Origin of the sequence: Acinetobacter sp. YH12069, assembly GCF_013419675.1 — a bacterium.
Lineage (GTDB): Bacteria > Pseudomonadota > Gammaproteobacteria > Pseudomonadales > Moraxellaceae > Acinetobacter > Acinetobacter amyesii.
This window is the reverse complement of sequence record NZ_VOZS01000007.1, coordinates 113,445-171,115: the sequence shown is the minus strand read 5'-3', so window position 1 is coordinate 171,115 and position 57,671 is coordinate 113,445. Positions and strand designations below refer to the sequence as shown.

Annotated in this window: 53 protein-coding genes and 1 pseudogene (2 of these 54 cut by a window edge); 29 read left to right on the top strand and 25 right to left on the bottom strand. The window is 40.5% G+C overall.

The features are described 5' to 3' along the window. A protein-coding gene (locus FTU16_RS07095) for a cysteine peptidase family C39 domain-containing protein (protein WP_180162987.1) crosses the window boundary here: on the top strand, positions 1–335 show its 3' portion. Its footprint begins 190 nt before the window's first position; only the last 335 of its 525 coding nucleotides appear in the window; its start codon lies beyond the left edge, outside the window; it ends in the stop codon at positions 333–335. A gap of 64 nt (positions 336–399) precedes the next feature. Here the strand turns inward: FTU16_RS07095 and FTU16_RS07090 are convergent, their stop codons facing one another. The 6 genes from FTU16_RS07090 to radA all read right to left on the bottom strand — a co-directional run bounded on the left by FTU16_RS07090 (position 400) and on the right by radA (position 6,164). Beyond that, positions 400–912, bottom strand: a complete 513-nt coding sequence (locus tag FTU16_RS07090) for a tetratricopeptide repeat protein (RefSeq protein WP_180020727.1) — start codon at positions 910–912, stop codon at positions 400–402. A 102-nt stretch (positions 913–1,014) separates the two neighbouring features. Continuing rightward, positions 1,015–1,353, bottom strand: coding sequence for a DUF3325 domain-containing protein (locus FTU16_RS07085; RefSeq protein WP_180162986.1), 339 nt, complete (start codon positions 1,351–1,353; stop codon positions 1,015–1,017). After that, positions 1,350–3,098 (bottom strand): PepSY domain-containing protein, encoded by a 1,749-nt coding sequence (locus tag FTU16_RS07080; RefSeq protein ID WP_180162985.1) that lies wholly within the window; start codon positions 3,096–3,098, stop codon positions 1,350–1,352. Before FTU16_RS07080 ends, FTU16_RS07085 begins: the two co-directional genes overlap by 4 nt. 1 nt (position 3,099) lies before the next feature. Beyond that, entirely contained in the window at positions 3,100–3,447 is a 348-nt protein-coding gene (locus FTU16_RS07075; protein WP_180162984.1) for a hypothetical protein, read from the bottom strand. Between the two features lie 203 nt (positions 3,448–3,650). Then, positions 3,651–4,652, bottom strand: a complete 1,002-nt coding sequence (locus tag FTU16_RS07070) for a Tim44 domain-containing protein (protein ID WP_180003352.1) — start codon at positions 4,650–4,652, stop codon at positions 3,651–3,653. Positions 4,653–4,775: 123 nt separating this feature from the next. Beyond that, a complete protein-coding gene (gene radA / locus FTU16_RS07065; RefSeq protein ID WP_180003350.1) occupies positions 4,776–6,164 on the bottom strand; it encodes a DNA repair protein RadA in 1,389 nt (462 codons plus the stop codon). Positions 6,165–6,349: 185 nt separating this feature from the next. On the opposite strand from radA, the pseudogene FTU16_RS07060 reads away from it, so the two are divergent. Continuing rightward, positions 6,350–6,706 (top strand): annotated as a pseudogene (locus FTU16_RS07060) (hypothetical protein); the annotation flags it as partial. Positions 6,707–6,949: 243 nt separating this feature from the next. On the opposite strand, the gene FTU16_RS07055 reads toward FTU16_RS07060, so the two are convergent. Next, positions 6,950–8,305 carry a sodium:alanine symporter family protein gene (locus tag FTU16_RS07055; RefSeq protein WP_180065027.1) on the bottom strand — a complete coding sequence of 452 codons (1,356 nt, stop codon included), beginning with the start codon at positions 8,303–8,305 and terminating at the stop codon, positions 6,950–6,952. Between the two features lie 330 nt (positions 8,306–8,635). Here FTU16_RS07055 and FTU16_RS07050 point away from each other — a divergent pair, with 330 nt between their 5' ends. The 7 genes from FTU16_RS07050 (at position 8,636) to FTU16_RS07020 (ending at position 15,287) form a co-directional block, all read left to right on the top strand. Next, the gene (locus FTU16_RS07050; protein WP_180009988.1) at positions 8,636–10,039 is read left to right on the top strand and encodes an amino acid permease; all 1,404 of its coding nucleotides are present in this window, start codon (positions 8,636–8,638) and stop codon (positions 10,037–10,039) included. A 344-nt stretch (positions 10,040–10,383) separates the two neighbouring features. Beyond that, the gene (locus FTU16_RS07045; protein WP_372491094.1) at positions 10,384–10,593 is read left to right on the top strand and encodes a lipoprotein; all 210 of its coding nucleotides are present in this window, start codon (positions 10,384–10,386) and stop codon (positions 10,591–10,593) included. Between the two features lie 24 nt (positions 10,594–10,617). After that, complete coding sequence (gene lysA / locus FTU16_RS07040; RefSeq protein ID WP_180126393.1) at positions 10,618–11,862, top strand: diaminopimelate decarboxylase; 1,245 nt, start codon at positions 10,618–10,620, stop codon at positions 11,860–11,862. Positions 11,863–11,875: 13 nt separating this feature from the next. After that, on the top strand, positions 11,876–12,721 hold the full coding sequence (gene dapF / locus FTU16_RS07035) for a diaminopimelate epimerase (RefSeq protein ID WP_180026692.1): 846 nt from the start codon (positions 11,876–11,878) through the stop codon (positions 12,719–12,721). 84 nt (positions 12,722–12,805) lie between these two features. After that, positions 12,806–13,639: an enhanced serine sensitivity protein SseB C-terminal domain-containing protein gene (locus FTU16_RS07030; protein WP_180162983.1), complete on the top strand. Its 834-nt coding sequence runs from the start codon at positions 12,806–12,808 to the stop codon at positions 13,637–13,639. Positions 13,640–13,710: 71 nt separating this feature from the next. Then, the gene (locus FTU16_RS07025) at positions 13,711–14,634 is read left to right on the top strand and encodes a tyrosine recombinase XerC (protein WP_180063735.1); all 924 of its coding nucleotides are present in this window, start codon (positions 13,711–13,713) and stop codon (positions 14,632–14,634) included. A 281-nt stretch (positions 14,635–14,915) separates the two neighbouring features. Next, positions 14,916–15,287: a hypothetical protein gene (locus FTU16_RS07020; protein WP_168378267.1), complete on the top strand. Its 372-nt coding sequence runs from the start codon at positions 14,916–14,918 to the stop codon at positions 15,285–15,287. Positions 15,288–15,736: 449 nt separating this feature from the next. Here the strand turns inward: FTU16_RS07020 and FTU16_RS07015 are convergent, their stop codons facing one another. After that, positions 15,737–16,231 (bottom strand): Lrp/AsnC family transcriptional regulator, encoded by a 495-nt coding sequence (locus FTU16_RS07015; RefSeq protein ID WP_078190405.1) that lies wholly within the window; start codon positions 16,229–16,231, stop codon positions 15,737–15,739. Positions 16,232–16,344: 113 nt separating this feature from the next. Between FTU16_RS07015 and FTU16_RS07010 the strand changes: the two genes are divergently transcribed. The 6 genes from FTU16_RS07010 to FTU16_RS06985 all read left to right on the top strand — a co-directional run bounded on the left by FTU16_RS07010 (position 16,345) and on the right by FTU16_RS06985 (position 24,056). Beyond that, positions 16,345–16,950: a LysE family translocator gene (locus tag FTU16_RS07010; RefSeq protein ID WP_180162982.1), complete on the top strand. Its 606-nt coding sequence runs from the start codon at positions 16,345–16,347 to the stop codon at positions 16,948–16,950. Positions 16,951–17,474: 524 nt separating this feature from the next. Next, a complete protein-coding gene (locus FTU16_RS07005; RefSeq protein WP_078192067.1) occupies positions 17,475–18,227 on the top strand; it encodes an electron transfer flavoprotein subunit beta/FixA family protein in 753 nt (250 codons plus the stop codon). An 18-nt stretch (positions 18,228–18,245) separates the two neighbouring features. After that, the gene (locus FTU16_RS07000; RefSeq protein ID WP_180162981.1) at positions 18,246–19,178 is read left to right on the top strand and encodes an FAD-binding protein; all 933 of its coding nucleotides are present in this window, start codon (positions 18,246–18,248) and stop codon (positions 19,176–19,178) included. 642 nt (positions 19,179–19,820) lie between these two features. After that, positions 19,821–20,264, top strand: coding sequence for a hypothetical protein (locus FTU16_RS06995; protein WP_257224280.1), 444 nt, complete (start codon positions 19,821–19,823; stop codon positions 20,262–20,264). Positions 20,265–20,554: 290 nt separating this feature from the next. Beyond that, entirely contained in the window at positions 20,555–23,539 is a 2,985-nt protein-coding gene (gyrA, locus tag FTU16_RS06990; RefSeq protein WP_180162980.1) for a DNA gyrase subunit A, read from the top strand. Positions 23,540–23,612: 73 nt separating this feature from the next. After that, a complete protein-coding gene (locus FTU16_RS06985; RefSeq protein ID WP_180056057.1) occupies positions 23,613–24,056 on the top strand; it encodes a DUF3887 domain-containing protein in 444 nt (147 codons plus the stop codon). A gap of 65 nt (positions 24,057–24,121) precedes the next feature. On the opposite strand, the gene gltP is transcribed toward FTU16_RS06985, so the two are convergent. Next, positions 24,122–25,417 carry a glutamate/aspartate:proton symporter GltP gene (gene gltP / locus FTU16_RS06980; protein WP_078190399.1) on the bottom strand — a complete coding sequence of 432 codons (1,296 nt, stop codon included), beginning with the start codon at positions 25,415–25,417 and terminating at the stop codon, positions 24,122–24,124. A 459-nt stretch (positions 25,418–25,876) separates the two neighbouring features. Here gltP and FTU16_RS06975 point away from each other — a divergent pair, with 459 nt between their 5' ends. Beyond that, on the top strand, positions 25,877–26,425 hold the full coding sequence (locus FTU16_RS06975; RefSeq protein ID WP_180039639.1) for a hypothetical protein: 549 nt from the start codon (positions 25,877–25,879) through the stop codon (positions 26,423–26,425). Between the two features lie 119 nt (positions 26,426–26,544). On the opposite strand, the gene FTU16_RS06970 is transcribed toward FTU16_RS06975, so the two are convergent. Genes FTU16_RS06970 through FTU16_RS06955 form a run of 4 tightly spaced genes read right to left on the bottom strand, consistent with a single transcriptional unit; the run spans position 26,545 to position 31,462 of the window. Then, positions 26,545–27,663: an ABC transporter permease gene (locus FTU16_RS06970; protein ID WP_180162979.1), complete on the bottom strand. Its 1,119-nt coding sequence runs from the start codon at positions 27,661–27,663 to the stop codon at positions 26,545–26,547. Next, on the bottom strand, positions 27,660–28,790 hold the full coding sequence (locus tag FTU16_RS06965) for an ABC transporter permease (RefSeq protein ID WP_180162978.1): 1,131 nt from the start codon (positions 28,788–28,790) through the stop codon (positions 27,660–27,662). The genes FTU16_RS06970 and FTU16_RS06965 overlap by 4 nt, the downstream gene beginning before the upstream one ends. Then, entirely contained in the window at positions 28,790–29,953 is a 1,164-nt protein-coding gene (locus FTU16_RS06960; protein ID WP_180026824.1) for an HlyD family secretion protein, read from the bottom strand. Before FTU16_RS06960 ends, FTU16_RS06965 begins: the two co-directional genes overlap by 1 nt. Before the next feature lie 21 nt (positions 29,954–29,974). After that, positions 29,975–31,462, bottom strand: a complete 1,488-nt coding sequence (locus FTU16_RS06955) for a TolC family protein (protein ID WP_180162977.1) — start codon at positions 31,460–31,462, stop codon at positions 29,975–29,977. A gap of 347 nt (positions 31,463–31,809) precedes the next feature. Here FTU16_RS06955 and serC point away from each other — a divergent pair, with 347 nt between their 5' ends. Further along, entirely contained in the window at positions 31,810–32,889 is a 1,080-nt protein-coding gene (gene serC, locus FTU16_RS06950; protein ID WP_078190394.1) for a 3-phosphoserine/phosphohydroxythreonine transaminase, read from the top strand. Positions 32,890–33,496: 607 nt separating this feature from the next. Here serC and FTU16_RS06945 read toward each other — a convergent pair. Beyond that, on the bottom strand, positions 33,497–34,429 hold the full coding sequence (locus tag FTU16_RS06945; protein ID WP_180162976.1) for a hypothetical protein: 933 nt from the start codon (positions 34,427–34,429) through the stop codon (positions 33,497–33,499). A 233-nt stretch (positions 34,430–34,662) separates the two neighbouring features. On the opposite strand from FTU16_RS06945, the gene FTU16_RS06940 reads away from it, so the two are divergent. Further along, positions 34,663–35,184 (top strand): YaiI/YqxD family protein, encoded by a 522-nt coding sequence (locus FTU16_RS06940; protein ID WP_180162975.1) that lies wholly within the window; start codon positions 34,663–34,665, stop codon positions 35,182–35,184. Positions 35,185–35,189: 5 nt separating this feature from the next. Continuing rightward, positions 35,190–36,095, top strand: coding sequence for a DMT family transporter (locus tag FTU16_RS06935; protein WP_168378072.1), 906 nt, complete (start codon positions 35,190–35,192; stop codon positions 36,093–36,095). 7 nt (positions 36,096–36,102) lie between these two features. Here FTU16_RS06935 and FTU16_RS06930 read toward each other — a convergent pair whose 3' ends face one another. Further along, positions 36,103–36,672, bottom strand: coding sequence for a PilZ domain-containing protein (locus FTU16_RS06930; protein ID WP_078192054.1), 570 nt, complete (start codon positions 36,670–36,672; stop codon positions 36,103–36,105). A 28-nt stretch (positions 36,673–36,700) separates the two neighbouring features. Between FTU16_RS06930 and FTU16_RS06925 the strand changes: the two genes are divergently transcribed. The 3 genes from FTU16_RS06925 to FTU16_RS06915 all read left to right on the top strand — a co-directional run bounded on the left by FTU16_RS06925 (position 36,701) and on the right by FTU16_RS06915 (position 41,178). After that, the gene (locus tag FTU16_RS06925) at positions 36,701–37,936 is read left to right on the top strand and encodes a lipoprotein-releasing ABC transporter permease subunit (protein WP_078190389.1); all 1,236 of its coding nucleotides are present in this window, start codon (positions 36,701–36,703) and stop codon (positions 37,934–37,936) included. Then, complete coding sequence (gene lolD / locus FTU16_RS06920; RefSeq protein WP_111883937.1) at positions 37,929–38,612, top strand: lipoprotein-releasing ABC transporter ATP-binding protein LolD; 684 nt, start codon at positions 37,929–37,931, stop codon at positions 38,610–38,612. Before FTU16_RS06925 ends, lolD begins: the two co-directional genes overlap by 8 nt. Before the next feature lie 106 nt (positions 38,613–38,718). Further along, positions 38,719–41,178 carry a DNA internalization-related competence protein ComEC/Rec2 gene (locus tag FTU16_RS06915; protein ID WP_180162974.1) on the top strand — a complete coding sequence of 820 codons (2,460 nt, stop codon included), beginning with the start codon at positions 38,719–38,721 and terminating at the stop codon, positions 41,176–41,178. Between the two features lie 31 nt (positions 41,179–41,209). Here FTU16_RS06915 and FTU16_RS06910 read toward each other — a convergent pair whose 3' ends face one another. After that, complete coding sequence (locus FTU16_RS06910; RefSeq protein ID WP_180162973.1) at positions 41,210–42,181, bottom strand: lysophospholipid acyltransferase family protein; 972 nt, start codon at positions 42,179–42,181, stop codon at positions 41,210–41,212. 127 nt (positions 42,182–42,308) lie between these two features. Here FTU16_RS06910 and sppA point away from each other — a divergent pair, with 127 nt between their 5' ends. Next, positions 42,309–43,334 (top strand): signal peptide peptidase SppA, encoded by a 1,026-nt coding sequence (gene sppA / locus FTU16_RS06905; protein ID WP_078190385.1) that lies wholly within the window; start codon positions 42,309–42,311, stop codon positions 43,332–43,334. Beyond that, entirely contained in the window at positions 43,331–44,140 is an 810-nt protein-coding gene (locus FTU16_RS06900; RefSeq protein ID WP_180162972.1) for an alpha/beta fold hydrolase, read from the top strand. Before sppA ends, FTU16_RS06900 begins: the two co-directional genes overlap by 4 nt. Positions 44,141–44,213: 73 nt before the next feature. Here the strand turns inward: FTU16_RS06900 and purN are convergent, their stop codons facing one another. Together purN and purM are read right to left on the bottom strand one after the other, a co-directional pair. Next, positions 44,214–44,843 carry a phosphoribosylglycinamide formyltransferase gene (gene purN / locus FTU16_RS06895; RefSeq protein WP_180040183.1) on the bottom strand — a complete coding sequence of 210 codons (630 nt, stop codon included), beginning with the start codon at positions 44,841–44,843 and terminating at the stop codon, positions 44,214–44,216. Positions 44,844–44,852: 9 nt separating this feature from the next. Then, positions 44,853–45,923 carry a phosphoribosylformylglycinamidine cyclo-ligase gene (gene purM / locus FTU16_RS06890; RefSeq protein ID WP_180162971.1) on the bottom strand — a complete coding sequence of 357 codons (1,071 nt, stop codon included), beginning with the start codon at positions 45,921–45,923 and terminating at the stop codon, positions 44,853–44,855. A gap of 134 nt (positions 45,924–46,057) precedes the next feature. On the opposite strand from purM, the gene cxpE reads away from it, so the two are divergent. The 4 genes from cxpE (at position 46,058) to FTU16_RS06870 (ending at position 52,367) form a co-directional block, all read left to right on the top strand. Further along, complete coding sequence (gene cxpE, locus FTU16_RS06885; RefSeq protein WP_180048729.1) at positions 46,058–47,275, top strand: chloramphenicol efflux transporter CxpE; 1,218 nt, start codon at positions 46,058–46,060, stop codon at positions 47,273–47,275. 18 nt (positions 47,276–47,293) lie between these two features. Continuing rightward, positions 47,294–47,998: a DnaA regulatory inactivator Hda gene (gene hda, locus FTU16_RS06880; protein ID WP_078190380.1), complete on the top strand. Its 705-nt coding sequence runs from the start codon at positions 47,294–47,296 to the stop codon at positions 47,996–47,998. Between the two features lie 118 nt (positions 47,999–48,116). Further along, positions 48,117–49,928 (top strand): rhombotarget A, encoded by a 1,812-nt coding sequence (gene rbtA / locus FTU16_RS06875; protein ID WP_180162970.1) that lies wholly within the window; start codon positions 48,117–48,119, stop codon positions 49,926–49,928. Between the two features lie 24 nt (positions 49,929–49,952). After that, the gene (locus tag FTU16_RS06870; RefSeq protein ID WP_180162969.1) at positions 49,953–52,367 is read left to right on the top strand and encodes a CSLREA domain-containing protein; all 2,415 of its coding nucleotides are present in this window, start codon (positions 49,953–49,955) and stop codon (positions 52,365–52,367) included. Positions 52,368–52,453: 86 nt separating this feature from the next. Here the strand turns inward: FTU16_RS06870 and FTU16_RS06865 are convergent, their stop codons facing one another. The 5 genes from FTU16_RS06865 to FTU16_RS06845 all read right to left on the bottom strand — a co-directional run bounded on the left by FTU16_RS06865 (position 52,454) and on the right by FTU16_RS06845 (position 55,743). Then, positions 52,454–52,858 (bottom strand): DUF3106 domain-containing protein, encoded by a 405-nt coding sequence (locus FTU16_RS06865; RefSeq protein ID WP_078190378.1) that lies wholly within the window; start codon positions 52,856–52,858, stop codon positions 52,454–52,456. Next, entirely contained in the window at positions 52,848–53,168 is a 321-nt protein-coding gene (locus FTU16_RS06860) for a hypothetical protein (protein WP_078190377.1), read from the bottom strand. Before FTU16_RS06860 ends, FTU16_RS06865 begins: the two co-directional genes overlap by 11 nt. Beyond that, complete coding sequence (locus tag FTU16_RS06855; protein WP_180162992.1) at positions 53,165–53,779, bottom strand: RNA polymerase sigma factor; 615 nt, start codon at positions 53,777–53,779, stop codon at positions 53,165–53,167. The genes FTU16_RS06860 and FTU16_RS06855 overlap by 4 nt, the downstream gene beginning before the upstream one ends. A 160-nt stretch (positions 53,780–53,939) precedes the next feature. Further along, on the bottom strand, positions 53,940–54,716 hold the full coding sequence (locus tag FTU16_RS06850) for an RNA methyltransferase (protein ID WP_078192042.1): 777 nt from the start codon (positions 54,714–54,716) through the stop codon (positions 53,940–53,942). 52 nt (positions 54,717–54,768) lie between these two features. After that, positions 54,769–55,743: a class 1 fructose-bisphosphatase gene (locus FTU16_RS06845; protein WP_180162968.1), complete on the bottom strand. Its 975-nt coding sequence runs from the start codon at positions 55,741–55,743 to the stop codon at positions 54,769–54,771. 184 nt (positions 55,744–55,927) lie between these two features. On the opposite strand from FTU16_RS06845, the gene FTU16_RS06840 reads away from it, so the two are divergent. Beyond that, on the top strand, positions 55,928–56,125 hold the full coding sequence (locus tag FTU16_RS06840) for an NF038105 family protein (RefSeq protein ID WP_078190373.1): 198 nt from the start codon (positions 55,928–55,930) through the stop codon (positions 56,123–56,125). 253 nt (positions 56,126–56,378) lie between these two features. On the opposite strand, the gene pal is transcribed toward FTU16_RS06840, so the two are convergent. Further along, on the bottom strand, positions 56,379–56,948 hold the full coding sequence (gene pal / locus FTU16_RS06835) for a peptidoglycan-associated lipoprotein Pal (protein WP_168378062.1): 570 nt from the start codon (positions 56,946–56,948) through the stop codon (positions 56,379–56,381). Positions 56,949–57,016: 68 nt separating this feature from the next. Next, positions 57,017–57,671: the 3' portion of a Tol-Pal system beta propeller repeat protein TolB gene (gene tolB / locus FTU16_RS06830; protein WP_180126505.1), read on the bottom strand. It continues 629 nt past the right edge of the window; 655 of the gene's 1,284 nt are visible here — the last part of the coding sequence; its start codon lies off the right edge, out of view — the gene reads right to left on this strand; it ends in the stop codon at positions 57,017–57,019.

Genomic DNA, 57,671 nt, shown 5'->3' with positions numbered 1-57,671 from the left:
TAGTAAAGTTTTACACAGAGCATGATCCTGAGCTGCAAGACAGTGAAAAACGCAGCTATGCAGAAGCGGATCAATTGGAACTGCCTATATTACCTGCAATTGGCTATGCACAAATCCAGCAGGCTTTTGAACAAAATCAGTTTGTGATTGTCTATTACGACACCCTAGAGGGCGTGGGGAATCATTCTTTGGTGTATGAAATTGACGAAGCAGAAATCAGTTTCTTTGACAGTTTTGATGCCATGCCAGCAGACGTATTTGAACAGCAGCGTGGGGCAGAGGGCATTTGCAGACAAGTCATTACGGTGGATGTAAATGACTATGTGGCGAGCTGAGCCATTTTGTTAAAAGCAAAAAGCCCATCATGAGATGGGCTTTATTTTTTAGAAAAGAATTGGATTACTGCTCAGCCACATTGGCTTTTTCATTCCAAAAATCTGCTTTTTCTTCATCGGCGTCGATGCCTAAGCCATTGACATAAATAAAAGCCAAATCACGCATGGCTTGAACTTCGCCCAGTTTGGCAGATTGTTCAACAAGTTCAATGGATTTAGCGACATCTTTTTCCACCACATCGCCGCGACGGTAAAAATTGGCCAATTCTAAAATTGCAGCAGGATGGTCATGTTTTGCCGCTTGTTCTAACCAGCGGTGCGCATGTTCAAAATAGGTTTTAGATTCTTCAGGATCTTCTTCGAGCATATCTTTGGCATAGACTGCATAGCCTTCACCCAGCCAATACATGGCTTCTACATGACCTAACTGAGCTGCTTTGAGTGCCCATTCTTCAGCAAGTTCAACATGCTCATCATTTTCACTTTGCATATAAATTTCAGCCAGTTCAAATTGAGCATCTTTATTGCCTACCATAGCGCGGTTATATAAAGCAGGAGAGATTGAAAGTTCAGACATGTGTAATCCAAAAGAGCAGAATAGGCATAGCCTAATCTGTTGGCATGAAAAAAGCCAATCCGAAGATTGGCTTTCAATGTTTAGAGAATGTTGTCTAAAGAATTAAAATTTCAATAACACTGCTGACAATACAAATACGACAACCAATGCACCAATAATTTTCCAAAAAAATTCAGCGATATAACTAATACATAGCCCGACAAATAAAGCCGCAATGGTCAGCGCGCCAAACCAATAACTGATGTTATTGCTCGGCGTTCCAAGAGAGAGGCAAATTATCAAGGCAATAATCAATAGCGCCCAGCCGACTAACGTGGCTAACCGTGTTTGGCCCACACTTAACTCTTTGCTGTAGAACTGCTTTTGATGTTTAGACATGCTGCAAGCCAAGGCAAAAAAACCTAAGCTACTCAGTGCCCAAATCAGGAGAAAGAACATCATGCTTCAACCTCCTTTGTGCCACGTGCTTTTTTAACAGGCAGCCCTTTATGCTTTTTCACTTTGTAAAATGAATAGGCAAACAAGATAGCCAAAAGCCACATTGCAAGATCAAAGGATGCAATTATCCATTGGCCATTTGCCATGGTATTCCAAAGCGGTTGACCACCAGTCATGAAGTTTACAATTGGCAGTAGGGCAAAAATTGCTGTGGCAAAAGCTAAAAGTTCCAGCCACGCTTGACGGTGCGTACGGAACATCGCATAAACGAGCGTCAGTAGCCAAACAATAAAGAAACTACGAATTTCTAATTCCGAGCGGTTTTCAAGCTGTGCTGGAATAAAACGGTTGGCATAGAAAAATGCTGCACAGGCAATGGGTAAACCAATAATCGCTGCAATATTGGTCACTTCAACCGTGCGGTAGCCAAATGATTTAAAGCCTTGTTTTTGCTGTTGCGGCGCACGTTTTACACACCACAGAATGAGACCTGTAGCGACCATCAGGGTGCCTATAATCCCTGAAATGAATAACAGCCAACGTAGTGCTAAATCTACACCGCGTGCTTCATGCAGCGTAGTCACAACATTGTAAATACCCATCGGTACAGAAGGGTGCTTTAACTTGGCACTTTCGTCAGTTAAGTCTTTGCCTGTTACGCCATCAAATTGTTTGCTTGCATAGACATTTCGATACGCGACACTTTCACCATGTAAGGCACGTAGTTCAATTTTAGCTTGGTCTGTATTCGGTGCAATGATACTAACGGTACTAATCGGATTAGTTTTCCATTCAGCTTGAACCGCAGTCACGATTGGTGCTAATTTGGTCAACGGAGCAGCAACGACAGGTTGTCCTTCACGTTTAGAGCGACGATCTCCTCGACCTTCACCACCATCAGCACGATTTTCGCCTTGGTTTTGTGCAGAATTAGCACGAGCTTGTTGTAGACGTTGGCCACGTTCTTCGCGTCCTTGAGCAGATTCACGTCCTTCAGGTTTATTTTCCTGAACTAAGGCACGATTTTGTTCTTGTAAAAATTGTCCCCGGTTTTCATAAATACGTTCAATCCCCCAAGGCATGATCGTAAATAACAGTAGCAACAGGCCACTAAAGGTGATCATGATGTGGAAGGGAAGCGCAAATACTGCGGTTGCATTATGTGCATCGAGCCAAGAACGTTGTCCTTTGCCTGAACGGAAGGTAAAGAAATCTTTAAAGATTTTTTTATGAGTAATCACACCACTAATGATGGCAACTAACATCAACAGTGTGGCTATCCCGATAAACCATCGTGTCCACATACGTGGCATGCCATATAGTTCGAAATGGAAACGATAGAGAAAATTACCACCACGCGTATCGCGCGGCTCAAGCACTTCACCTGTAGCACTATCAATGTAGATTTGTTTACCACCACGGCGTGCGCGAGGGTCTTCACCTTGTTCACGAACGGTAATTAATGTGGCATTTTGACGCGTATTTGGCAGCAAAATATTCCAAGCACCTGCATTCGGATGATTTTGCTGTAAATAATTCAGTGCGACTTCAGTTTGTTGGACTTGTGAACTGGCTGGAACAGATTGATGCAGCTCAGGTGTCATCCAAACATTGATTTCATTTTTAAAGAAGCTCAGGGTTCCGGTCAGGAAAATAGCATACAGCAACCAACCTAAGATTAGGCTAGCCCATGTATGCAGCCAAGACATGGACTGGCGAGGCCCCTCTACTTTTGCATCAACACGCATTTTAGCTTCCCATCATTATGTAAATGGCATACAAACACACCGCAGGGATCACAATGCCTAAAGTTGCTTTGAGGGTTTTATTCACCATAAAGACCCAAATAAATGCACAGCTCCACAGGATAAATGAAATTAAAGTTGCACTCATGGCTGCACTTCCACGGTCTTCGCTAAATACATCTACAATTACGATGGCAGATAGCATTGCGACAACATATCCGCCCACTAAAGCGAGGGCAAAGCGATAGAAAATCATCAAGCGATAGGTCAATAGAGAAGGAGTGTCTTTACGCGTTTTAGGCAGCGCAGATTTGAGGGGTGTCACGAGTGCCTCAGGTGGTGAGCTATTCATAAAATACTTAAGCGCTTGGGAATTGTATTAAAGTTAATCTAAATGATAACAATTATTATTAATAATTAGAATAATGTATTCACATAATTATTGATATTTCAGCATGCTGAGTAGAAATTGATTTAAAAAGAGGGGAAATAAAGGCAAAAAAAATAGCGACCGAAGTCGCTATTTTAGAATGCAAGAATGCTTAATTGTCTACATTATTGCTCTTGTTGAATGCCTGCAACTAACCAGTCTTGATCAGAACCCGCAGGTTTAACAAAATGCCATACTTCAGCAAAAGGCTGTGGCAGGCTATTTAAGTCTTCACTTACAGTACCTGTAAAACGCACACTTACAACGTATTGACCATTTTCGTTAGCAGAATCGACCACCATAGCATTTAAGTTAGAAAACTCAGCAACGTCTTCATCTTTATTCGCCATAATGTCGTTATACATAGACTGGTAAAGATCAGGCGTTAAGTAACGCTGAATTTCAGAAATGTTGCTTGCCGTATTCATCGATTGAATGTGGTTAAAACGCTGACGTGCAACACGTAAAAATGTTGCTGGCTCTGTACCATCAGGCAATTGATTGCCGCTGTTGGTATAGGCAGCACCAAAAGGCGCGTTCGTTGCTGCAGCTGCACCAAATGGAGCATTTGAAGCTGCTGAATTACCGCCTACAGAATTACCAAAAATATTCGTATTGTCATTACCTGCACGAGGTGCAGCATTTTGCTGGCCAAACGGTGCATTGTTTGCACCGCTGTTTGGCGCATACGGATTGTTAGCGGCTAGTTTTTTTTTTGAGCCCATCTTACGGAAAATGAAGAAGGCAACAGCAGCGGCAAGTAAAATCCAGATCCAGCCTGGAATACCACCTTTCTCTTCCTGTTGTTGAGCTTGCGCTTCAGAAGCTGCTTGACCGTTATTGTCATCGGCCATCGCATTTGCAGCGACTGCACCAATAGCAGCACCAGCCACACCAGCAGCAACCATTCCGCCCACATTCGAGCCAGATTTTGCTGGAGCGCCAGCAGTTGCAGGCTGTTGAACAGGAGCAGATTGACGAGGTTGCTGATAAGACTGAGTTGGAGCAGCTTGACGGCTCATACCATGGCTTTTACCACCACCGGCACGTTTCGCTTCTGCAATCGGCGCTACCAAAAGGGCTGCTGTTAAAAGAGCAGTCATCAAACCACGCTGTCGAACTTCCATCAAATTTTCCTATATCTATATAAATTTAAAATAGCCATCTAGTTATGCCGCCATTTGTACTGAATTTCAATAGAACATCGGTAAAAAATTGAAAATTCATTCAAAATAAACGATTCAACGTGACTAAGACTCATCGGTAAGTGTAATTGCCTGACTCAACGCCTCATGTAAACGTGCGACAGAAATAATTTCTACACCTGAAATCGGTTTTTGCGGTGCATTCCCACGCGGTAAAATAATGGTTTTAAAACCATGCTTAATGGCTTCTTTGAGTCGTTCTTGTCCATTGGGTACAGGGCGGATTTCGCCTGAAAGGCCGACTTCACCAAATACTGCCAAATGCTGTGGCAGGGCTTTAGCTCTTAAGCTAGAGGCACAGGCTAAAAGTACCGCAAGGTCAGAACCGGTTTCCGTGATTTTTAAGCCACCGACGACATTGACATAGACATCTTGTCCTGCGGTTTGTACGCCACCATGACGGTGCATAACGGCTAAAAGCATGTTTAAACGGTTTTGTTCTAAACCTAAGGCCACGCGCCGAGGTTGTCCGTGCGCATCATCTACCAAAGCCTGAACTTCAACCAAAAGTGGACGTGTACCTTCACGGCTAATCATGACGATAGAGCCCGGAATGGCTTCATCATAACGACTAAGGAAAATGGCAGAAGGGTTTGATACCTCGCGCAGACCTTTATCGGTCATGCCAAATACCCCAAGCTCGTTGACCGCACCAAAACGGTTTTTCACCGCACGAATCATACGGAAGCGAGAGTCAGATTGACCTTCAAAATACAAAACACAATCGACCATGTGCTCAAGCACACGAGGGCCTGCCAAAGAGCCTTCTTTTGTTACGTGACCGACAATAAACAATGCTGTGCCACTATTTTTGGCAAAGCGGGTCAGGAGTGCAGCCGATTCACGAATTTGGGAAACACCGCCCGGCGCAGACTGGAGTGTTTCGGTGTATAAGGTTTGGATCGAATCTAAAATGGCCACGGCAGGGCGTTCATGTGCCAATACTTCGCAAATACGCTCGACACAGGTTTCTGCCATGACTTTGAGTTGATCGGTCGGCAAATCTAGGCGTTGGGCACGTAGCGCCACCTGAGACAAAGATTCCTCACCTGTGACATATAAGGCAGAACTTTTACTCGCCGCCATATAGGTTGCGGTTTGTAGCAAAATAGTGGATTTACCAATGCCGGGGTCACCACCAATCAGCACTACTGAACCTGTGACCAGTCCACCGCCAAGCACACGGTCAAATTCACCAATACCTGTTGCCATTCGGGTTTCATGCGAAACAGAAACTTGATTTAAGGTGGTCACAGCAGCGGCTTGACCTGCATAGCCACCGCCCATTTTAGGCTGTGCACGGTGTGTAACGGCGGGTGCAATATTGACTTCGACTAATGAATTCCATTCACCACATTCGGTACATTGACCGGCCCATTTGGGATGATCAGCACCACATTGTTCACATCGATAGACACTTTTTGCTTTCGCCATAATATTTACTGTGCACAAACTCAAATTGAGTCACAGCATAGCGGTGAATACATCGAAAAACCAAGTTTTTATCGCATGAAATGACTGTTGAAGGTCAATTGATGTCGTTTTATTTTCAATAGCTGCACTTTTATATAGTAAGCACTTTATAATAGCGCATTATATTTTTTGAAATGGGTCACCACATGACTGAACTATTACGACATATCGATGCCATCGCACGTGAAAAAAATCGTGATGTGTTATTTGTGCATTTTGAAGAATATGATCATCAACATCCTGAAAAAAATACGGTACGTAATGACGTTATGCACTGGTTTGACCTGCAAAATCTCGAGTATTTCCCTTGTATGGGGCTAGAAGGTGAGTCTTTGATCGATAGCTATACAGGTGATTTATACCTTGACGTACCTTTTGATGAAAGCAGCCCTGCATATAAAACTCTCAGTGAATATCTTGAAGATGAACAAGGGAACATGAAAATTCAGGGGGTATTGTTCTTTTCTTTATCCTTGGAAATTGCCTTAGAAATCGAAGCGGATCTGATGGAAGCCAGTGCTGTAGATTCTGAATATGCTGAAAATGAGTTTGGTGACCAATTTGGCGAAGGCTTTATTGAAGATGCTGAGTCAGATCAAAAGGATGAATCCAATGAAAGCAACACGAAAAACGACAAATTTGATGATGGTCAAATCGGTACGATTCAATAAGTAAATATCGATTATCAGTCCGAATAAAAAAGCCACGTGAATTCACGTGGCTTTTTGTTTAGTAGCGTGAAAGGATTAGTACAGTTCACCTGATTTACGACGTGCAATAAAGTCCTTCGATTCTTTGGCAATAACACCAGAAAGTAACAACAGCGCAATTAAGTTTGGTACAGCCATCAAACCGTTAAAGGTATCGGCAAATAACCACACAAGATCAAGAGTCGCCACACAGCCTACAAAGACTGAAGCGATGTAAATCAAACGGTAAATCAAGACAAACTTTTCACCAAGTAAGTAAGTACAGCATTTTTCACCATAGTAACTCCAACCTAAAATGGTTGAGTATGCAAAGAAAATAATCCCGAAGGTGACGATCAAGCCGCCAAAACCCGGTAATAATTTATCAAATACGCTGATAGTTAAAACTGCACCAGTTTGGTCGCCAAAACTGTTGCCTGCCATAATAAAGCCCATGACCAAAACAATCCCGGTGATAGAACACACGATAATCGTATCGATAAATGTACCTGTCATTGAAACTAAACCTTGACGTGCAGGGTGATCCGTTTTCGCAGCAGCCGCGGCAATAGGTGCAGAACCCATACCTGCTTCGTTAGAGAAAACACCACGGGCAACACCATAACGAATAGCCGCACCAATCGCACCACCTGCCGCAGCTTCGCCAGTAAATGCATAGGTAAAGATTAATTTGAGAGAAGGAATGACCAATTCAAGATTATTTAAAATGATGATTAGTCCACCCAATACATAACCGACAGCCATAATAGGTACGATATAAGAGGATGCTTTAGAGATGGATTTAATTCCGCCGAGAATTACTAAAGCAGACAGAATAGTAATAACAATACCTGTAATCCACGTTTCAAGTCCGAGACTATTTTCAACAGCGAGGGCAACCGTATTGGACTGTACTGAACTGCCAATGCCGAAAGAGGCTAAAGTACCAAAGAGGGCAAAAATGACAGCGAGCCATTTCCACTTCAGTCCACGTTCAATGTAGTACATTGGACCGCCGCTCATTTCGCCATTTTCATTTTTTACGCGATATTTGACTGCGAGTACGCCTTCACCATATTTGGTTGCCATACCAAAGAGGGCTGTCATCCACATCCAAAATACTGCACCGGGGCCACCAAGGACGCAGGCTGTTGCAACGCCTGCGATATTACCTGTACCGATGGTTGCAGATAAAGCAGTCATAAGTGAGGCAAAATGTGAAATATCGCCTTCATGTGATTTGGCATGTTCATGCCTTCCAAACACTTGTTTAAATGCTAAAGGCAACATGCGGAATTGCCAGAATAGTAAACGGAAGGTGAGGAATACACCTGTTCCGACAATGAGGACCAACATGTATGGGCCCCAGACCCAACCGCTGAGTGTATTCATGAGTGTGTGTAGATCTTGCATAGTATCTTTCTTCTTATCGGTCCTGAGTGAATGCTACATTTTTGATATCTGTAGCAATTGATATGCCATTGTTAGAAACTTCCATGATTTTTGGCATAAATTTTTTATCGTTGGGAAAATATTTTTTGCATAGAATTGAAGTTTTTACAAGTAAATTGTTGTTTTGTTTGTCGCTTTGAATTTGGGATAGAGGTTAAGATTTTTATATATAAGAAAAATAAATTAACTTTGTCACTTAATCCGAAAATATAGATGATGAAAAATAATTTTGTATTTTCTGAAACTTTTACGTTAATTTGTCGCAATTGGAACGCGAAGTTGAATTAAATAATGTCAAATGAGAGTCATGGATCGCACGCCGATAGCGGCGATTTGAAACGAAGCCTGTCCAACCGACACCTGCAATTGATTGCGATTGGTGGTGCGATTGGTACAGGTTTATTTATGGGGTCAGGAAAGACCATCAGTTTAGCTGGTCCGTCCATCCTTATTATCTATATGATTATTGGTTTTATGGTTTTCCTCGTCATGCGTGCATTAGGCGAGTTATTACTATCAAATCTTGAATATAAATCTTTTATCGATTTTGCAACCGACTTAATCGGCCCGTGGGCAGGTTATTTTGTGGGTTGGACCTATTGGCTGTGCTGGATCACTATAGGGATTGCTGATTTATCGGCCATCATTTATTACCTGCAATTCTTTAATGGAGGTAACCCGTTCTCGCCCGAAGAAGGGGTGATGATCAGTGTTGCCGCCATTGTTTTTATCATGGGTTTAAACCTTGTTACGGTTAAACTTTTTGGTGAATTAGAGTTTTGGTTTGCACTGATTAAGATTATTGCAATCGTGGTGCTCATTGGTGTCGGTCTTTGGATGATCTTTACCGGTTTTACCTCATCGACAGGTGAAATCGCATCATTCACACATTTATGGTCACATGGTGGTCTATTCCCAACAGGAGTAACTGGCTTCTTGGCAGGTTTCCAAATCGCCATTTTTGCCTTTGTCGGCGTAGAACTCGTGGGTACTACGGCAGCAGAAACCAAAGATCCAGAACACAACTTGCCTAAAGCTGTCAACTCGATTCCGATTCGTATCATTATTTTCTATGTGCTGGCACTTGTGATTGTGATGTCCGTTACGCCATGGAATGCCATTGACCCAAGCATTTCACCATTCGTGAACTTGTTTAGCCAAGCCGGTATTGCTGCTGCTGCGATTATTATGAACTTGGTTGTGTTGTCATCAGTTATGTCATCGATGAATAGTGGTGTGTTCTCGACTTCACGTATGTTGTTTGGTTTATCTCGTGAAGAGCAAGGTCCAAAAGCGTTTGGCCGTCTAAACTCACGTGCAGTTCCGGCAAATGCGTTATATTTCTCGGCAGTTTGTTTACTGTTGGGTGCGGCATTACAGTATTTCGTACCGAACACGGTTGAAGCCTTCACTTTAGCAACTACACTGTCGACGATTTTATTTATCTGCGTATGGCTCATGATTATCTGGAGCTATATCGTTTACTATAAAACTCGTCCTGAGTTGCATGCGAAATCAACCTTTAAACTACCGGGTGGTTTATATACCTGTTGGCTCGTGATTATCTTCTTCATCGGCATGATTTATGTCTTGTCGCTAGAAGCAGATACCATGAAAGCGCTCATGGTGAGCCCGATTTGGTTCATCATATTGATTATTGGCTATTTCGGTTTTTATAAGAAAAAGCACCATTAATTTACATTTTTGATCTGATGTAAAAACATAAAAAGCTGCTCCTGAGGGGGCAGCTTTTTTATTTGGATATAGACTTATTTTAAGTTAAAACAGACTGTTTATTAGCGTTTCGATTTGTATTAAACAGCATTCAAATTGATATGCTATTTCAGTGAAATCAATAGCCTGATCGAGCTAGAAATAAAGACAAATAAGGATTGAAAACAGCACCATCAAATTTTGCTTAAATTTAGTGCAGAATGGCAAAAAGCTCACTTGGAATTACAGGGCTTTTCTTTTATCCGCGGGTTGATCACGTTATACTCGGAAAAATCTTTTCATTAGGTACGTTTATGTATCGTTTTATGAATTATAAAATTATTGTATTAGCAAGTGCTGTGCTGCTGACCGCTTGTGGTCAGTCTGGTGCATTGCATTTACCTTCAGATGCAAATGCAGATAAGCGCGCAAAATATCTGATTTATCCAGATACGCCTGCACAGCAAAAGCAGGAAAAACAAGCGGCTCCTGTTGCAACTGAATCGGAATCTTCAAATTCTAACCCTACACCTTAATGCTTTTATAGAAAGGATACTTTCATGAGTTTCACCCGTACGAATGGGGTATTGCATGCAGAGCAATGTTCTTTACAACAGCTTGCACAGCAATATGGCACACCGCTTTATGTTTATTCAAAAGCTACTTTTGAAAAGCATTATTCAGATATGGATCGTGCATTTAGCTTTATCGACCATCAAATTTGTTTTGCGGTAAAGTCAAACTCTAATCTTGCGGTGTTAAACGTACTTGCCAAGCAGGGCGCTGGTTTTGATATCGTGACGGGTGGAGAACTCGCACGTGTGTTAAAAGCCGGTGGTGAAGCTTCTAAAATTGTATTCTCAGGTTTGGGTAAAACTGAAGCCGATATCCAAAAAGCATTGGACGTGGGTATTGCATGTTTTAACGTTGAATCACATGCAGAGTTGGATCGAATCCAAAAAGTTGCTGCTGCAATGGGTAAGAAAGCACCGATTTCATTGCGTGTAAATCCAGATGTGGATGCTAAAACCCATCCTTATATCTCTACGGGTTTAAAAGAAAATAAATTCGGTATTCCTTCAGACAGCGTTTTTGAAACTTATGCGTATGCGGCATCATTGCCAAATCTTGAGATTATCGGGATTGATTGTCATATCGGCTCACAGTTGACTGAAACTCAGCCTTTTGTTGATGCACTTGATCGTGTCATTGTAATGATCAATCAACTGAAAGAGATGGGTATTCATCTAAAACACATCGATATTGGTGGTGGTTTAGGCGTGACTTACAAAGACGAAGTTCCGCCAACTGTTGAAGAATATGCTCAGGCAATGCGTCCGGCTTTAGAAAAATTAGGCCTTAAGGTATATATGGAGCCGGGGCGTAGTATTTCTGCAAATGCAGGTGTGTTGTTAACCAAAGTTGATTTACTCAAACCGACCAATCATCGTAATTTTGCCATTATTGATGCTGCTATGAACGACTTAATCCGTCCCGCTTTATATGAAGCATGGATGGATATTCAGGAAGTAACGCCTCGTACTGATACAGAAAAGAAAGACTGGGATGTTGTTGGTGCGATTTGTGAAACCGGCGATTTCCTCGGAAAGCAACGTCAGTTGGCGATTCAAGAAAATGATGTGCTTGCAGTATTGGGTGCGGGTGCTTATGGTTTTGTCATGAGCTCAAACTACAACAGCCGCGGACGTGCTGCTGAAGTGATGGTTGACGGTGATCAGTCTCATTTGATTCGTGAGCGTGAAACCATCGAATCCTTATGGGAACGTGAACGTTTATTGCCTTAAGGAGAAATTCGAGATGTTATTAGAATTTACCAAAATGCATGGCCTTGGCAATGACTTTATGGTGGTCGATCTGATTAGCCAACGAGCTTATTTAGATACAGTGACGATTCAGCGTTTGGCCGACCGTCATTTTGGTATTGGTTTTGATCAGCTTTTGATTGTAGAACCACCTGATTTACCCAATGTCGATTTTAAATATCGTATTTTTAATGCAGATGGTTCGGAAGTTGAACAATGCGGAAATGGCGTACGTTGTTTTGCGCGCTTTGTGCATGAACGTAAGTTGACCAGCAAAACCAAAATCAAAGTACAAACCAAGTCAGGTATCGTAGAGCCTGAATTAGGTGTAAATGGTTGGGTGCGCGTTAACATGGGTTATCCTCGCTTTTTGCCGCATGAAATTCCATTTATTGCGGAGGAGCCTGAAAACTTATACGACATTGCATTGGCGAATAATGAACAACTCACCATTGATGTGGTGAGTATGGGTAATCCGCATGCAGTGACGATCGTTCCTGATGTTATTACCGCAGACGTTGCTAAAATTGGTCCACAAGTCGAATCGCATGAGCGTTTTCCACAGCGTGTAAATGCAGGTTTTATGCAAATTGTGGACGAGAAACATGCACGCTTACGTGTATTTGAACGTGGTGTCGGTGAAACTATGGCCTGTGGTACAGGTGCTTGTGCAGCGGCAGTATCAGGTATGCGTCGTGGTTTATTAGCCAATTCGGTCGAAATAGAGTTGGCAGGTGGTAAGCTGCAAATTGAGTGGCAAGAAGGTGGTGTGGTTTGGATGACTGGACCAACTGCAACAGTTTACGAAGGACGCTTAGATTTAAGTTACTTCCAAGGTTAAAATCAAAGCCCTGATTCATTCAGGGCTTTTTTCATAAAATAAAAAGTGAATAAAAAATTATAATTCAATGGGATTGGAGTCAACATGGAACAAATAAACGAAGAAATAAAAGAAGAAATCTTAGAACAACTTTTTCATAAAGCCTTACATGAACCCGCGTATCGACCCGAATTTTTAGCTCAGTTATTGGCAGCCAATGTGTATTGTGTGGGAACAACAGGGGGACGTGATTCACGTATTGCCGAAGATTTGATCTTGGATGAAGGCGACCGTATTCAATTGAAATCATGGGAAGATGAAACATATGATTGCGTCATTCCATTTTTTACGTCCTTGGAAAAAATGCGTTTAGCAATATCTGAAGGGGAGTCGTATATCCGGCTACCAACCAAGGCATTATTTGAAATGACCATGGGGGCAAGGCTTGTATTGAATCCACAATCACCTGATGCGACGAAGGACTTTGTACCAGAAGAAATTCAACATTTGCTGAACGGGCAGTATATTCAGCCCTCAGAAAACTATGAAGTTACGGAAGATACGGAAGTTTTAATTGGTCAGCCGGCGGAATATCCGCAGTTTATGATTGATCAATTAAGCATTTTTTTCGGCACAGAGCGTGTGGTAAAAGCTGCTTATTTAGCGCAAATGCTGAATCAAGCTCGAGATGATTCACCGACTTTGTTGATCGGATTAGATTTAGAAGCAGGATTATCTGAACAACAAATTCAAGAATTGCACAGTAAAATTGGTCGTATCACACAGGATAGTTTAAAAGAGCAATGCCCAGTGGATTTAATCCATGTCAATCCACACAGTGCGGATGGTGTAGAAGGGTATTTGCTTAATGAAACGCAAGCTTTTTACCAACGTGTTGATGGTAAGCCTAAGGGGTTCTTTGCTAGACTCTTTTCATAAAACAGATATGTAAGATCGCTTTAGAGAACGTACCACAACGCTAAAGCACATGTTGAAATGGGAGAAGACAGATGACGATGGATCAGAGTCAACTACTGGCTATGTGGTTGAAGGAACGTGAAATTCAAAATCAGTCTAAACATACCTTGCAAGCGTATGAGCGTGATGTCAGTGATTTTCTCCAATTTTGTACAATACGCAACTTGCCACTGCATGATGTTGAAAAGTCAGATCTGCGTGAATTTGTTGCTCATAAAGTGGAACAGTTTCAGCTCAGTCCAAGTAGTTTGCAGCGCATGTTATCTTCGATTCGCCAATTTATGAAATGGGCAGAACAAGGGGATTATCTTAGTTTCAACCCCGCAGATGATTTTCAGCTCAAACGCCAATCACGTCCTTTACCTGGATTGGTCGATATTGAAACCATTAAACAAATCATGGAACAGCCTGAGCCAGAAAGTGAAACTCAACGGCAACTTTGGATACGTGATAAAGCGATTTTGGAGTTGCTATATTCAAGTGGTTTACGTTTGGCTGAAGTGCAGGGCTTAACCATTCGAGATATTGATTTTAATCGCCAACTGTTACGTATTACGGGTAAAGGCAATAAAACACGCATTGTACCTTTTGGTTCTAAAGCAAAAGAGGCTGTGATGCATTGGTTGCAATTATATCCTGCATGGCATGGTGATTTTGTCCCAGAAGCCCAAGTTTTTATCACCCAAAAAGGTAATCCACTCGGGGTAAGGCAAATTGAAAATCGAGTTAAATTTCAAGCTCAACGTGCAGGTGTAAATGTCGATTTACATCCACACTTATTGCGTCATTGCTTCGCTAGCCATATGTTGTCCAATAGTGGTGACTTGCGTGCTGTACAAGAAATGTTGGGGCATAGTAATTTAACCACTACACAAATTTATACCCATGTGGATTTTGATCGATTGGCACAAGTTTATGATCAAGCCCATCCACGGGCGCAGCATAAAGATTCGTAACAATTGCAAATACGACTTTAGCTCGTAGTGGTCTAAATATTGCTTAAATTTATAGGCTAGATTTCATATTTTGCATCCTAAAGTGGTCTGCTTCATGAAAGTTAAATAAGGATGTGAAAAAATATTGGTAAAATTGACCGACATTTTGAACTATTGTCGCATTATAAAAATTCAAATTATCGGGTATAAAAATTGTCCATTATTGAATTGACGTAAGTGCCGAAGTGAAATTCGCTATTTACTAAATTGCTGTACCGTTAAAAAAATATATAGGCCATACCATGATTTCAGATATTCAAGAAAAATATGACCAGTTAAATGGTCAGCAAAAAGAAATTTTTGCAGGATACGGCTTACGCCAAATCAAGCACTTCGTTGAAATTGGTTTGCCTGAAATAGAAGCTGTATTACCTGAAGGTGCGCAGCTACAAGGGATTAATGCCGATGGAAAAGTTCAGGCGTTTAATGCGGCGACGGGCCAATACTTTATTTGGATTTCGGATAAACAATGGCAGCTTACCAATAAAGCAACTGCTAAATTTGACAGTAAAGAAGATGCCCTCACCATTTGGCGTATTTTTGATTTGGCAAAGTATGAACTTATTGACCTAAGCCACATCCATCGTGACTTTTTGGAAAATCAGCCAGCCTAAACCATTGGTCAAATAAACAACTCAAGGGCTATCTTCATTGGTTTTGGATGTTTAGCCCTTATATCACTCGCTCCATGACATGTTGTGATGCTTGTGAGCAGAGCGTTAGAGTGTTAATCTTCTTTGCATAGCTTAGTTGCTTAAACAAAAATTTCTAAATGCCAATCCGTTTCGCTGCTCAGTAATTCAACTCATTCAGTCTTGATAGTGTGAGCCTAAAAATCAATGGTTTTCCTACTTGAGCAATTGAGCTCAAAGACCTCCTAGATATTTCCTACTCAATTGCCGCAAATCATTATTTTTCTTTGCTTAAAATATAATGAAATACCGCATAGCTAAGTATTTGCATTCGAGGTTGTGAAGGTAATCCGTCACTACATTGGCAAGCTTGTAGTATCAGCCTCGTCGTTTCTGATGCTTGAGTTGTTCCTTGGCAGACCAATTTCTGTTTATAAATCTTCTAACGGTAACTGGAAGCTTTGTTTGATGATTTGGCTTGGTAAATCAGTCTTTACACTGGTGATGCCATTTTTCTTGGTTAAGTGAGTAGACTGAAATTTGCGGTAACTTTCTAGGTCAGGCACCACTACTTTTAGCATTGCATCGCACTCACCCAAAATAATGTAGCACTCCATGACTTGAGGAAGTTCTTTCATAGCTTCGATAAAGGTATCGATGGTTTCAGCATCCTGCCCAGTCAACCAAATACGAGAGAATAAAATCAATTGAAAGCCAATCTTTTGTGGATCGACCACGGTGGTGTAATTCTGAATCACACCTGCTTCTTCGAGTAATTTGACCCGACGTAAACAAGAAGAAGGAGAGAGTCCAATTTCCTTGGCTAAGTCATTATTTTGCATACGACCATTATTTTGAAGTGCGCGAATGATATTTTTATCAATACGATCTAGTTTAACTAGAATTGACTTAGAAGATGTCTTCATAAAATAGAATATAATTCTAAAAATAATATCTATTATAGAATATTTGATATCCTATTTTAAAGCGATTCAAACATACTAATTTCACTTTCAGGACATAGAAAGGGAAAATTGAAATGTCTGTATTTGCTTTATTTGCCTTAACGGTAATTCCCCTTATTTTCACACCAGGACCCGATATGCTTTTTATCCTGTCACAAGTGATGGGTAAGGATGCAAAAGCAGGCATGATGGCTACAGTAGGTGTGTGTTCAGGTTATTTGGTTCACTCGATTTTGGTGGCATTGGGTATTGCTGCGATTATCGTGTCATTTCCACTACTCTTTGAAACAATCCGCTGGTTGGGGATTGCTTATATTTTATATTTGGCGACGCATTTGCTACGTTCAGTATTTAGCAGTAAAAAATTAAGTATTGAGAAAAAGTCAGCGTCCAACCCGATTAAAAAAGGCTTTTTTACGGCTTTACTGAACCCGAAAGGAATGTTGATATATTTTGCAATTTTGCCGCAATTTATCGATAAATCAGCGAATACCGTGAGCCAAGGTTTGATTTTGTCCTTCATTTTTATTGGGCTGATTTTTGTGGTGTATTGTAGTTTGAGTTTGGTCTTTGCACGTATTACACAAAAAACAGAAATCGATGAACGCAAACAAAAGTGGATCGACGGTACATCAGGCGGTTTGTTGGCTCTAGCTGCGACATGGCTAATTACCAATTAGAACGCAAATGTAAAATGGGCTAAATGCCTTAACTAAAACCTTCGTGAAAGCGGAGGTTTTTTTATATGAGATGAATATCGGCAGATATTAAGAATAAAAAAGGAGAAAAACACGCCAATTAGCTTCGGAAAAGTGAAATCAGCGCTAAATTCATTATGCTTCTATCTTAAATGACAAGTTTAGATATGTTGCCGAATGTGTAGAGGGAAAGCTCTATTTCAGAAAGATTGATCGAAAATTGATATTAAATCAGCTCTTTTGATGATCTAAATCAAGTAAAAAAATAATAAAAATCAATGCTTAAAAAATAACTGAATAATGCGTTTTTTGGGATAACTAAAGCATTCTTTAAAAAATGTGAACGATAAGTTCAAGGAAATTACGCTTTTTTACAGGTCTTTCGATAATTGTGACTTGACCGAAATGCCGTACACATTGCAAGATAGGGCACCTAAAAAATTTAAAGTGAAGAGTTAATATAACTTTTCTCAACATTTACATTTGCTAAAACAGCCGAGGATTACATGAAGGCTCTTGTTGCTGTAAAACGTGTGGTTGATGCCAACGTTAAAGTTCGCGTTAAGCCGGACAACAGTGGTGTTGACTTAACGAACGTTAAAATGTCAATTAACCCATTCTGTGAAATCGCAGTGGAAGAAGCGGTTCGTTTAAAAGAAAAAGGAACTGTTTCAGAAATCGTTGTTGTTTCTATTGGTCCTAAAGAAGCTCAAGAACAAATCCGTTCTTCTATGGCGCTTGGTGCAGACCGCGGGATCCTTGTTGAAGCTGACGACAGCCAGTTAGGTGCACTTGAAGTTGCAAAAATCCTAAAAGGTGTTGTAGACGCTGAACAACCTCAATTGATCCTTCTTGGTAAACAAGCAATTGATGACGACTCTAACCAAGTTGGCCAGATGCTTGGTGCGCTTTTAGGTGCTGGCCAAGGTACTTTCGCTTCAGAAGTTAAAGTTGAAGGCGATAAAGTACAAGTGACTCGTGAAATCGACGGTGGTTTACAAACTGTTGAACTTGCACTTCCTGCAATCATCACAACTGACTTACGTTTGAATGAGCCACGTTATGCTGCTCTTCCAAACATTATGAAAGCGCGCAAAAAACCGCTTGATACTAAGTCACCTGCTGATTATGGCGTTTCACCTGCAACTAAGCTTAAAACTGTTAAAGTTGAAGCTCCTGCAGAACGTAAAGCGGGCGTACAAGTGAAGTCTGTAGACGAGCTTGTAGATAAATTGAAAAACGAAGCGAAAGTGATCTAATACAGAAGGATAAAAATCATGAGTATTTTAGTTATCGCTGAGCACGACAACAAAGCACTAAATGGTGCAACTCTTAACGTTGTTGCTGCAGCGCAAAAAATCGGTGGTGATATCACTGTATTAGTAGCTGGTTCAGGCGCTCAAGGAGTTGCAGACCAAGCAGCTAAAGTTGCGGGTGTAAGCAAAGTATTACTTGCTGACGACGCTGCTTATGCTAATCAATTGGCTGAAAACGTTGCTAAATTAGTTGCTTCTATCGGTGCGGGTTACACTCACATCCTTGCTGCTTCTACGACAACGGGCAAAAACGTACTTCCACGTGCTGCTGCGTTACTTGACGTAAGCATGATCACTGACATCATTGCTGTTGAAGGTCCTAAAACTTTCAAACGTCCAATCTATGCAGGCAACGCGATTGCAACTGTAGAGTCTGGCGAGTCTGTTGTAGTTGCGACTGTTCGTGGTACTGCATTTGATGCTGTTGCAAGCGAAGGCGGCTCTGCTGCAGTTGAAGCTGTTGCATCTACTGGTGATGCTGGTATTTCTAAGTTCGTTTCTGAAGAAATCGTGAAATCTGAACGTCCAGAATTAACAGCTGCGCGTATAGTTGTTTCAGGCGGTCGTGGTGTTGGTTCAGGTGAAAACTATCACACTGTACTTGATCCATTAGCGGACAAGCTTGGTGCTGCGCAAGGCGCATCTCGTGCAGCAGTTGATGCTGGTTTCGTACCAAACGATATGCAAGTGGGTCAAACGGGTAAAATCGTTGCTCCTGACTTGTACATCGCTGTAGGTATCTCTGGTGCGATTCAGCACTTGGCAGGTATGAAAGAATCTAAAGTGATCGTTGCGATCAACAAAGATGAAGAAGCGCCAATTAACTCAGTAGCTGACTACTGGTTAGTGGGTGATTTGAATACTGTTGTTCCAGAATTAGTATCTAAAATCTAATTTCTGAACGCAGTTCAAAACGCTCCTAAGCTTATGGTTTAGGGGCGTTTTTATTGTTTGAAGAATTAGTAGGTCTTCTTGGCAATGTTTAATCGATTAATTATACGTAAATGTACATATATAAATTTGCACTTAGATGTTTCATGCTTATGAGGGTAGTGGATTCTTAGTTTAGTAGTTCAAAATTCATATGGTGTTTCTTATTATTGGTATTAGACACTACTTTAGCGTAAGGTATTTGTATGTTAAAACTTAAATGGTAAGTAAGCAGGCGCAATCGCTTGGTAATAGGATGGAGATTAATAAATTATAAAAAAATACAAAGATTTAAAATAAAATAATAAAAATTTATCCTTCAAGTTTGAATCTTAAACTTAAAGCAAGCTTAAAGGATTGTATATTTTGTGTTAACATTGCTTTTTTATTGAACTTGCCTTTAGGCGGAGTCTCCCTTTGAAATTTGATTTTCAGTTACCAATCAGTGTATTGGTGCTGATGATCTGTTGTTTACTTTTTCCTGTTTTACAAAGTATCTCTTTTCCTTTATTTGATGGAATGACTGTTACAGCAGTTGAATCGGTCTAAGCATTGTTATTGCTGTTTTTTGCGATTTTTACTTTTTTCTATATTCGACCACTTGAAATGCAAGATGGAAAGAAACAATTTTGGTTGTGGGCTGTCGCATGGTGGTTGTTGCTATTTGGTCGTAGCATTAGCTGGGGGCGTGACTATTTCCCTGATGTACCTAAACCGTATTTTCGTTTAATTTCGGTATTCATGATTGCACCTGTCGTCTTTATGCTGTTTTCGCCTTATTTACGCCAAGAAATCGCACGTAAGCTAAAAACCTTGGCTTTACCAATTTGGCCATTGGGCTTGGTGATATTGGGCTTGCTGATTTCTGATGCAGTTGAGCATAGTCGAAGTCTCAGTTTTTTATTTTTGTACGATTTAGCTTATAAAGATTTCATCGAAGAAGTTTATGAATTTCCGCTTATTTTAGGTTTGTTTTTAACAGCATACCCATGGATGCAGCAGGATCATGTGCCTCAAGAATTAGAGGTCATGCAATATCATAAAGAGTGATTTTTATCACATTTATGCGTCTAAATTTGAAGCTTCGAAAAGAAATTTTTTGAACATTAAACAACCTCTATTCGTAGAGGTTTTTTTCACAGCAAATAAAATCAAAATGCTTAAAATAAATACAAAAAATCATGGTTCTAGTGCAAGATGATTGGCACAAAAATCAGGGTTTTTATGCTATACTGTCCGACTTGATTTTTGATATTGGTTCAGTGTTTTTTGAACTAATTTTTACAGATTTACGGTATATAAATGCGGGCAGAATTCTGCTTGTATAACAAGGAGTATGCATGAGCGTATCGGAAATTAGACCGATTGCCATTGAGGATGAACTGAAGAGCTCATATCTCGATTATGCAATGAGCGTGATTGTGTCACGTGCGTTGCCAGATGTCCGAGATGGTCTCAAACCTGTTCACCGTCGTGTGCTTTTTGCAATGCACGAATTGGGCAATGACTACAACAAAGCTTACAAAAAGTCTGCCCGTGTAGTCGGTGACGTCATCGGTAAATATCACCCACATGGTGACTTAGCTGTATACGAAACTATTGTTCGTATGGCTCAAGATTTCAGCTTACGCTATCAATTGGTTGATGGTCAGGGTAACTTCGGTTCTGTCGATGGTGACAGTGCAGCAGCAATGCGTTATACCGAAGTTCGTATGCGTAAATTGACCCACGAACTTTTAGCGGATCTTGAGAAAGATACCGTAGAGTGGGAAGACAACTACGACGGTTCTGAACGTATTCCACAAGTCATGCCGACACGTGTGCCTAACTTGTTGATTAACGGTGTAGCTGGTATTGCTGTAGGTATGGCAACGAACATGGCTCCGCATAACATGACAGAAGTCATTAATGCATGTCTTGCTTATGCCAACGATCCGCACATCAGCATTGAAGGGTTAATGGAACACATTTCTGGTCCAGACTTCCCTACAGGCGGTATCATTTACGGTAAATCAGGCATTGTCGATGCGTACCGTACAGGTAAAGGCCGTTTGCATATCCGTGGTAAATATCACATTGAAGAAGACCAAAAATCGGGTCGTAGCACGATTGTCTTCACTGAAATTCCTTATCAAGTTAACAAAGCAAAAACTATTGAACGTATTGCTGAGTTGGTCAAAGAGAAAAAACTTGAAGGTATTTCTGAACTGCGTGATGAATCAGATAAAGAAGGGATGCGTATTGCAATTGACTTGAAGCGTGGTGAAAACGCTGAAGTGATTGTAAATAATCTATTCCAAAATACCCAATTAGAAAATTCATTCAGCATTAACATGGTCTGCCTCGATAATGGTCAGCCTAAGTTAATGAACTTGAAAGATATTATTGCAGCGTTTATCCGTCACCGTCAGGAAGTGGTTACACGCCGTACCATGTTCGAACTGCGTAAAGCACGTGAACGTGGACATATCTTAGAAGGTTTGACAGTTGCACTCGCAAATATCGATGCGATTATTGAAACCATCAAAACTTCTGCAAACCCAAGCGAAGCGCGCGAACGTTTACAAGCGGGCGAGTGGGCAGGCGGTGGTGTTGTTGCATTGCTTGAAAAAGCAGGCGCGGTATCTGTCCGTCCAGATGAAATTGAAGGCGAAGATCCAGCACGTCCATTTGGTTTAACAGGTGATATTTATCGTCTGTCTCCAACCCAAGTAGGTGCGATCTTAGAACTTCGTTTACATCGCTTAACCGGTCTAGAACAAGACAAGTTACAAGCTGAATATACAGAAATTCTTGGTCAAATTGCTGAATATACTGCAATTTTGAACGATTTCAACTTATTGATGAACGTGATTAAAGAAGAATTAGCTTTAATCCTTCAACAATATGGCGATGCACGTCGTACCGATATCGTGGAATCACGTATCGACTTCTCTCGTGAAGATTTAATCCCTGAAGAGCAAATGGTACTAACTGTTTCTAAATCAGGCTATGCAAAAACTCAACCATTGTCAGACTACGCTGCACAGCGTCGTGGTGGACGTGGTAAGTCTGCAACTTCGATGAAAGAAGACGATTACATCCAACATTTGATCGTGACTTCAAACCACGCAACAGTGCTTTGCTTTACCAATGTGGGTAAAGTTTATCGTCTGAAAGTGTATGAAGTACCTCAAGCATCTCGTGGTGCGAAAGGTCGTCCAATGGTGAACTTATTGCCATTAGATGAAAACGAGACCATCACCGCTATTTTACCTGTGGTTGATGCGCCGAAGAAATTTAAAGAACGCTTGGCTGACTTTAAAGCATTTGTAAAAGCCAATAGTGCACAGCTACAAACCAATGAAGTGATTAATAGTCATTTTGCTGGTTTAGAAGCTGCACTTGCTGAGACTGAAGACGGTGCAGATGACTTGTCTGATGCATTACGTGTTCAATTGAAACAGTTGGGCTTAGAGCTTTCTACCACTGATCTTGATGATGAAATCATCAATGACTTTGCACAGCAAGCAGAAGCCGTTCGTAAAAACTTCTACGTATTTATGGCAACAGAATACGGTACGATTAAACGTGTTGAGTTAGAACAATTCTCGAATGTTCGTTCAAACGGTCTACGCGCGATTGAACTCAATGGTGATGACACCTTAATCGGTGTTGCCATTACCGACGGCGAACAACAAATCATGTTGTTCTCAAACGAAGGTAAAGCCATTCGTTTTGCAGAAACTGACGTGCGTTCAATGGGTCGTTCTGCCAAAGGTGTTCGTGGTATGCGCGTGACCATTGGTGCAGCAGCTCAAGCTGAAGACGCTGAGGATGCGGATGTAGAGTCTGATGATGAAGATACCTCTGATTCAGCTCTCATTAGCCGTATAGTGTCACTGGTAGTTGTTCCGGAAACTGGTGAAGTACTTTGTGCTTCAGCTAATGGTTATGGTAAACGTACACCAGTAGATGACTTCCCAACCAAGAAACGTAGCGGTAAAGGTGTTATTGCAATTAAAACATCTGAACGTAACGGTGAACTTGTTGGTGCGGTAGCGATTGATGCGTCTAAAGAGCTAATGTTAATTTCAGATGGCGGTACGTTGGTTCGTACACGTGCGTCTGAAGTGGCACAAACAGGTCGTAATGCTCAAGGTGTTCGTTTGATCCGTTTAGGTGAAAGCGAAATTTTAGTCGGTGTTGTGGCGATCGAAGCAGTTGAAGAAGACGAAACTTTTGAAGAAGTGGAAGCAATCGAAACTGAGCAACTTGTCGATGACTCAACGATTATTGATCAAAATGACAATGAATCAGATCTCAATGAGCCTGAAGAAGACTAATTGAAGATTTAGAAAAGAGGGCGCTACGGCGTCCTTTTTTATAGACAGATAATTTTAGATTGATGAGTACAATATGAAATTAAAATATTTTGCAATGGCTTCACTTATTGGGCTTGGCGGCTGTGACCAAATTGGCCAAAAAGCCTTAAATGCAATACCAGACCCAAGTGTTGAACAGACTGAAGTAGCCCAAGCTGCCTATGATCAATTACGTGAAGGCAATTTTGAAAAGCTGTACACTTACTTTGAACCAGAACTCAAAGCGAAGTTTGAACAGAATGAAAAAGAGCTGCGTAAATTTGCACGAGGTATTCCGAAACAAGATTACTCACGCAAAAATATAGTGGCAAAGCACATTGAAAAATCGACTGAAAAGCCGTCTTTATATACGGTCACTTATGAGTACGGTTATACCAATAAAAACCTTGTACAGTACGATGTAAGTTTTGATAAACCCGAAGGAAGTAACAAAATTCGAGATTTTAATATTTCAGTTTTTGGTGAAAAAAATAAATAAAGTTTGGAAAAATAAAACAAAGCTGTAAAAAAGGACGCCGAAGCGTCCTTTTTTATGACATAAAATTAAGCGGCATCTTTTAGATTAGCAGCATAATTTTTTTGTTTTTCAGTATCAAATTGGCCTTCCCATTTACTGATCACCAGTACCGCAAGCGCGTTACCAATCACATTTAGTACAGTACGTGCCATATCTAAAATACGGTCAATACCCGCAATGAATGCCAGACCTTCAAGTGGAATACCGACACTGCCGAGAGTCGCTAGCAAGACCACGAAAGAAACGCCAGGTACACCTGCAATCCCTTTAGAGGTAATCATCAAGGTTAGGACCAGAATCACTTGTTGGGTGATTGTCAGATCGATCCCGTAAAGCTGAGCAATAAAGATAGCCGCAATACTTTGATATAGGGTCGAACCATCGAGGTTAAATGAATAGCCAATTGGAATCACGAAACTGGTAATCGGTTTCGGAGCACCATAAGCTTCCATTTTTTCCATAATACGGGGTAGGACAGTTTCAGAACTTGCAGTTGAATACGCGAGAATCAATTCATCTTTTAAGATCTTGATAATGGCCCAAACACTGAAGCCACAGAATTTAGCAACTGCACCTAATACAATGAAAATAAAGAAGAAGATTGCACCATAAACTAAAACTGCGAGTTTAAGCAGTGGCACAAGAGAGCTGAAGCCGAAATTCGCAACAGTCGCTGCAATCAAGCCGAATACACCAATAGGTGCAAACATCATGATCATGTGCGTAACTTTAAACATCGTTTCAGAAACAGCGGTCAACACTTTAATTAAAGGTTGTTTTACTTCCTGATCAAGCGCACCTAAACCTACACCAAACATCACAGAGAAAAAGATGATTGGGAGCATTTGACCACTAGTCAAAGCTGCAAAAAAGTTAGATGGAATAAGTGAAAGTATTGTTTGAATCAAACCATGAGAATGTTCACTGACTTCATGTGTTGTTTCTTGATACTTTGAAATATCGACTTGCGTCAATGCAGACATATCAATGCCGGCACCAGGTTGGAATACGTTGGCTGCAACTAAACCGACTAAAATAGCAACGGTGGTAATGATTTCAAAATAAATAATCGTTTTGAAACCTAGTTTACCTAAGTTACTACCGTGACTTGTATTGGCAATACCTAAAATAAGCATCGACACAACAAGCGGAATAACGATCATCTTAATAAGGTTAATAAAAATTGAGCCCAAAGGCGTCAAAAAGTTATTAACTAAAGCATCACGATATTCAGGAGAATAGTGTAGGAAAGCACCAACAAGTATACCTAGAATGAGAGCAATCACGATTTGCCAGGCAAGGCTCACCTTAATCTTTTTCATACATCAGCTCTTATGTCAGATTTGGGAGAAAAAAGCCCACAGTCATCCACGAACAAATGTTGCAGACAGACTGAATCCGCCATGACAAAAAGTTCTGAATAATTTGGGAGATAAATACGATAATATTTTGCAGTTTATATGAGAATACAGCCAACGATTTTGATCAAAACCAAACTGTTTGATCGATAAATTATCATTTTTAGTTGTATAAGCGATTTGATTATTAAGTTTAATTTATAGAACGAATAAAATTGAGTTATTAATGAACACTTCACAAAATCTCTGATTTGCCTAGAAAGATCGAAAAACTAATTGTGAGCCTGTATTTTTCATTTTTATATAGAAGTTTGCTTTATACTTGTGAGGCAGATAAATCAGTGAAAATTCTATAAATCACACAGATTATCCGAACTAAATTTTAACTTTATATATTTTAATAATAACCAGAGGGCTTGTACGGTGTTGAAAAAATTAGTCGTCATCATCGCTTTAATCTTACCTATAACGGCTTGTGAAAAAATCGGCGATTTCTTGATTGCAAAATTCGAATCAAGCCTACCAAGTGAGACAAGCTCACAGCGTATCAAGTCAGAAAAATTATTCGCAGCACTACACCAACCCCATCAAGACAGCTTTTTGGTATTGGTTGAAGAAAATGTTCGTGATGCGATGCTAGCAGATCCAGAGCTGTTTTCACGTATGAAAAAGCTGATTCCTGCAGGTCAACCTAGTGCTGAGGCGGAAGTAATTCAGCGAATGGCAAATACTCGGCTGGGAGAAGGTAAGACCACAACAATTGTGTATAAATATGATTATCCGCAAAAAGAACTGTATATGAGTGTGGTCTTTGCAGGTCATGATGGGAACGATAAAGTGAAAGGATTCTGGCTCGAAAACGCTGCAGAAAAAGAATCAGATGATTTGGTTACTGAGATCACCTCAGATGCAGATGATTTTGATATTCAAGTGGATGAAGCATCGACTGTCACGCCAAATGCATACAGCTAATAGATGACAGCAAGAATTTAAATTTGAGACATGATTAGATACAAAGCGTTCGAGTCTATGATGAATAGGTTTGAACGCATTTCGCTTGAGACCAGACATGTCTTACAGCACAAACAGTTTTATCTTTTGGCAAACTTTAAACGCCAGACAGCAAGACATAAAAAAATCAGTCCAATACTTGTGAGATAAAGCAGTTTTGGGATGACGATTACTGTAGGCACACCCATCTGATTGAGTTGAAGGAACATTTGAATGCCTTGGGTCGAAGGTAATGCTTGAGCGAGTATTTGCATCCATTTAGGCATAGCTGCATGTGGCCATGCCGTTCCCGAAAGTAGAAATAGCGGAATAGAACTAAAAACGATGAGATGTCCTGCACGTTCTGGCAGGTCAAGAAAGGTGGCTAGAAAGAGTGTCATCGCAATAATACAACTGAGGAAGATGGGCACAGCAATGAACATGCCCCAAAAATTTCCACCCCGTGGATAGTCGTTCAGCCAAAAGGTAAAACCAAATAAATAGAAGCATCCCAACGTTCCTATGGTCAAAATACACAAGAAGATGCCAGCTAATTGTGTATAGCTCGGACGCCATGCTGTGTTTTGTCGATAGGTCGCAATCAGCATGCACAGACCCAATAAAATCGTCTGATGAATAATTAAGGGTGCAACCGCTGGGAAAATATAGCTGCCATAGCCTGAAAGTGGATTAAATAATGGAATCTTATGGATCGACAAAGCGGGGCTAAAATCGGATATGTTCTGGAATTTTTCTGCATATTCGACGAGGGCATTTTCCATCGAACTGGCTAAACCTAAGCCAATTTTTTGCGTCTTTAGAAAGTTTGCAGCACTGAGATATAAACCAATTCCACCGGTTTCACCACGGCGAATGCTATTTGAAAGATTACTCGGCAGCAGTAAAATTCCGTCAGCTTGCTGACTTCGGAGCATATTTTCAGCCTCAGCAAAATTACCAGTCACAGCTCGAATTTCTACATTGGGACTATTGGCTACAGCACCAATAATCGTATTGGTGAGTATGCTTTGTTCCTCATCCACCACAATAATGGGGAGCGATTCTGCGTGTTCCGCTTGATAAGCAATGGGATAAAAAAAACTGTAAAGAAAAACAGAAAGCACTAAGGTGGTAAAAATCGAACTGTGCTTCACAATATCTTTAAAGGTTTGAATATAGTGTCTGAGCAAAGTTGATAGAAATGACACGATTTTATTCATATGATTTGCTCCTTCAGTACTTTCCGTAAAAATAAGCTGGCAAGAACCAAATAGAACAGACAGTAAATGATCAGGGTGACAAGCGGTGTGATTGAAATGGAGATTGGGCTACCAATGACCCATTGTTCTGTTTGTAATTTGGCATAAGGCGTATAGGGAATAATATTGGCCCAGAATTTTGTAAACATCGGCGCGTTATTCAGCGGCAATGTCACCCCTGCAAAACTCAGTGATGAGCCACCATATACCGCAATAAAACCAAAAGATTTGGTGAGATCACGTGTCGCCAAAACTACAGTAGAACTGATAAAGGCATAGGCTGTATAAAAAAACAATTGCCCGAGCAAAATGAGCAGTAATGAACCCTGAACAAACCACCCTCGAAACACGATTAGCCAGAACATCCATGCCCATGTCCAAGCGGTAAAAATGAAAACATAACTGAGATTTTTAGCGATTAAAGCTTGAAAGACAGAAGTCGGTTTCACCCATTGATTTACAGTGTCATATTTGATTTCTTGACCGACTGAAAATGCGACACAGCAACACAGTAATAAATGCAGAATCGCAGGAATCATGTACGGCTCTAAATAGAACTCATAATTTAAACCTGGATTATATAAAGGTGAAATTTTGACATTGGGTGTCGGTGCATCGAGGTAGGGAATTGTATTTTCTAAATACTGATGACCACTAAAATCGGCCATGGCTTGCAATGTACTTAGCAGCATGGCTGATGAAATACTATTGCCGACACTAAAATAGCTTTGGTTATAGGCAATGCTGACTTCTGCATCTTTTGCTTGAACCAGTCGTTGCTCTGCACCAGCAGGAATATGAATATAGCCCCAAATTTGAGTCTGATTTAAAAGCTTTTCAGCATCATCCATACTGGGTGTAATGGTGGCTACTTTTAAGGTATGGTTCAGCTGCGCAAAATGAGTAATGTTACGGCTTAAACTGCTTTGATCTTGGTCTATGATCGCAATGGGTAAATGATCTGGTTTGCCTTGAGCAAACATATTGGTAAAGAGCAAAATCACAAGGGCAGGGGCAAGTGTGACCATACACAAGTCCCATTTATGCTGCATCAAATAGCGAAACTCACGCAGAATGCCCCTAAACATTATTTACGCTCTTCAATTTTAAACAAAACGCTCATACCCACTTTTAAGTCAGCAATCGGCTGAGCGGGTTTCAGTTGGACTTTAAAACTACGAATATCATAGCCGCCCGTTTGCCGCGTGGTTTTAATCGTTGCAAATTCACCTTCGGCTTCGATGTGATCAATTTTAAAATCGGCAGATTTGTTCAGTGCCGGTATAAATCCTTGCATGGTCTTGAGTTGATACACTTGAGCATACTGGTCTTCACGGACATTTAAGCTAATCCATAAGCTATCATCTTGAATCAGGCTTACAACGGGCACACCCATCGCAACTAATTCTGAAACTTTGCCATAGGTTTTTGAAATGGTGCCATTGGACGGTGCAAACAATTTGGTTTCAGCCTCAAGTGCATTTGCTTCGGCCAACGCGGCTTGCGCAATCTTGACTTGGGCATCTGCCGAGCTTTGTTGTTGCGGTGTACTGCCACGTTTTGCACGCGCATATTGTTGATAAGACGCTTCTGTCATTTGTGCAGCAGACACTGCGGCAGCTTGCATTTCATCACGGCGTTGTCGTGAAATCACACCTTCTTTATAGAGGTTTTGACCACGTTGGTAGGTGGTTTGCGCCAATTGTTGCTGTGCTTTTAGACTTTGCCAATTGGCATATAAACTATCAATATTTTCTTGTTGAGAGCCACGTTCAGCTGTGGATTGCAGTGCTTGCGCAGATTGAAGTGCAGCTAAAGCCTGTTGTTTCTTTGCATCGACTTCGGGGCTGGTTAAACGAACCAGTGCTTGACCTGCTTGTACTTTTTCACCGTCCTGCACATATATTTCTTCGATACGGCTAGGTACTTTGGTACTAATGTGGATGGTTTCAGCCTCAACTCGACCTTGTAATTCAACCTGCTTGGGCTGATAACTTTTCCATAAGCCAAATACAATCAATGCCAAAAGCAGAACCAAGACAATGCCAATCCCGAACTTGATCAAAGCAGATTTATTGCGACTTTGCACAGAGCTATTTTTCGTCTCTGCATCTGTATTGATAGCCACTTTTTCTTGAGTATCCTCAGCAGTATTTGCTGTAGGTGAAACGTCTGAAGTCGAGACATTGGATTGGGATGTTTCAGCTTTCGCGGAGGCATCTTCTTGGTGATCAGTCGGTTCCTGATTCATATGGTTTCCCCTCGGCTAAGCTTAGCGAATATAGTCGGTGTGTGATTGATTGATATAGCTTTGGAACTGGTCAATGCTCCCGTGACTTTGTAGCAGTGTTGCGAGTGACATCACGTATTTATAGGCATTAAGCGCCATTTCACTTTGTAGCCCGTTCAATGCATTTTGTGCATCAATGACTTGTGTGGCCGTACCCATATCTTCTTTAAATGAAAGCTGTTGAATTCTTAAATTTTCTTGAGCAGCTTTTAGGTTTTGCTGCAACAACAGGTGACTTTGTTGAGCGCTGGTGACTTCATTAAATGAGCTATAAATCAGGCTTTCAATTTCTTGTTTGGTACGCTCAGTCATTAACTCAGATGCATAGCGTTGAAGTTCAGCAGCTTGTACGGATTTGTTTTTATCAATACCTGAAAATAAGTTGTAGCGAGCGGCAACACCAACGATCCAGTTTTGTTTATCGTCAAGACTATATTCACCAAAGGCAAAGACGTTGGGTTTTTTTGCTGCGCTTTGGGCTTTCACATTGGCACCAGCCAATTGACTGTCCAATTGCATTTTACGCACCAAACTAGACTGATCCTGATAACTTTTTAGTAAGGCCGTTATATTTTGATTGTGTTGCTGATTAATAAATAATGGCGTTGAAAGATCAGTAATTTGGCTGCTTTGCATTAAGTTGTTTAACTTAAATAAGCTAGAGCGAAGATTCGCTTCAGTATTTTGAAAAGTTCTGAGTGCATTATTCTTCGCCACTTCAAATTGCATACGCTGGCCTTTGCTAATAAAACCCTGTTGTTCCATTTTGAGCGCATTGGCATAGTGTTGTTGCATCGCATTTAAATTGAAGCGGCTGCTTTCGACTAATTTTTTTTGTAATTGAGCATTGAAGTAGGCTTGGATTAATTCAAAACGTTGCACATCTTGTTGTTGTTCACTGCTTATCGCGCTGCGTTTGGCTTGGATATTGGCAATTTCCTTGGCGCTAGACGTTAACCCACCGGTATACAGCGGCATCATTACGGAAACGGTAGGGCGGATCACTTGATCATCTAAGACCACTTGGGAAGAATCTGGAATTAATCCGACACCATCACGGATTGGCTGTTGCAGACTGTCTTTTAATGGGTCTGCCAAATCACTCGGTAAGCTTTCATCAATTTTATTATTAATGCCATTACTCAGCGTTTGTTCTAAGTTGTTTTTTAAGGCGCCAAGAGGAATATCGAGTTCATTATGAAAGGTATAGGCACGGACGTTTAAATCCACACGAGGTAAACCAAGGCCTTTAATGGCCTGAGCTTGAAGTTCGGCAGATTGTTGTAGCGCTTGGTTGGCCTGAGTGCTAAAAGAACTAGTGAGTAGACTTTGTTCTGCTTGGCTATAACTGATACTTTGCGCAAGTACTGTCGGGCTAAAAAAAACACTCAAACAACCAAGGCCAAGCAGCAATCCTGAACGAAATGTATGTTTAATTTTTATAGAATAATCTGTTCGAGGTAGAGGCATAAAAACACACTCACAGCTAGGATGGGTTCATTATAGTCATTGTGATGAAGTTGGGTAAATTCACTAAGTTGTTGTATTGTTTCATATACATATGTAAATAAATTTTATCTTTGTAGCGCACGTCATTTTCGCACATCAAGACCTTAAATTAGCATCAATTCAAGGGATAAAAAATATCAGTAAATCTAATAATTTGAATTAAGAAGAATTAATTTTGATCTTTATTGAAAATTTGACTTCAAATGTCAGACAGCATTGGAATATTTTCAGCTTTAACTACTGCAAGCACGCGTCAGATATGGTTAAATGCCATCATTTTATTGTGTTTCACTTTGAAAGGAAAACTCATGCGCGCGTACAACTTCTGTGCTGGTCCTGCTGCATTACCCACTGCCGTTTTAGAAAAAGCTCAAGCTGAAATGCTTGACTGGCAAGGCAAAGGCCTTTCGATCATGGAAATGAGCCACCGTAGTAAAGACTATGTCGCTGTGGCAGAGAAAGCAGAAGCTGATCTTCGTAAGCTGATGAATATTCCAGACAACTATAAAGTGTTATTCCTTCAAGGTGGCGCATCACTGCAATTCTCTGCGATCCCATTAAACCTATTGGGTAAAAACAGCAAAGCAGACTATATCCACACTGGTATTTGGTCTGAAAAAGCGTTGAAAGAAGCACAGCGTTATGGCGACATTAATGTCGTTGAAGCGGGTACGAGCATTGACGGTAAACTTGCGATTACTGATCAAAGCACCTGGAACTTATCTGATGATGCGGCTTATGTGCATTATGCAGATAATGAAACCATTGGTGGTCTTCAGTTTGCCAACATTCCTGAAACAGACAAGCCATTGGTTGCCGATTTTTCATCAAGCATTTTATCTGCACCATTAGACGTCTCTAAGTTCGGTTTAATCTATGCAGGCGCTCAGAAAAATATTGGTCCGGCTGGTTTAACTTTAGTGATTATTCGTGATGATTTATTGGATCAAGCGAAAGCAGATATTCCAAGTATCTTGAAATATTCAGCTCAAGCGAAAAATGGTTCAATGGTGAATACACCATCAACTTATGCATGGTACTTATCTGGCCTCGTTTTTGAATGGTTACTTGAGCAGGGCGGTGTAGACGCAATTTATAAAGCGAATATGGCAAAAGCTGAATTGCTTTATGGTTATATCGATTCAAGCGATTTTTATGCAAATCCAATTGCAAAAGAATTCCGTTCAATCATGAACGTACCATTTACTTTGGCGAATCCAGAATTGGAAAAACAATTCTTGAAAGAAGCTGAAGAAAACCATTTACTGAATTTAGCTGGTCACCGTTCAGTGGGTGGTATGCGTGCAAGTATTTATAATGCTGTTCCGCTAGAAGGCGTTCAAGCACTCGTTAACTTTATGGATGACTTTGCAAAACGCAACGCATAATCCTAAAGGCATAAAAAAAACCGGCATTTGCCGGTTTTTTTTATTGAATAGATTAAAAAATAAAAGTATGTAACACGTATGCACAAATCAGCATACCTAACATAAAAAATAAGCAGGACATTGGCTCGATTTGATATCGAGATTCCATGTGATGGTCAACTTGCGATAAGTTTTCTTCTTGCACGACTTTCATAGATATTCTTTCCGATCTATTTATCGTTAATTACTATTTCTTAAACGCATTTTTAACATAATTATTTGATTAAATAAAGTACTATCTGCCATAAACTTACTAAACTATTTAGTTTATTTAAAAATGAGCAATTGAATTGTTAAATTTAGTTTCATAAATTTCCTATCTTATTTATTTATATTAGATTTTTATATTTTATCCTTTGCAGATGGATTTATTTAGCAGCATTATTTTGAATTTAATATTGTGGATAAGTTATTTTAATTTGAATTTAAAAATAGAATATATTGACTGGCTTGTGGATAAGAAATAATCAATCATTTAAATATTCAGCGAATACACATGATTAGCGAGAAATAAAAAAACCGCACTGAGGCGGTTTTTTTTATTTGAAATAGGGTTTTTGAATTCAAATTAGGCAGATTTCGCGTAAATATTGGCTTGTATCCACAGGTTGCCACGAATATATTGCCCAACATTGAAATCTTTATGCGCCGGATTTCGTGTTGCAACACGAACAATCACCGCTTCTTGGTTTTCTTCGTGGATTAAGGTCACATCATACAGCGTATAGTCTTGCTCTTTAAATTGCATGGCGGTTTTGCCAACTATATGCCCTTGGAACCATGCTTCATCTTCTTGTCCAAGATTTTCACCATATAGGTATGCAACCATTTTAGAAAAATCGACTGTGACTGGTGCTTTGTCATCTTCAGACTTTGGTTGCCATGCTTTAATTTGTTCGTGTAAGTCTGCAGGGGCAACACCATTATTTGCTGCCAAGATATCGTTTAAAGCACGATGATGTTTAATCGATGCAGGATCGTCAACGACAAGCTGTTCATGTTCTGCGACAGCTTCGAGTTCATAAGCCCAAGCATTGAGTTGCACACTGTAGCTTGCATCTTTTTCATATTGGTCGTGATTGACGCTATATAAACTATCAAAAGCATACACACTGGTATTTGCGCCTAAGTCGAGGCAAAGCACTGCTTGTGTATTGGATTTACAGGTAATAATACGTTCAATGGTGGCTTTGGTTTTATATGGGCTATCAAAACTTGGAAATGCAGTTTTAACGGCTTTAGGTTTATTATTTTCTACCGCAATCACTTGGCACAGTTGAATCGACGCTTGTGATGGACCTTGAATCAGCCAGGTATTTTGATCCATATCAGATTCTTGTGCGCATAAGCCCATTGGCATAATGGGTGCATCCAATGCCTGACCCAGCCAAACTGGTACATCAGTTGTCGGGTTGCCGGTGAGCAAATTCCAATGTTCAACATGACTACCAAAAGTTTGATCTTCAATAGTGATAATTTCAGGGCTATTTTGTTTTTTCATATGCACAATTGATATTGGGTTGGTTTCATAATTAATAAATCGAGGGTTATTTGAAATTTTCAAGTCACCGACGTCATATTTATCATGAAATCATGCATAAAAAATGTTTTCAGTAGGATTTAAATGTAAAAGCATTGGAAAATAAGTCCAAGTAGGAGTCATTTTGCAGCTTTTTGATTCTCATGATTAGAGAAATGTAGATCCATTCAGCGGATACAGATCCCCAAATTGTCATGTGGATTTGTTACTATGAGTCATGTTTAAAAGTGAATGGAAAATCAGTGCTGCCATTTAAATTATGGGTGGATGCAGATGCGTTACCACGCATTTTACGTGATGTAATTATTCGGGCTTCTGATCGTTACCAGTTAGAAGTCACTTTTGTCGCCAATCAAAATGTTGGGATAACACCTTCGGTGCGGATTAACTCGATTCAAGTCATGAGCGGGGCGGATGCCGCGGATAAAGAAATTATTCAGCGCATGAAAGAGCACGACATCGTGATGACACAGGATATTCCACTTGCTGCTGAAGTGATTGAACGGGGCGGTATAGCGATACATCCACGCGGTGAGATTTATACCACAACAAATGTCAAAGCACGTCTACACTTACGCGACTTTATGGATACTTTACGGGGTGCAGGTGTGCAAACCGGTGGTCCAGCCCCTATTACTGAACGAGATAAGCGTGAATTTTCCAGCAGCTTAGATCAAACCATTCAAAATCAAAAACGTAAAACGGCGCAGAAGTAAAAACCATGCCATCTAAAACAAATCTAGCGACGACCTATGCGTTGTTGGTATTCATTTGGTCGACCACGCCACTTGCCATCGTTTGGAGTGTCAGTGATATCAATGCGTTTTGGGCACTGACATTACGCTTTTTTATCGCATTACCCTTGGCTGTCGCATTATTGTTTATTTTTAAACATAAACTGCCGATGGATAAAACCTCGCTGCACAGTTATTTGGCGGGGGCATTTAGTTTTATTGGTTCTCAGATTTTTACCTATATGGCAACGGCCTATCTCAGCTCAGGCATTATTGCCCTGATGTTTGGTTTGGCACCAATTATGACGGGTCTGATCGGTCGTTTCTTCTTTCATACCTATCTGCATCGCTTGCAATGGATTGGGATGTTGATTGCCGTTTGTGGTTTAGCCATTATTTGCTTAGGCGGCAGTGATCAGCACGTACAGCCTGTTGGTATCGTCTTAATGTTAATGAGCGTGTTCGTCTACTGTATGTCGATTTTTTGGGTGAAAAAAGTCAATGCACCTTTGCAGCCCATGTCTCAAGCCACAGGTTCGATTCTTATCTCAGCACTATTTTCTGCCGCGATGCTACCGTTTATTTGGCAGTATGCACCGACACAGATGCCTTCAACTAAAGCGCTCATTGGCTTATTTTATGCAGTGATTATGGCTTCATTGATTGCAATGTTTTGTTATTTCAAACTGGTACAAAACATCAAGGCGACAACTTTGTCTTTAACAACGGTACTCACACCCATGCTTGCTATGCTCTTTGGTGCTTTACTGAATGATGAAAAATTATCATTGATGGTTTTACTTGGTGCTGTGATTCTATTATCAGGCTTGTTTGTTTATTTTTATAAAGATTTTCGGGCGAACAGAGAGCTCGCCCACAAATTAAAACATTGATTAAAAATCACTCTTTGTTTTGGGTCAGTGCGATACACTCTGCAAGTTTGACGCGGTCTTGAGGGAGCAGCGTGATAAAATAGGCACCCGTACGATATAAGTTGCTTTCTTCTTCACGGCTATAAACCACTTGTGCTGTTGCCGCAATATGGAAGAAATTTTCAGGGTGGCTTAAGGTCACATGGATATAAGTACCTTCTTTAATCGCGCGTTCGCTAAAAAAGCTCAAACCAGTCTCTGAGAAATTCACATGCTCAGGCACTGGTAACATGCTTTGTACAATTGCGTCGTATAAAGAACCCGTAATAAGGTTTAACTTTTGGTTAAATAAGGATAAGATTCGAGCAATTTGTTGATCTTTCTCAGCTAATTGTTCTAATTCGTAGTTGAGTGCATGATCAAATTGATCTAATTCAGCAAGTAGTAGAAAATAGCGCGGCAATACAAAATTAGGATCGTAAGGATCATTCAGTGCAACATCATCAGAGATAATCTGATAGTTGATGCGCAAAGCAGCATCGATACGCGACATTACACGGCGTTCAGTTTGAACGCTTTGATGCTGTAAATTTTCCATAATATATATTACCTCGGACTAGATGGTTATGTTTAAACCAATCTCGCTGTATATAGGGTTGAGATACACTCGCGCTCGGCGCAGTAACCACTTTATTTCTTTTATTGCTCTGGTATCCATGATCGGCCTCACGCTTGGTGTGGCAGTCCTTATTACAGTTTTATCTGTGATGAATGGTTTCGATCGTGAGCTGAAAACTCGTGTCTTAGGAATGATACCTCAAGCCACTGTTTCTTCAACACAAATTTTAACAAATTGGCCTGAACTTGCAAAAAAAATTGAGCAGCATGAGCATGTTCAAGGGGTCGCACCATTCACCCAATTACAGGGAATGTTGACGGCACAAGGTCAAGTGTCTGGCATTATGGTCAGTGGGATTGAACCGCAGTATGAAAAAAAGGTATCAATTATCCAAGACCATATGGTGGAAGGCAGTATCGATAACCTGAAAAAAGGTGAGTTTGGTATTGTCCTTGGCAAGCAAATGACAGATGCCTTAGGTTTAGGCTTGAATGACAGTGTGACCTTAGTGCTTCCTGAAGCAACTCCTTCGCCGGCTGGCGTTGTTCCGCGTTTTAAACGATTTAAAATTGTGGGTATTTTCAGTATTGGTGCGGAAGTTGATTCGATGATGGGCTATGTGGCCCTGAACGATGCGTCGACTTTATTAAGACTGCCAGATGGTGCACAAGGCATCCGTATGAAGTTGGATGATATTTTTGCAGCACCACAAGTCTCTCAAGAAATTGTGCGTGATCTACCAGCAAACTTCTATGCTTCAGATTGGACTTATACACACGGCAACCTATTTAGTGCGATTCAAATGGAAAAGGCAATGGTAAGTTTATTGCTGTTCCTGATCGTATTGGTTGCAGCATTTAATATCGTGTCTTCATTGGTGATGGTGGTCACTGATAAAAAATCTGATATTGCAATTTTGCGTACTCTAGGCGCTTCACCAGCTACAATTACGCGGATCTTCATGGTGCAAGGTACAGTGATTGGGGTGATTGGTACGGTGTCTGGGGCGATCTTAGGAATTATCGCTGCATCCAGTATTAGTAATTTAGTTGGTTGGTTAAATACTACACTGGGCTTAAATATGTTTGATGCTTACTTCATCAACTATTTACCGTCTTATTTAAGATGGCAAGATGTTGTGGTGATTGTGTCCTTATCATTGGGTCTTAGCTTTATCGCGACTATTTATCCAGCTTTACGTGCAGCTAAAGTTCAACCTGCAGAGGCACTACGCTATGAGTAATTTAGTTTTAGATGCCCAAAACATTACCAAATCTTTTACCGATGGGAAGTCTACAGTCGATGTGATTCGTGGACTTTCATTACAAGTTAAAGCGGGTGAGTTTGTTTCGATTGTGGGGTCAAGTGGCTCTGGTAAAAGTACGTTGTTGCATGTATTGGGTGGCTTGGATCGTCCAACATCGGGTCAAGTGTTGATTAATGGTCAACGCTTTGACACTTTAGGTGAAGCAGAGCGTGGATATATCCGTAATGAGCATTTGGGTTTTGTGTACCAATTCCATCACTTGTTGCCTGAATTTACCGCGTTTGAAAATGTGGCGATGCCATTAATGTTACGTAAGTCGAGTAATTTCAAAGAAGTCAAGCAGCAAGCTGAATACCTGTTGGAACGTGTTGGACTTTCGCATCGTATGACGCACAAACCGGGTGAGCTTTCAGGCGGTGAACGTCAACGTGTGGCTTTGGCTCGTGCATTGGTAGCAAAACCTAAGTTGATGATGGCTGATGAGCCAACAGGGAACTTAGACCGCAAAACCGCAGTAAAGATTTTTGAGTTGCTATCTGAGTTGCGTAAAGAATTTAACATGGCCATGTTAATCGTGACCCATGATGAATATTTAGCTCAATCTGCTGATGCGATTTTGCATATGCAAGATGGTTTATGGGTAGATGACTAAGCGCTAAATTGATTTTGTAAAAAATTAGTGGATTAAGATTGTTTGATTGAAGCTCACCTCGGTGGGCTTTATTATTGCCAGCACATAATAAAAATAATGAAGACTCATGTTACAAATTTTTTGTATTGGCTGGATTTTAGGTATTTCTTTTATGGGGTTCATGTTTTGGAATCCACAACTCTCGACAGCTCAGTTGCTTTTTATTGTCCTGATTTGGCTAGTGCTACAGCTCTACATTTCACCAAAACTAAAAAGTATCTTTTCGAAAATCTTACAGCTCAGTACAAATCTTTGCATAGGTTCAATTCTCGGTTTTAGTTTCGCCAATACTCAACTCGATCAGCGTTTGGCATTGGTTGAACATCAGAGCAGACAAGGCGAGTTTATTGCGTATATTCCACAGATCAGCCAACTCAAAGACCAAGCAATTCAGCAAAAAATTGAAGTGCTCAATCTGAATCAGCAGATTCAATATTTTATGGCGTATTTACCCAAGTCAATTTTGCAAAATAATGAACAGACGATTCAGTTGGTCCCTGGACAATACTATCGTATGTATGGTGAATTACGACCTACCCAAAGCTATGTGACCGAAGGTGCATTTGACCAAGAAAGGTGGAGCATACAGCAAAATATACATGCCAGTTTAAAGGTGAAGTCGGTCGAACTTATACCATCTCGACATATGGTTGCTATGGGCTATGGGCAGCAGTATCAACGACATCAAGGTGTGCTACACCAGTTCAAAATAAAAGTCGAACAACAACGTTTATATTTAAGAGCGTTTATATACCAACAACCGCTGCAGAATCATGGCTTGCTGTTAGCGCTGCTTACAGGTGATAAAAGTTTACTCACTGAAGGCACCAGTGAGTTATTTCAACGCTTTGGGATGAGTCATTTACTGGCGATCTCTGGTCCGCATGTACTGGTTTTTGCTAGCATGCTCTGTTGGGCGATGCAGTTGGGTATCCGTAAATATTGTCCCAAAATCTATCTCAAATGGCCTAAACAATATGTATTGGTCGTGCCCTTTATCTTCTGTGTCCTTCTATATTGCGCATTTACTGGCTTTGAAATACCTGCACTGAGAACGCTGACGATCTGCCTAGTTGCAAGTAGCATGCTTTTGTTACGGCAAACCATTCAGCCTTTTCAACTGCTGATTTTTAGTGCCGCTATTTTATTGCTAGTGGACCCCTTTAGTATTTTATCCGCAGCATTTTGGTTGTCTTATGGCGCATGCTTTATTTTACTGCGGATTTATCAAACCTTAAGGAAGCATTTACTGGCTCAAACGGACGCCAGTTTTTGGCAAAAGTTAAAGCATTCAATGTGGTTGATGGTGGAATCACAATGGAAAATCTTTGTCGCTTTATTTCCATTGATGGTGATTTTTTTCAAGCAAGTGACTTGGATTAGCCCACTAAGTAATTTATTTGCCATCCCGTGGTTAGGGACTGTGGTGGTTCCTTTAGATATCATCGGAGGGGCACTTTCTTATATTTCTACACCTTTGGCGCATTTGGTTTTTTTATTCAATGATCTGTGTTTGGAAATATTGCATGTGTTTCTCTATGGCTTAGATCGACTCTTTGAACCAAAAATGCACGATGTCGCATTGACGTCAACTCAAATCATACTGTTGATACTCGTTGTAGTAATCTTATTTTTACCTGAAGGTATCTTGCCAAAATATTGGGCGGTCATTGCCTTTTTTGCTCTGTTTATCCCATGGAGAAATTCAGCAAACTTTCAACTTTCAATTTTAGATGTGGGGCAAGGGCAGGCGATCTATATCCGTTCTGTAGATCATCATATGATGGTAGACTTCGGTGGAAACTATGATGAAAGTCAATTTAGTGTCGGGCAAAATATCATCCGGCCATTTTTGAGTGTGAATGGTGTCCATCGACTAGATCGGGTGTTATTGACTCATTTAGATCAAGACCATAGCGGTGGTTTTTTCTCATTGGAGCAACAGCTTGATATCAGGCAGCTTTCAAGTAATGAGCGAGTACAAACCACGAACCAAGTTCCACAGCGTTTATGTCAGCGTGGTCAGCAGTGGAATTGGGATCAGCAAGTCTATTTTGAAATACTCTCGCCAAAGCCTGAAGATCTGACAAATGCCCAATGGAATGCCAATGAACGCTCTTGTGTACTGTATGTGACGGTCAAAGGCGTCAATGGACCAAGACATTTTCTATTGATGGGGGATGCGGGTTGGGAGACTGAATATCAAATATTAAGTGATTATCCAGACCTAAAAGTCGATGTCTTGGTGCTTGGACACCATGGTAGTCGGCACAGTTCATCCTATGCGTTTTTAAACCATTTTAAGCCCAAGTTGGCGATTGCTTCCGCAGGTCGCTTTAATCGTTATGGACATCCTGCAAAGATGACCCAAACACGTCTCAAACAATTAGACATTCCACTCTTGCAAACTGCACAAAGTGGAAGTATTCATTTCAAGCAAAATAAACAACAAATTGAACTAATTGAAGAGCGTACAAAGTATAAATGGCTCGATCTATATCGCAGGCTATCTAAAGAATCTGAATAGAAAACTGCTTCAAGTGTATTGCTTGAAAATGTCATTCTGTCACATTTTTAATTTTTTGCTGTCTTTGATATTCCTCACGAATATCACGAATGCGTTGAGCGGCTTCCTCATCACTAATATTGTATAGATTTCTCAATTTTGGATTGGCTTTAAAGCGTTTATAGCTCCAGTGATAATGTTCTGGATAACGATGAATTAAATCTTCCACTGCTTTAAAAATAACCATTGAGCCATCATCTGCATTACCTTGATAAATATTGTCATCGATAGGTTCGATATGCATATCAAAACCATGATTATCGTTACGAATGGCATATAGTAAGAGCGCACGTGCTTTGGTTTTTTGAATCAGTTTTGCACTTAAGTTGCTGGTTTTTAGTGGAATACCAAAGTATGGAATCATTTCGCCGCCGGCATTGGGGGTATGGTCTGGCAAGATCACCGTCGTCCCACCTTGTTTTAAGGCTTTGAAAATCTGACGTACACCTGATTCATCCGTAGGAACCAATATTGCTTGCTCACGGCTTCGAGCAGCACGGACAAAATTGTTGGCAGATTCGCTTTTTACCGGCTTGTACATGATGGTCATTTGAGTGTACTGCGCAACCCATGCATTCATGATTTCCCAGGTACCAAAATGTGGTACTACGAGTACAACGCCTTTTTTTAGGGCGAGCGCTTCATGTAAATATTCAGCGCCATGTACGTGATGAATTCGTTGAATATTTTTTTCTGTACTTGCACCCCAAATGTTAAAAAATTCAAAATAAGAACAAAGTTCGTTTCGAATCGCTTGTTTAGTGAGTTGAATGCGAGCTGACTCTGATAATTCAGGCAATGCAATTTTAAGATTGCGTTGAATCGTAGAGTAGGTTTTAGAGATTTTTAAAACATTGACTAACCCAGCCAAACCTTTTGCAATTAATCTTGAAATTTGAATAGGTTGACGGCTGATAAATTTTAACAGGTGATATGTGGTGTCCTGTGAATTTTGGTCGGTCATCTTATTTAAGTCTGAAAGAAATGAAAGAAAATTTAAAATAATTATAGGGGAAAATGAATTGATTAGACAGTTATAGCGATTAGCGTGTATATAATGACTACAAATTAACGATCAAATGGGTTTTTTTATGTCCGAATGGCCACCAAAACCTGAAGAAAAACAGCAAAGTTCTTCAAACAATATCCAGCAGCCAACTGGAAATGAATGGAAAATATTAGAAAAAGCCGTGCTTTCTTCCGTTGAGGAACAACGTAGAGCACGTAGATGGGGTATATTTTTTAAATTTTTAACCTTTGCTTATTTGCTATTTATTATCATTGCGATGGCGAAAAGTTGCAGCATGTCATCATCAGATCCTGCAGCAACAGCGGGTTCACATATTGCCGTGGTTGATATCATTGGGACCATTGCAGCGGACAAGCAAAGTGTAAACAGCGCAAATACCATCAAAGCTTTGAAAAAAGCTTATGAAAATAAACAAAGCAAAGCGGTTGTTTTAAATATTAATTCACCGGGTGGTTCACCTGTTCAGTCTGATGAAATCTGGCAAGAAATTCAGTACTTGAAAAAAGCCCATACCGATAAAAAACTGTATGCCATTATTGGTGATACTGGTGCTTCAGGTGCGTACTATATTGCGTCTGCCGCAGATGAAATTATTGTCAATCCTTCAAGTTTAGTGGGTTCAATTGGCGTGATCATGCCGAACTATGGCGTTAGTGGTTTGATGCAAAAGTTTGGTGTAGAAGACCGCACCATGACTTCGGGTGAGAACAAAGCGATTTTATCCATGACTCAACCTGTCGATGCTGCACAAAAAGCACATGTTCAAGGTGTACTCGATAACGTTCATGCGCATTTTATTAATGCCGTGAAAGAAGGTCGCGGTAAGAAATTAAAATCGAATGATCCGGCTATTTTCTCAGGTTTATTTTGGACAGGTGATCAGGCTGTGAAGCTGGGTATTGCTGACCGTACAGGTAGTTTAAATAGCCTGAAACGGGAATTGAAAACTGAAAAAGCTGTGAACTATACCATTGAAAACAGCCCATTTGATTCTGTGCTAGGTCGTATGGGAAGTTCATTTGGTCAAGGTTTGGCAAGTGCATTGTCACAACAGGTTCAATCTGAAAACAGCACGAAGTTACAATGAAACCGTTAATTCATTTTGCGCACGCCAATGGCGTGCCATCACTGGTTTATCAAAAATTGTTTGATTTACTGAGTGATGAATATGATGTGATCTATGTGCCGTTACTTGGGCCAGATAAGCGTTACCCAATCGATAACCATTGGAAAAGCTTAACACAGCAGGTAATAGACAGTATTGTACGTCAGGCCAATGGTCGTAAGGTCATTGGATTAGGTCACTCATTGGGTTCAGTTTTAACATTTCAGGCTGCGTTACAACGCCCAGAATTGTTTGAACAAGTGTTAATGATTGATCCGCCTATGATCATGGGGAAAGAGTCTTTTGCTTTGCACATCGCCAAACTCCTCAAACTCAAAGTCGTCGATAAAATGTCGCCTGCTGGGTTGTCGAAGCGTCGTCGTGATCATTGGGACAGTCGTGAACAAGCAGCAGAGCTTTTAAGGCCGAAAGGTTTTTATAAAGATTTCGATCCAGACTGTTATCAGGCCTACATTGATCATGCCTTGATGGACGATAAACTGCGTGGTGGGGTGGAATTGACGATTTCACGTGATGATGAGGTTCATATTTTTCGAACCAATCCTTCGCTGTGGTGGTTACCACAGGCTCAACCACAAGTGCCTGTGCAGCAGTTAATTGCAGAGCAGGGGCCATTTTTGGCTCGGCACTTTCCACAAATGGTCGAGAAAAAATTTGCGATTCCATTTAAAGTGGTTGGTGGGAGTCATATGTTTCCATTAGAAAAACCAGTAGAAACGGTGGAGCTGATCAAACAAATGTTAGCGGTTCATGCCAAACATGAATGATTAAATGTAGTCAAATAAAAAACGCATCCAAGGATGCGTTTTTTATTTCTATTTAAAATAGATAAAACTGATTTTAAAACTTGCAGAATTGAACAGGTGCTTGCATCGGTTGATTGCGATATAACACCCCATCAGCAGTATGTTGGATCGTACCATTACAGATCCATTCTGCGACTTGAGGGTAAATCACATGCTCAAGCACGTGAATGCGATCTGCTAGACTTTCAGCATGATCATGCACATTGACTTTAAGCACACCTTGAGCAAGCGCTTGGCCAGCATCTAGCTCTGCAGTCACGTAATGAACTGTACAGCCATGGAAAACATCACCAGTGTTTAACACACGTTGATGAGTATGCATGCCTTTATAATTTGGCAACAAAGAAGGGTGGATGTTAATCATTTTCCCTTCCCATGCTTTGACAAATTTTGAGCTTAAAATGCGCATAAAGCCTGCCAAAATCACCAAGTCAACATCCCAGTCGAGCAGTTGTTGATGCATCACATCATCAAAAGCTTCACGACTTGGATATTGCTTATGTTCAATGACTGCAGTTGCAATATTTGCTTTTCTTGCACGTTGCAGTGCAAAAGCGTCAGGTCTATTGGAAATCACCCCAACGATTTGACCTGATAGATTGGCATCGATCAGGGCTTGCAGGTTAGATCCGCTGCCTGAAACAAGTACAGCAATTTTAATCATGAACGTTGCTTATGCGAAAACTACACGGATTTTTTCGTCAGCGCCTTCAACAGATTCAGAATTGTCTGCAATGTGACCCATTGTGAATGCTTTTTCGCCAAGGCTATTGAGTAATTCAACAGTTTTGTCAGCATCGGCTGCGTCAACCACGAGAACCATACCTACGCCACAGTTAAATGTGCGGTACATTTCAAATTGTTCAACACCACCTTCTTTTTGAAGTAGTTTGAATAATTCTGGCCATTCCCAAGATGCTTCATTGACTACCGCTTGAGCACCATTTGGCAGTACGCGAGGTAAGTTACCCGGTAAACCGCCGCCTGTGATGTGCGCCATAGCGTGTACATCCACTTCTTTCAATAACTGAAGAATTGGTTTTACATAAATACGTGTTGGTTCCATTGCTGTATCTGCAAGTGGACGACCATCAACGATTTGAGTAAGGTCAACGTTTTTCACATCTAAAATTTTACGAAGAAGTGAGTAACCGTTTGAGTGTGCGCCAGAAGATGCAACACCAACTAAAACGTCACCCGCTTTAACTTTAGAGCCATCAATAATTTTGCTTTGCTCAACTACACCTACGCAGAAACCTGCAAGGTCATAGTCTTCGCCTTCATACATACCTGGCATTTCAGCAGTTTCACCGCCAACCAATGCACAGCCTGCAAGTTCACAACCCGCACCGATACCAGTTACAACATTTGCTGCAACGTCAACGTTGAGGTGGCCAGTTGCATAGTAGTCAAGGAAGAACAGTGGTTCAGCACCACATACAAGAAGATCGTTTACGCACATTGCAACCAAGTCTTGACCAATTGTGTCATGACGGTTCAAATTCAATGCTAAACGCAATTTTGTACCAACACCATCTGTGCCAGATACGAGAACAGGTTCTTCATAACCTTTAGGAATTTTACAAAGAGCGCCGAAGCCGCCTAGGCCGCCCATTACTTCAGGACGTGCAGTACGTTTCGCGACAGATTTGATACGATCGACTAACGCGTCGCCCGCTTCAATGTCGACACCTGCATCTTTGTAGCTTAAACCAGTGTTTGGGGTAGAAGTTGAGTTGCTCATAATGAAGTCTCCGCATTCGCGCGGGGATTATAACCTGAATATGCAAAACTCTTATGCTATTTCGCACTAAAATGTTATCTTTATTAAAATATTTTCCTTTCTATAACGATTACATTGAAAAAAGGTGACTTTATATGGGTGATCGCACCTTGCGCCGAATATTTATTCTTGCTGGGATAGCATTGATCCTATGGGTTTTATACTTATTAAAGCCTGTAGTTGTTCCTTTTATCGGCGCATTTCTAATTGCATATTTATTTAGCCCTTTAGTCGATAAATTACATAATATTGGCTTGCCGCGCTGGTTATCTATCAGTTTGGTCTTTATTGGAATTGGTGTTGCTATATTCCTTGCCATGTGGTTCCTCGTACCACTGGTATGGGAACAGTTGATGTATGCGAAAAACAATATTCCAAGTAATATTCATTGGGTCAACTATACATTCCTGCCGTGGTTATCAGAGACATTTAATCTTGTACCGATGGAAATTGATACAGAGCAAATGTCAGCAGCGATCATGGAGTATATTCAAACCAACTATAGTGCAGACAGTATCCAAGCCATGTTGTTAAAAGTGGCACAATCGGGTCTGAATTTCATACAGATTGGTGGCACGATTGTCTTAATTCCAATCATAGCTTTCTATTTCTTATTAGATTGGGAACGAATGTTAGAAAACATGCGTCGCCTTATTCCACGTAAATATGAAAAAAGCACGCTCACAATCGTGGGCGAATGTCATGAAGTTTTAGGTGCATTTGTAAAAGGCCAATTCTTGGTAATGTTCTTATTGGGCGTTGTATATGCGGTTGGACTTCAATTGGTGGGTATTGAGGTCGGCATCATCATCGGGATGATTGCGGGTCTAGCCAGTATTATTCCGTATTTGGGTTTTGCGGTTGGTATTATTTCGGCAATTGTGGCTTGCCTGTTCCAATTCGGTTTGGATTGGGTGCATTTGGCCTTAGTACTGGTGGTATTCATGGTAGGGCAGGCAATAGAAGGTTATATTTTACAGCCTTTCTTATTAGGCGACAAAATTGGTTTGTCTCCAGTAGCCGTAGTTTTTGCGGTGCTTGCAGGCGCGCAATTGGCAGGACTCCTCGGAATGCTCATTGCACTACCCGTTGCAGCGATTATTGTGGTGTTATTACGTCATGCGCGTGAAAATTATGAGAAAAGTAATTTATACCGAAATGATGTACTTGTGGTGAATGATGCTGAAATTGGCACATTAAGCGTAGAAACCAATCAAATTGCTGTCGATATAGAGCTCAAAAATCAGTCTGCAAATTCGCTGCAAGATCCTGAAATTTCGAGTAACATTGAACGATCAGAACATAAAGATTGATAAGGCCAAAATATAGATATGCGTCAATTGCAGTTAGATATAGAACCCCAGCTCGATGCCCGAATTAGTGATTTTTCTGGGCCGAGTTGGGGACATGTAATCGATGGTGTACGTCAATTACATGCAGGATTAATGAATCGTTTCTATATCTATGGTGGAGCTGGTACAGGAAAAAGCCATTTACTGTCTGCAATATGTGATTCTTATTTAGAAATTGGCAAATCAGCAATTCAAGTTTCATTGCTTGAACTGCTCGATGCGCCCACTGAAGCGATTACTTCGCTCGATCGCTATGACTTGGTGGCTTTAGATGATATTGAAGCCATCAGTGGAGTTCCACATTGGCAAAAAGCCGTTTTTCACCTGATTAACTATAATAACGAAGAAGGTGGTCAATTGGTCTTTTCATCTCGACTGGCGCCCATTGAACTCAAACTTGAACTGCCAGACCTACAGTCTCGATTAACTCAGGCTGTTAGTGTGAAAGTGCCGAATGGTAGTTTATACGCAGACCGTCAAGCGCTCGTTAACTCTGTTTTAGCGCGACGTGGCATCCATATGGATCAACAAATTGTGGATTATTTGTTGGCACATGGGCCGCATCAGGCGTCTATTTTACTTCGCTCTTTAGAACAACTTATTCAGATGTTAAAAGGTGAAAAAGTCAAATTGAGTCATGCCAATTTAAGACAGATTTTTGCCCTAATTGATGAATATCGGTAAGCAATAAAAATTCTTGAGTAATTACTCAAGCTGTGACAAAGTACATAAAAATATTTTAATGTTGCAAGGATTGTGCAACTTAAGAATAAAAAGATAAAAAATATTTAAGGAGATGGATATGCTCAAACAGAGCATAGGCATTGGCATGCTTCTCATGGCAGGTCATGCATTTAGCGCAGAAATTATCGTTACAACCACTGAAGATGTTGTAAAGGATGACAAGGAATGTTCACTTCGTGAAGCCATAGAATATATCAATAATGGTATGCCAGAAGCCGGATATAATGGTTGCGGGGGTAAAGACGCCTATGCCTCAATTTCGCTGAAAAAAAATGAAGTTTATAAACTCACTAAAAAAATTGATATTAAAGCAGAACTGAATCTGAAAACGGCGTATGGCAGTAACGTCAATGAAGATGTCGTACTCGGTCTTAATAATGCCGTCATTGAAATGACGGGTAAGGATCAAATTTTTAATATTAATGATGGCGAAAAAGAACTACTTGCGATCAATTTTAAAGAAATTTCATTTAAAGGATGTAAGCAAGATCAATGTGCTGATAAAGGCGGCATCATTTTTAATAATGAAAAACTTACACTTGAAAATGTAAAGTTTGAAGATGGCTATGCACGACTTGGTGGTGCAATCTACAATGTTGGATTTTCAGAAGATGGCGCAGCTGTAGCAAGCCGTCTATATATACGAACCACGATTTTTCAAAACAACAAAGCGGTAGATGGTGGTGCAATTTACTCAGAAGCACCGGCTTATGAAATCTATACATCTTTGTTCAAAAATAATGAAAGCACTTCTGGTCGAGCGATTGTTTACAATCAAAATGGGCTCGCAGACATCAGCAAGTTGGTGTTCAGTAACCCTCAAAATATCATTGCCAATAGTACTTTTTTCAAAAACAAAGGTTTTGCTGTCAACTTACGTGATGGTTTAGCACTCAATAATATTACAGTACTGAAGAACAGTGGCGGTATCGAACTAAATAGTACCTCTGAGCATGCTTATTTAGCCAATAGTGTGGTGATTGGTAATGCGCTCAGTGGTACCGCTCAAGATTGTAAAGTCGTGAACTCAGGAACAGACCAATCTGTTTTTTATAACAACTTAGTGGCTGCGAGTTGTCCTGTTGGGCCTGCTGCAAATTTAAATGATGTATGGTCTGGGACGAGTTTAATTGCGGGTGAAGATGAAGGTAGCTGTAAAACCTTAACAGAAGATCGTAATGCACTTTTCTGTCCATTTACCACAGCAAATAACGCATTTATTGGTTATTTACGTCCTCGTATTTTATTAGATTACGAAACGATTTTCTCAAGCCCGATATTAAATAAGGGGAAGACCACAGCAGATGGCAATGAGCATCATGTGTATTGTGAGTCTTCTGATCAGCGTGGAAAAAATCGTAATTTGGATGATGTTTGGTGTGATCGTGGGGCTATAGAAATTGTGGTTCCTGTGAGCATGCCTCGATTAGGTAAAGACATTCGTACAGGTGAAGTAGCCAAGTTTAATATTTTAGATGCATTAGGTGACAGTGATTTAATTCCAAAAGAAGAATGTTCAAAAGTGATGGGTATGGCAAATCCAACGGGTGAGCCATGGCAAGATGGTTGCCCAATAATTGTACAAAGCACCGAATCTAAAGGTAAATTTACACTGAATTTGAATGGTGATTTTGAATACACGCCAAATGGAAATTGGCATGGCGCAGATATTTTTGAATTGCGTGTGGTGACGTCTTCAACCCGTTTTAATACTTCGGCAAAAAATTATTTAGCTGCAGAAGTGCGTATTTTCCAAGAACCAAACAATGAAATGGAAAGTAAAACCGTTAAAACTTCGGGTGGTGCTCTAGGCTGGGCGAGTATTTTTGCGCTGCTTGGCTTAGTTGGATTTCGTCGCTTTAAAAAATAGTCTGGATAGAATTAAGGACAGCACATGAAAAATTATAAAAAAGGATTGCTGGCGGTCATGGTCCTTGCGGCTATGTCATCTATGGCAGCGACAAGTAACATCATCAAAGTTACGACCTTTGATGATGAAAATGGTGAAAATCTCAATCAATGTTCTTTACGTGAAGCGATTGAAACTGCACGTAAAAACAAATCTTTTGGTGGATGTAATGTCGGTAATCCAAATAATGGGCAGACCGATTATATTCAACTTGAAGCAGGTGAATATCTTCTGACCAAAGGTGAGTTAGTTCCTCTAAATCAGATCGTGATAGAGGGGAAAAGTCGCTTTAACTATGATTCAAAAAATTTACTGACGCAGAAATTTCCTGCCTATGAAGATATTAGAACGACGATTAATGCCCAAGGCAAATCCCGAATTTTTAATACTTCACGCTCAGAAGCCAACTTTATCGTCAATAATGTACGCCTTACTGGCGGGATGGCAGAAGACCGTGGTGGTGCCTTGTATTTAGGGGGAGCATTTACCTTAAATAATGGTGCAATTGAAAACTCTCAGGCCAAAGTTGCTGGCGGTGCGATCTACTCCGTTGCGCATAATATGTCGAAAAAAACATTATTGGTGAGCAGTTTAGTTCAGGGTAACGTCGCACCTAAAGGTAGTGTGGTAGCTATGGACTGTATCGGCAACTTGGGGGATACCCAGCCTGAAATTGTGTTCCAGCAAAGCAGTATTATTCAAAATGGTTCATCGACGAGCAATAGTGTGATGGACTTCTGTGGAAATGCCAAAGTTGAACTGACAGCAAATACGATTGCAAAAAACCAAGCAAATCCAAATACGGGTAGTATTATCCGTGCCATTTCTCAGGGAACGGAACGTTTAAGTGCTTTTTCTAGCTTCGTTTTAACCAGTAATACAATAGTCGAGAACAATGCGGCTAGTACCTATTATTATGATAACAATGGTACAAAGGCTTGGTATTTCAATGTATTGGCCTACAATACTGGTGGAAAATCTTGTCGTTATCTGAATAATGCAGTACCTGATAATGGTCAAAAATTTGTTGCAAGTAATAACGCTTTTGAACTGGCAGCCGCACAGTGTGATTTACCCGAAAGTGTGCTGAATAGTACGGAAAGCTTTCTGCAAAACCATGACGTAAGTAGCTATGCTATGGGCACTTTATTAAGCGCCCTACAAACAAAATCTGCTTATAACTTGTATTTACCTTTGTATTACCCGAAAGCAATCGGCAGCGGTTTTGACTTGATCAATCTTGGCTTAGAAGGTTGTAGTGATGCGGATCAACGGGGTATTTTGCGGATCACAGATGGTACTTTACAGTTATCACCTACGCAAAGAAACACATGTGATATTGGTTCGGTTGAGTTAATGAATTTAACCGCAGCAGATATGGCAGATATTACCAATGAGTCTTTAACAGCTCTGCAAGATAAGTATCAAAATACAATTGATGCTCTGAAAAAGGATATCGATGATCCTGATTATGCAGAATACAAAGTTGCCAATCAGGATGATTTAACAAAGTACGAAGCGGTATTCAGTGCATTAAAAAATAACCTTAAATATCGTGCGGTTTATTTTGATCCGTTCCCGGCATCATTACCTCAAGAAGAGTCTGTGAATGGTAGTGCTGAAACACGACAAATTGCCTTAAATGCTGACAACTATACCGTGACGACTTCACCAATCGGCATCGGTAGTGAAATTACGGTGTCTAGTACAGGCGAAGCAAGTATCGTAGGTAATCCACCGCATGACCTGCACTGTGATTGGGATGCGGGAATAAAACAAATCGTTATTTATCGCACCAGTGGGGCAACAACAGCACCTACCGAATACGGTTTTTGTAAATATACGCTAAAACAAAAGACAGGGAGTCAGGCGGAATCCTCTGGTTTGGTCCGTGTGGCCTTTAAAAATATGACCCCAGTGGCCAAAGCTGCCCAATATACGATTAGTCCGTCAAATAATTTGTCTGTTACAGTCAATAATTTATTAGAAAATGCTAATGATGATGGTGATGGTCCAGTTGCATCTATGCCAGCGGGTAAATCGGTATGGCATAAAAATGAAGAAGGCCAAATTATTCCAATTCGTTTTACGAAAATCCCAGCAGGTTTAAACTTTGAAGCTGAGTATAGTGGTAGCTGTCCAGCAAGTTATTTAAAGGAAACCTGCTACGGTGGCAAAATCACCTTCTCTGTAAAAAATGGCTTTAGTCAGTTTGACTATCCTGTTGAATATAGCGTTATCGATAGTGACGGCATTGCATCAAGTAATGCAATTCTGACTCTTAAGAATACAGCGAAAAATACCAACTCTTCTTCTAGCGGCGGTGGCTCAATGGGAGTATTTGGATTGCTGGCATTGATTGGTTTAGGTGTGTATCGTCAACGTCGGTTGAGCAAGTAAGACAATAAAAAAGCCTCGATAAGAGGCTTTTTTATGGCTTAGCTAATGTAATGGATTTGATTTTCACAACATACTGTTGTTTTTAATTAGTGAACGACAGCGATAGGCTGTAAATATTTATTGATATACTCATCGCGAATAGCAGGTCGTTCATCAGGACTAGCTTTTTGCATACGTGTCGCGAGTTCTTTACGTTCTAAAGTACTCATTTTTTGCCATGTTTCGCGCATACGCTGCTTTTCACTGTCAGGAAGTTGGGTGAACCAATCCATGCGCTGTTGCAAGCTGACACGTTGATCTGCAGGAATCTCTTTGAGTGCCTGATACTTTTTAATTAAAGCCTGTTGTTCTGCTTCAGATAGCGAATCCCAAGTTTCATTAACTTGAGTATCTGCATCTTTTGAAAAAATCCAAAAGCGATCAAAGCCAGCAAAACTGGTTTGCAAAAAACTAAAAGCACAGAATGCAATTGCTAATTTTTTAGCTGCCATGTGGAACTTTGTCCTCACCCAGAACCATCAACATTTCAAGATCTTCCACCATTTGAGGGGAGAGCTTAGGGGTTGAAATCACCTGATTTTGTGGTTTGTCATCCAGTACAGTCGCATTCGGTAAAATGACAAAACCTGCAATTGCTGCTGCAAGTGCAAAGCCAGACATTTTCCAGAAACCATAACGAGAAGTTTCGCGCTGATGAATATCTTCAAGCACGTTATTCATGACAGTTGCTTTGTCTTTATGGTGCTGTGCGAGTCCATCAAGTTTGGAAGTTACTTGCTTTAAGAAATCATCTTGTTTCATTCGGATGATCCTCCCATATGTGGATTCAAATGTGCCAAAGCGGTACGTAAACCTTGAATGGCACGGTGGTAATGTGTTTTCACACTGCCTTCGGAACAATTCATAATTTCTGCAGTTGTATGCGTATCAAAGCCTTCCCAAGCTCGCAACATAAATGCTTGTTGCTGGCGGACTGGAAGTTCTGCGATAGCATCTTGTATTTCCTCTGCAGTAACTGCTTGATCTAAGAAGTCGAATGGATTAGGCGTTGATTCATCAACAACATCTTGCAATTCAACATCATCGTCATCTAGGCTGACTTTTCTAAATAGGGAAAACGGCTGCGAACGACGTGCTTCCTTTCGACGCCAATCTTGCAGCTTATTATTTAAAATGGTGTAAAACAGGGGATACCATTCCTCTGTGGACTTTTCAGCATAAGCTTTATGTAAGGAAATAAAGGCTTCTTGCACCAAGTCCATGGCAATGCCATGTTGACCGTGCGTTGCACTTTCCATCATTACTAAAGCACGCCCCGTCACTTCATTCATGAAGTTTTTCAGGCGAGACTCAGCCGTGCTTTTTAAAACACTGCTGTCTTGCGTCTCGGACTTTTTGGGTGCTAAATCCATAGAGATGGAAAATCCTGTCATCGGATACCCACCATTATTTCCATATTCATATACAAATAACGATGGAAATAACGGTTAGGTTGACAAAAAGAATTATTATTTTTTCTAGTGTAGTCTATTTTTTTCAGGCTTAAGCGCTAAATACAATAAAATAACGATTTTACTGACGCTGACGTACCATTTCAAAAAAACAGATCGAGCCAGCAATGGCTACGTTTAGTGATTCTTGACCACCCGGTTGAGGAATCGCTACGGCTTCTGCATGTTGTAATGCATACTCAGAAACACCTTGACCTTCATTGCCTAAAATCCACACACATTGTTTGCGTAAATTTTTGCTATATAGGTTTTCAGACTGATGTGAGCTTGTTGCATACACTGGAATTTTGAATTTCGTCAAAATATCTTCAAGGGCAATATTTTCAAAGGTATTTAATGAAAAATGTGCGCCCATACCTGCGCGTAATACACGCGGTGACCAGAGTGATGCAGAGCCTTTGGTACAAACGACTTGCTCAATACCCGCTGCGGCAGCAGAACGGAGTAGGGTACCTACATTACCAGGGTCTTGAATGTTGTCTAAAATTAAGGTGTCTTCACTGAAGTTAAGCGCTTCACTTGAACTTGGTAAATCCACAATCGCTAAGCAAGCAATAGATGTTCCAAGTGTACTGATATCTTTGTATAAAGATTCACTTAGAATGAACACCGCACCTTGATATTGTTCCGCAATGCGATCGAAATCAGCATGGTTAATTGCTTGTTCAGTGGTGAAAATCGATTTGATTGGACGTTTTGAGTCTAACCATGACAACACCAAGTGTGTGCCTTCCAAAACAGTTTGACCTTGTTTTTTACGGTAGGCATTTTGTTCGATTAAGCCACGGAGGTGCTTAATTTTAGGGTTGTCTTTTGATTCGAGATAAATCAGAGCCATGAGGGAGATATCCACGAAAGTCAGCAAAAATACTGACTTTCGTTATAAGAAATTAATTATGGTATGACGTAACTAGGTCAACTTCGTTTTTAGAACCAATAATCACAGGAACACGTTGATGAAGTTCTGTTGGTTGGATGTCTAGAATGCGGACACGGCCTGTTGTAGAAGCACCGCCAGCTTGTTCCATCAACATACTCATTGGGTTTGCTTCGTACATTAAACGTAGACGGCCTGCTTTTTTCGGATCTTTGAAGTCGTATGGATACATGAATATACCGCTACGGCAAAGAATACGATGAATATCACCCACCATACATGCGACCCAACGCATATTGAAGTCTTTTTCACGCGGGCCAGTTTTACCTGCAAGAAGTTCGTCGATATAACGTTTTACAGGTTCTTCCCAGTGACGTTGGTTCGATGCATTAATTGCATATTCTTTAGTGTTTGCTGCAACCGCAATCGCATCTTTAGTTAATAAAAATTCTTTGCTTTCTGGATCAAAAGTAAAGAAGACTACGCCAGCGCCGACAGTTAGAGCCATCATTGTTGATGGACCATACAGTACATAACCTGCAGCCGCTTGGTTAACACCCGCTTGCATGAAATCTTCAGCTTGCGTTACCGCATTTTTTGCAGGAAGAATTGAGAAAATTGTGCCGACACACATGTTGATATCGATATTGCTTGAACCATCTAATGGGTCGAACAAGACAAGATAATCGCCATTTTCTTGAGCTGGTGTGAATTCATCTAATTCTTCAGATGCCAAACCACCGACATGTGGATGAACTTTTAATGCATCGATGAGGTAATCATTTGAAATGACATCAAGTTTCTTTTGTTCTTCACCTTGAACGTTTTCGTGTTGCGCGCTACCCAATACACCAGCCAAAGCACCTTTTTGTAAAAGAAGGTCGATGTCTTTGCATGTATTACCAATTGTTTCAATAACTTGTGCTAATGCAGGAGTAAGATTACCACTTTGTTGTTGTAGAAATTGGGAAAGGGTGAGATTTGACATAACCGGAAAACTCCAAATATTAATTTATCAAAAATGATAAAAATGTGATTGTGCAACATTTTAGATGAGAACGAAGGAAAAGAAAAATTAAACTAGACTATTTGTCGTGATTTTACCCTTGCAAGTCCTGAATAACATGCTATGTTGAATCTAATGTATAAATCGAAAGACAGGGAGCACAACAATGACCACACAAAAATTTGATGCGACTCCGACTGCAACTGAGGGATTGAATTTAGACGATATTTCTGCGGATACCGTAAAAGCTGCATGGAGCAGTTACGAAGCAAAAGCAGAGTATAAAAAGTTCAATAAACATGACCTCATTGAGTCGATGCAAACAGAAAAAGAAAATGCTGAACATCCGGAAGCAGAAGCGTAATGATTTGGATTGTTAAGCTAATTTTCTAGTTGGTAAAGCTAAGGATCTCGTTTTGAAAGTCGTTCATTTGCATTTTTAATTGGATATTTTCTTAAAGTTCTAAAGCAACTAACTGAATTTATCCTGAGTTAAAGGGCTAAAATGAGTTAAAGCACAGAACGCTGTAAATGAAACGATATTAAAAAATGATACGGGTTAAATCAAAAAAGCACTCATCAATGAGTGCTTTTTTTAGCTCAGACTTTTTCAAGTCTTATTTCAGTAGCGGAGGAACCGCTTCGTAGTTAATTTCTACGCGGCGGTTTTCTTTCCATGCATTTTCATCATGACCCGCATTGATTGGCATTTCTTTACCATAGCTGACTGCTTCAAGCTGGTTAGGGCTTACACCTGTTGTAATCAGGAAGCTTTCAACAGCTTTGGCACGACGTTCACCAAGTGCCATGTTGTATTCACGAGTACCACGTTCATCGGTGTGACCTGTTAAAGCTACGCGTGAGTTTGCATTAGCAACCAGGAACTGAGCATGAGCTTGAAGGGTTTGTAAGTCTTCATTGCTAAGCTCGGTACTGTCGTAGTCAAAGTGTACTACGCGCTTCGCTAAAAATGCTTTATTCGCTTCAGTTACACCTTTCGATGATGCACCCGCAAGGTTTTGTGCATTGAGTGCTGCATCTTCACTTAAACCTGAAGTGTTTACAGTGGTTGAGCCATTTGGGTTTTGTCCTGCTTGTACATCTGCTGCAGGTTTACGGCTGGCACAACCAGTCATTACTAATGCTGTAGCTAAAACAGGTAATGCAATCAGTTTCATTGCTTTCATATTGATCTCCATGACGGTTATTTATGATGTTTCATTAAAAAGTTATTGTTGAATAAATCATGCAGTGTTTATTTCGGTGCCCAAGCTGGCTCACGAACTTCACCTTGTTCACTTGGTAAGTTCATGCGGAAACGGCCATCTAAAGACATGATCGAGAGCAAACCACGGTTTGCTTCACGGGTTGCATACACCACCATTTGACCATTTGGAGAGAAGCTTGGGGATTCATCTAAACTTGTTGGTGTTAAAATATTGGTTACACCAGAACCAATGTCTTGAACCGCAACTTTATAGTTACTACCGCTAGGACGATGCACCAAAGCTAATTTTTTACCATCAGCACTTAAAGTGCCACGGGCATTGAAAGCGCCACGGAAAGTCAAACGTTTTACGCTTTCAGTACTTAAGTTGTAGGTATAAATTTGTGGAGAGCCACCACGGTCAGAGGTAAAAATAAATGATTTACCGTCAGGGGCATAACGTGCTTCTGTATCAATCGCTGTGTCATTGGTCATGCGTTTTAATTGGCGAGTCTGTAAATCCATTTGATAGATTTCAGGATTGCCATGCATCGATGCGGTAAACAACATAGATTTACCGTCAGGTGAGAAGCTTGGTGCACCATTCAGTCCACGGAAACTTGCTACTTTTTCACGGTTACCACTTGCTAAGTCTTGGATGTAAATCGCAGGGCGCTTGGTTTCAAAAGAAACATAGGCTAGC

Coding starts and splice junctions, on each gene's coding strand:
- FTU16_RS06935 (WP_168378072.1), top strand. CDS start 35,190: ATGCCATCTAAAACAAATCTAGCGACGACCTATGCGTTGTTGGTATTC.
- FTU16_RS07025 (WP_180063735.1), top strand. CDS start 13,711: ATGACGATGGATCAGAGTCAACTACTGGCTATGTGGTTGAAGGAACGT.
- lolD (WP_111883937.1), top strand. CDS start 37,929: ATGAGTAATTTAGTTTTAGATGCCCAAAACATTACCAAATCTTTTACC.
- FTU16_RS06995 (WP_257224280.1), top strand. CDS start 19,821: ATGCAAGATGGAAAGAAACAATTTTGGTTGTGGGCTGTCGCATGGTGG.
- FTU16_RS06845 (WP_180162968.1), bottom strand. CDS start 55,743: ATGTCAAATCTCACCCTTTCCCAATTTCTACAACAACAAAGTGGTAAT.
- FTU16_RS07015 (WP_078190405.1), bottom strand. CDS start 16,231: ATGAAGACATCTTCTAAGTCAATTCTAGTTAAACTAGATCGTATTGAT.
- lysA (WP_180126393.1), top strand. CDS start 10,618: ATGAGTTTCACCCGTACGAATGGGGTATTGCATGCAGAGCAATGTTCT.
- FTU16_RS07000 (WP_180162981.1), top strand. CDS start 18,246: ATGAGTATTTTAGTTATCGCTGAGCACGACAACAAAGCACTAAATGGT.
- hda (WP_078190380.1), top strand. CDS start 47,294: ATGCGTCAATTGCAGTTAGATATAGAACCCCAGCTCGATGCCCGAATT.
- FTU16_RS07005 (WP_078192067.1), top strand. CDS start 17,475: ATGAAGGCTCTTGTTGCTGTAAAACGTGTGGTTGATGCCAACGTTAAA.
- FTU16_RS06960 (WP_180026824.1), bottom strand. CDS start 29,953: ATGAATCAGGAACCGACTGATCACCAAGAAGATGCCTCCGCGAAAGCT.
- rbtA (WP_180162970.1), top strand. CDS start 48,117: ATGCTCAAACAGAGCATAGGCATTGGCATGCTTCTCATGGCAGGTCAT.
- FTU16_RS07090 (WP_180020727.1), bottom strand. CDS start 912: ATGTCTGAACTTTCAATCTCTCCTGCTTTATATAACCGCGCTATGGTA.
- FTU16_RS06855 (WP_180162992.1), bottom strand. CDS start 53,779: ATGGATTTAGCACCCAAAAAGTCCGAGACGCAAGACAGCAGTGTTTTA.
- FTU16_RS07075 (WP_180162984.1), bottom strand. CDS start 3,447: ATGAATAGCTCACCACCTGAGGCACTCGTGACACCCCTCAAATCTGCG.
- FTU16_RS06840 (WP_078190373.1), top strand. CDS start 55,928: ATGACCACACAAAAATTTGATGCGACTCCGACTGCAACTGAGGGATTG.
- FTU16_RS07045 (WP_372491094.1), top strand. CDS start 10,384: ATGAATTATAAAATTATTGTATTAGCAAGTGCTGTGCTGCTGACCGCT.
- gyrA (WP_180162980.1), top strand. CDS start 20,555: ATGAGCGTATCGGAAATTAGACCGATTGCCATTGAGGATGAACTGAAG.
- FTU16_RS06915 (WP_180162974.1), top strand. CDS start 38,719: ATGTTACAAATTTTTTGTATTGGCTGGATTTTAGGTATTTCTTTTATG.
- FTU16_RS07050 (WP_180009988.1), top strand. CDS start 8,636: ATGTCAAATGAGAGTCATGGATCGCACGCCGATAGCGGCGATTTGAAA.
- FTU16_RS06900 (WP_180162972.1), top strand. CDS start 43,331: ATGAAACCGTTAATTCATTTTGCGCACGCCAATGGCGTGCCATCACTG.
- FTU16_RS06930 (WP_078192054.1), bottom strand. CDS start 36,672: ATGGAAAATTTACAGCATCAAAGCGTTCAAACTGAACGCCGTGTAATG.
- FTU16_RS07070 (WP_180003352.1), bottom strand. CDS start 4,652: ATGGAAGTTCGACAGCGTGGTTTGATGACTGCTCTTTTAACAGCAGCC.
- gltP (WP_078190399.1), bottom strand. CDS start 25,417: ATGAAAAAGATTAAGGTGAGCCTTGCCTGGCAAATCGTGATTGCTCTC.
- FTU16_RS06850 (WP_078192042.1), bottom strand. CDS start 54,716: ATGGCTCTGATTTATCTCGAATCAAAAGACAACCCTAAAATTAAGCAC.
- FTU16_RS06955 (WP_180162977.1), bottom strand. CDS start 31,462: ATGCCTCTACCTCGAACAGATTATTCTATAAAAATTAAACATACATTT.
- FTU16_RS06985 (WP_180056057.1), top strand. CDS start 23,613: ATGAAATTAAAATATTTTGCAATGGCTTCACTTATTGGGCTTGGCGGC.
- FTU16_RS06865 (WP_078190378.1), bottom strand. CDS start 52,858: ATGGCAGCTAAAAAATTAGCAATTGCATTCTGTGCTTTTAGTTTTTTG.
- FTU16_RS07085 (WP_180162986.1), bottom strand. CDS start 1,353: ATGATGTTCTTTCTCCTGATTTGGGCACTGAGTAGCTTAGGTTTTTTT.
- cxpE (WP_180048729.1), top strand. CDS start 46,058: ATGGGTGATCGCACCTTGCGCCGAATATTTATTCTTGCTGGGATAGCA.
- FTU16_RS06870 (WP_180162969.1), top strand. CDS start 49,953: ATGAAAAATTATAAAAAAGGATTGCTGGCGGTCATGGTCCTTGCGGCT.
- FTU16_RS06925 (WP_078190389.1), top strand. CDS start 36,701: ATGTTTAAACCAATCTCGCTGTATATAGGGTTGAGATACACTCGCGCT.
- FTU16_RS06965 (WP_180162978.1), bottom strand. CDS start 28,790: ATGTTTAGGGGCATTCTGCGTGAGTTTCGCTATTTGATGCAGCATAAA.
- purM (WP_180162971.1), bottom strand. CDS start 45,923: ATGAGCAACTCAACTTCTACCCCAAACACTGGTTTAAGCTACAAAGAT.
- radA (WP_180003350.1), bottom strand. CDS start 6,164: ATGGCGAAAGCAAAAAGTGTCTATCGATGTGAACAATGTGGTGCTGAT.
- FTU16_RS06940 (WP_180162975.1), top strand. CDS start 34,663: ATGTGGATTTGTTACTATGAGTCATGTTTAAAAGTGAATGGAAAATCA.
- FTU16_RS06910 (WP_180162973.1), bottom strand. CDS start 42,181: ATGACCGACCAAAATTCACAGGACACCACATATCACCTGTTAAAATTT.
- serC (WP_078190394.1), top strand. CDS start 31,810: ATGCGCGCGTACAACTTCTGTGCTGGTCCTGCTGCATTACCCACTGCC.
- pal (WP_168378062.1), bottom strand. CDS start 56,948: ATGAAAGCAATGAAACTGATTGCATTACCTGTTTTAGCTACAGCATTA.
- FTU16_RS07055 (WP_180065027.1), bottom strand. CDS start 8,305: ATGCAAGATCTACACACACTCATGAATACACTCAGCGGTTGGGTCTGG.
- sppA (WP_078190385.1), top strand. CDS start 42,309: ATGTCCGAATGGCCACCAAAACCTGAAGAAAAACAGCAAAGTTCTTCA.
- FTU16_RS07010 (WP_180162982.1), top strand. CDS start 16,345: ATGTCTGTATTTGCTTTATTTGCCTTAACGGTAATTCCCCTTATTTTC.
- FTU16_RS07030 (WP_180162983.1), top strand. CDS start 12,806: ATGGAACAAATAAACGAAGAAATAAAAGAAGAAATCTTAGAACAACTT.
- FTU16_RS06970 (WP_180162979.1), bottom strand. CDS start 27,663: ATGAATAAAATCGTGTCATTTCTATCAACTTTGCTCAGACACTATATT.
- FTU16_RS07020 (WP_168378267.1), top strand. CDS start 14,916: ATGATTTCAGATATTCAAGAAAAATATGACCAGTTAAATGGTCAGCAA.
- purN (WP_180040183.1), bottom strand. CDS start 44,843: ATGATTAAAATTGCTGTACTTGTTTCAGGCAGCGGATCTAACCTGCAA.
- FTU16_RS06945 (WP_180162976.1), bottom strand. CDS start 34,429: ATGAAAAAACAAAATAGCCCTGAAATTATCACTATTGAAGATCAAACT.
- FTU16_RS07080 (WP_180162985.1), bottom strand. CDS start 3,098: ATGCGTGTTGATGCAAAAGTAGAGGGGCCTCGCCAGTCCATGTCTTGG.
- FTU16_RS06860 (WP_078190377.1), bottom strand. CDS start 53,168: ATGAAACAAGATGATTTCTTAAAGCAAGTAACTTCCAAACTTGATGGA.
- dapF (WP_180026692.1), top strand. CDS start 11,876: ATGTTATTAGAATTTACCAAAATGCATGGCCTTGGCAATGACTTTATG.